Source organism: Butyricicoccus sp. Marseille-Q5471 (assembly GCF_951230135.1).
GTDB lineage: Bacteria > Bacillota > Clostridia > Oscillospirales > Butyricicoccaceae > Agathobaculum.
Map to the genome: position 1 here is coordinate 1 of NZ_CATNVC010000004.1, position 57,671 is coordinate 57,671.

At 55.6% G+C, this 57,671-nt stretch carries 28 protein-coding genes and 2 pseudogenes (1 of these 30 running past the window's edge); 10 read left to right on the forward strand and 20 right to left on the reverse strand.

The window, feature by feature from the left end:
• From QOX26_RS06355 to QOX26_RS06365, 3 genes and pseudogenes are all read right to left on the reverse strand, one after another.
• Positions 1 to 184 (reverse strand): annotated as a pseudogene (locus QOX26_RS06355) (acryloyl-CoA reductase electron transfer subunit beta); the annotation flags it as partial.
• Positions 185 to 202: 18 nt separating this feature from the next.
• Complete coding sequence (acrB, locus tag QOX26_RS06360) at positions 203 to 1,003, reverse strand: acryloyl-CoA reductase electron transfer subunit gamma (protein ID WP_283674133.1); 801 nt, start codon at positions 1,001 to 1,003, stop codon at positions 203 to 205.
• 20 nt (positions 1,004 to 1,023) lie between these two features.
• A complete protein-coding gene (locus QOX26_RS06365) occupies positions 1,024 to 2,175 on the reverse strand; it encodes an acyl-CoA dehydrogenase (RefSeq protein ID WP_283674134.1) in 1,152 nt (383 codons plus the stop codon).
• 320 nt (positions 2,176 to 2,495) lie between these two features.
• Between QOX26_RS06365 and asnB the strand changes: the two are divergent.
• A pseudogene (gene asnB / locus QOX26_RS06370) lies at positions 2,496 to 3,830 on the forward strand (asparagine synthase (glutamine-hydrolyzing)); the annotation flags it as partial.
• A 216-nt stretch (positions 3,831 to 4,046) separates the two neighbouring features.
• Here the strand turns inward: asnB and QOX26_RS06375 are convergent.
• The 4 genes from QOX26_RS06375 to QOX26_RS06390 all read right to left on the reverse strand — a co-directional run bounded on the left by QOX26_RS06375 (position 4,047) and on the right by QOX26_RS06390 (position 23,142).
• Entirely contained in the window at positions 4,047 to 7,487 is a 3,441-nt protein-coding gene (locus QOX26_RS06375) for a S8 family serine peptidase (protein ID WP_283674135.1), read from the reverse strand.
• 166 nt (positions 7,488 to 7,653) lie between these two features.
• Complete coding sequence (locus QOX26_RS06380; RefSeq protein ID WP_283674136.1) at positions 7,654 to 20,223, reverse strand: S-layer homology domain-containing protein; 12,570 nt, start codon at positions 20,221 to 20,223, stop codon at positions 7,654 to 7,656.
• Between the two features lie 77 nt (positions 20,224 to 20,300).
• Positions 20,301 to 20,540 (reverse strand): DUF2442 domain-containing protein, encoded by a 240-nt coding sequence (locus tag QOX26_RS06385; protein ID WP_283674137.1) that lies wholly within the window; start codon positions 20,538 to 20,540, stop codon positions 20,301 to 20,303.
• A gap of 103 nt (positions 20,541 to 20,643) precedes the next feature.
• Positions 20,644 to 23,142, reverse strand: coding sequence for a LuxR C-terminal-related transcriptional regulator (locus QOX26_RS06390; RefSeq protein WP_283674138.1), 2,499 nt, complete (start codon positions 23,140 to 23,142; stop codon positions 20,644 to 20,646).
• A gap of 314 nt (positions 23,143 to 23,456) precedes the next feature.
• Here QOX26_RS06390 and QOX26_RS06395 point away from each other — a divergent pair, with 314 nt between their 5' ends.
• The 4 genes from QOX26_RS06395 (at position 23,457) to QOX26_RS06410 (ending at position 34,989) form a co-directional block, all read left to right on the forward strand.
• Positions 23,457 to 24,185, forward strand: coding sequence for a LytR/AlgR family response regulator transcription factor (locus QOX26_RS06395; RefSeq protein ID WP_283674139.1), 729 nt, complete (start codon positions 23,457 to 23,459; stop codon positions 24,183 to 24,185).
• A gap of 2 nt (positions 24,186 to 24,187) precedes the next feature.
• Entirely contained in the window at positions 24,188 to 25,444 is a 1,257-nt protein-coding gene (locus QOX26_RS06400; protein ID WP_283674140.1) for a sensor histidine kinase, read from the forward strand.
• A 391-nt stretch (positions 25,445 to 25,835) separates the two neighbouring features.
• A complete protein-coding gene (locus QOX26_RS06405; RefSeq protein WP_283674141.1) occupies positions 25,836 to 33,095 on the forward strand; it encodes an MBG domain-containing protein in 7,260 nt (2,419 codons plus the stop codon).
• Positions 33,096 to 33,423: 328 nt separating this feature from the next.
• Entirely contained in the window at positions 33,424 to 34,989 is a 1,566-nt protein-coding gene (locus tag QOX26_RS06410; RefSeq protein WP_283674142.1) for a recombinase family protein, read from the forward strand.
• A 44-nt stretch (positions 34,990 to 35,033) separates the two neighbouring features.
• On the opposite strand, the gene QOX26_RS06415 is transcribed toward QOX26_RS06410, so the two are convergent.
• The 4 genes from QOX26_RS06415 to QOX26_RS06430 all read right to left on the reverse strand — a co-directional run bounded on the left by QOX26_RS06415 (position 35,034) and on the right by QOX26_RS06430 (position 47,119).
• Positions 35,034 to 36,614 carry an ABC1 kinase family protein gene (locus tag QOX26_RS06415; RefSeq protein ID WP_283674143.1) on the reverse strand — a complete coding sequence of 527 codons (1,581 nt, stop codon included), beginning with the start codon at positions 36,612 to 36,614 and terminating at the stop codon, positions 35,034 to 35,036.
• A gap of 63 nt (positions 36,615 to 36,677) precedes the next feature.
• Positions 36,678 to 36,983 carry a phasin family protein gene (locus QOX26_RS06420; protein WP_283674144.1) on the reverse strand — a complete coding sequence of 102 codons (306 nt, stop codon included), beginning with the start codon at positions 36,981 to 36,983 and terminating at the stop codon, positions 36,678 to 36,680.
• Between the two features lie 155 nt (positions 36,984 to 37,138).
• Positions 37,139 to 46,402, reverse strand: a complete 9,264-nt coding sequence (locus QOX26_RS06425) for an S-layer homology domain-containing protein (protein ID WP_283674145.1) — start codon at positions 46,400 to 46,402, stop codon at positions 37,139 to 37,141.
• A gap of 87 nt (positions 46,403 to 46,489) precedes the next feature.
• Positions 46,490 to 47,119 (reverse strand): hypothetical protein, encoded by a 630-nt coding sequence (locus tag QOX26_RS06430; protein WP_283674146.1) that lies wholly within the window; start codon positions 47,117 to 47,119, stop codon positions 46,490 to 46,492.
• Positions 47,120 to 47,376: 257 nt separating this feature from the next.
• On the opposite strand from QOX26_RS06430, the gene QOX26_RS06435 reads away from it, so the two are divergent.
• Positions 47,377 to 47,877, forward strand: coding sequence for an asparagine synthase C-terminal domain-containing protein (locus QOX26_RS06435; RefSeq protein WP_283674147.1), 501 nt, complete (start codon positions 47,377 to 47,379; stop codon positions 47,875 to 47,877).
• Positions 47,878 to 47,918: 41 nt separating this feature from the next.
• Here QOX26_RS06435 and QOX26_RS06440 read toward each other — a convergent pair whose 3' ends face one another.
• Entirely contained in the window at positions 47,919 to 48,374 is a 456-nt protein-coding gene (locus tag QOX26_RS06440; RefSeq protein ID WP_283674148.1) for a heme-degrading domain-containing protein, read from the reverse strand.
• 82 nt (positions 48,375 to 48,456) lie between these two features.
• Between QOX26_RS06440 and QOX26_RS06445 the strand changes: the two genes are divergently transcribed.
• Genes QOX26_RS06445 through QOX26_RS06455 form a run of 3 tightly spaced genes read left to right on the forward strand, consistent with a single transcriptional unit; the run spans position 48,457 to position 50,839 of the window.
• Complete coding sequence (locus QOX26_RS06445) at positions 48,457 to 48,861, forward strand: hypothetical protein (protein ID WP_283674149.1); 405 nt, start codon at positions 48,457 to 48,459, stop codon at positions 48,859 to 48,861.
• A 5-nt stretch (positions 48,862 to 48,866) separates the two neighbouring features.
• Positions 48,867 to 50,288, forward strand: coding sequence for a peptidoglycan-binding protein (locus tag QOX26_RS06450; protein ID WP_283674150.1), 1,422 nt, complete (start codon positions 48,867 to 48,869; stop codon positions 50,286 to 50,288).
• Entirely contained in the window at positions 50,288 to 50,839 is a 552-nt protein-coding gene (locus QOX26_RS06455; protein ID WP_283674151.1) for a peptidoglycan-binding domain-containing protein, read from the forward strand. Before QOX26_RS06450 ends, QOX26_RS06455 begins: the two co-directional genes overlap by 1 nt.
• Positions 50,840 to 50,922: 83 nt before the next feature.
• Here QOX26_RS06455 and QOX26_RS06460 read toward each other — a convergent pair whose 3' ends face one another.
• Together QOX26_RS06460 and QOX26_RS06465 are read right to left on the reverse strand one after the other, a co-directional pair.
• A complete protein-coding gene (locus QOX26_RS06460) occupies positions 50,923 to 52,167 on the reverse strand; it encodes a peptidylprolyl isomerase (RefSeq protein WP_283674152.1) in 1,245 nt (414 codons plus the stop codon).
• Between the two features lie 134 nt (positions 52,168 to 52,301).
• Complete coding sequence (locus QOX26_RS06465; protein WP_283674153.1) at positions 52,302 to 53,504, reverse strand: nucleotide sugar dehydrogenase; 1,203 nt, start codon at positions 53,502 to 53,504, stop codon at positions 52,302 to 52,304.
• Positions 53,505 to 53,649: 145 nt separating this feature from the next.
• Here QOX26_RS06465 and epsC point away from each other — a divergent pair, with 145 nt between their 5' ends.
• Positions 53,650 to 54,315 (forward strand): serine O-acetyltransferase EpsC, encoded by a 666-nt coding sequence (epsC, locus tag QOX26_RS06470; RefSeq protein WP_283674327.1) that lies wholly within the window; start codon positions 53,650 to 53,652, stop codon positions 54,313 to 54,315.
• 33 nt (positions 54,316 to 54,348) lie between these two features.
• Here epsC and QOX26_RS06475 read toward each other — a convergent pair whose 3' ends face one another.
• The 6 genes in view from QOX26_RS06475 to QOX26_RS06500 are tightly spaced (at most 20 nt apart) and all read right to left on the reverse strand, a layout consistent with a single transcriptional unit that may run on beyond the window.
• Positions 54,349 to 54,756 (reverse strand): Mini-ribonuclease 3, encoded by a 408-nt coding sequence (locus tag QOX26_RS06475; RefSeq protein ID WP_283674154.1) that lies wholly within the window; start codon positions 54,754 to 54,756, stop codon positions 54,349 to 54,351.
• Positions 54,756 to 55,646, reverse strand: coding sequence for an RnfABCDGE type electron transport complex subunit B (locus QOX26_RS06480; protein ID WP_283674155.1), 891 nt, complete (start codon positions 55,644 to 55,646; stop codon positions 54,756 to 54,758). The genes QOX26_RS06475 and QOX26_RS06480 overlap by 1 nt, the downstream gene beginning before the upstream one ends.
• Before the next feature lie 20 nt (positions 55,647 to 55,666).
• Positions 55,667 to 56,281 (reverse strand): electron transport complex subunit RsxA, encoded by a 615-nt coding sequence (gene rsxA / locus QOX26_RS06485; protein WP_283674156.1) that lies wholly within the window; start codon positions 56,279 to 56,281, stop codon positions 55,667 to 55,669.
• Positions 56,282 to 56,896, reverse strand: a complete 615-nt coding sequence (gene rsxE / locus QOX26_RS06490) for an electron transport complex subunit RsxE (RefSeq protein WP_283674157.1) — start codon at positions 56,894 to 56,896, stop codon at positions 56,282 to 56,284.
• A 15-nt stretch (positions 56,897 to 56,911) separates the two neighbouring features.
• On the reverse strand, positions 56,912 to 57,493 hold the full coding sequence (locus QOX26_RS06495) for an RnfABCDGE type electron transport complex subunit G (RefSeq protein ID WP_283674158.1): 582 nt from the start codon (positions 57,491 to 57,493) through the stop codon (positions 56,912 to 56,914).
• A 2-nt stretch (positions 57,494 to 57,495) separates the two neighbouring features.
• Positions 57,496 to 57,671, reverse strand: the end of a protein-coding gene (locus tag QOX26_RS06500; protein WP_283674159.1) for an RnfABCDGE type electron transport complex subunit D. The gene runs 814 nt beyond the window's last position; 176 of the gene's 990 nt are visible here — the last part of the coding sequence; the start codon falls outside the window, past its right edge; it ends in the stop codon at positions 57,496 to 57,498.

Consider the following 57,671-nt stretch of genomic DNA (forward strand, 5'->3'; position numbering starts at 1 on the left):
TGCCGGCGATGTCCTTGCCTTCGCCCAGCAGCAGTCCGCAAACCTCAACGCCCATGTCGTCAGCCAGCTTGCGTGCCTCGGAGATCAGCTCCAGTACGGTCGGCTGCAGCTTGCCCTGGCGCTGCTCGCAGAATACCCAAACACCGGAAAAATCGGTGAGATTGGTGTTGTTAAATTCAGCCATTTTAGCTTCTCCTTTCGATTAGATAATGTGCTTCTTCAGCAGAGCGGCAGCCAGAGTTTCGCAGGTAGCCTTATCTGCGCCCTCAAGCATAACGCCCTTGCCCTTCTGCGGGGGAGTGAAGGACTTGAAGATGTTGGTGGGAGAACCCTTCAGGCCGATGGTGGTGGGATCGATCAGCGGATCATCCTTCAGGGTGTTGTAATCATAAACAGTTACAGGCTTTGCGTAGCAGTCCATGATGCCGCCGAGAGACATGTAACGGGGAGCGTTGAGCTCCTTGATGCAGGTCAGCAGGCAGGGAGTCTGCGCCTGGACGGTCATGTAGCCATCCTCGAGCATACGCTTAACAGTAACGGAGCTGCCATCCTTCTTGATGTCAGCAGCGTAAGAAATCTGGGGAATGTCCAGCTTCTCAGCAATCTGTGAGCCTACCTGAGCGGTATCACCGTCGATTGCCTGACGGCCGCAGAATACGACGTCGTCGTCCTCGAGGCCAATCTTCTTGATGGCAGCAGCGAGGATCTGAGAGGTTGCGAAGGTATCGGAACCGCCGAATTCACGAGCGGAAACCAGTACGCCTTCGTCAGCGCCCATTGCGATCAGCTCACGCAACATGCCTTCTGCCGGAGGGGGGCCCATGGTAACGACAACGACCTTGCAGCCGGTCTCGTCCTTGAGCTTGAGGGCAGCCTCAACCGCGTTGAGGTCATCCGGGTTAATGATAGTTGCCATAGAAGCACGGTTCAGGGTGCCGTCCGGATTGACTGCAACCTTGCCGGAGGTGTCCGGAACCTGCTTTACACAAACAATAGCTTTCATGTTCAGTTATCCTCCTTTTCTTAGCGCAGAATCTGACCGGCGATGACCATTCTCTGAACCTGAGAAGTGCCTTCGTAGATCTCAGTGATCTTGGCGTCACGCATCATGCGCTCCATCGGGTACTCACGGATATAGCCGTAACCGCCGTAGATCTGTACACACTTGGTGGTAACATCCATAGCGACCTCAGAAGCGTACAGCTTAGCCATAGCAGCTTCCTTGGTGAACGGCAGGCCAACGTCATGGTTGAACGCAGCGCGGCGAACCAGCAGACGGGCAGCATCAATCTGGGTAGCCATGTCAGCTACCATCCACTGCAGACCCTGGAACTTGTCCAGCGTCTTACCGAACTGAACGCGCTCCTTCATATACTGAACAGCCTTGTCCAGTGCGCCCTGAGCGATGCCCAGTGCCTGAGAAGCGATGCCGATACGGCCGCCGTCCAGCGTCATCATAGCAATCTTGAAGCCGCCGTTTTCCTTGCCCAGCAGACGGTCTGCGGGAAGCTTAATGTCCTCAAAAATCAGCTCAGAGGTCTGAGAACCGCGGATGCCCATCTTGTGCTCAATCTTGCCGATCGAGAAGCCCGGATCATCCTTATCAACGATGAAGGCGGAAATGCCGTGGTTGCCCTTAGCCTTGTCCGTCATCGCGAAAACGACATACGTGTCGGCACGGCCGCCGCCGGTGATGAACACCTTGGTGCCGTTGAGGATGTAAGAACCGTCCTCCTGCTTGATGGCAACGGTCTGCTGTGCAGCAGAGTCGGTGCCGGCGTTCGGCTCGGTCAGGCCGAATGCGCCAACCTTAGCGCCTTCCTTCGGCTCAATCAGCGGACGCAGCCACTTTTCCTTCTGCTCAGGGGTGCCGAAGTGGTAAATCGGCCAAGCGCCCAGCGTGCCGTGAGCGGACATAATGCCGCCAGTAGTCGCGCAAACGCGGCTCATCTCTTCGATTGCGATCGAGTAGCAAACATAGTTGCCGCCCGAACCGCCGACTTCCTTCGGGAACTGAATGCCCATCATGCCGTACTTCATCAGCTTCTGGACGGTTTCCTCGGGGTAACGCTCCTGCTCGTCAATCTCAGCTGCGATCGGTTCTACTTCGTTGAGTGCGAACTCGCGGCAAAGCTTCTGAAACATCGCTTCTTCTTTTGTAAGCCTAAAATCCATGCCATATACCTCCCAAAAAATATTCGCAGGCGCACGCCATCCCGGGTCTTCGGCGAAAAATGCCGAAAACCTGCTGTTAGGTGCACCTTACTTTGGAGCATGTCTATAACTATTATATCGTTTGTCGAAAATATGTCAAGGATTTAACACAGTTTTGTTGCGAAATTCCCACACAATTTCGCCTTCTTTTTTTGCATCTTTTTACATCCGGTGTAATACCTTCAACACATTTCTCTCTGTAATCGTTCACGCGCACGCATAGTCCGGCATTTTTCAGCATAGGAAGGAGGGAAGTGACTATAAAGGAGGAGCTTTCATCTATGTGTGGAATTGGCGGCTTTGTCGACTATGACCGCGACGCACGCGACTTTGGCTCAGTCGCCGCGCGTATGCTGCGTACCCTAACCCCGCGCGGGCCCGATGCGGGTGGCCAGTGGGGCGATTTGGACGCGACGCTTGTACATCGCAGACTGATCGTAATCGATCCGGAGGGCGGGCAGCAGCCCATGGTATCACCGGACGGAAATACCATCCTTGTATATAACGGAGAGTTATATAATACGGAAGATATACGAAAAGACTTACTCTCATGCGGGCACACCTTTCGCGGGCACTCCGATACCGAGGTCGTGCTGCATGCATTTCTCGAATGGGGCACCGACGCGTTCCCCCGTTTTAATGGGATTTATGCCTTTGCGCTGTGGCAGGCAAACGAGCGCCGACTGACGCTCTGCCGTGACCGGTTGGGCGTAAAGCCGCTGTTCATTGCCCACTCCAAGGGCGGCATTGTGTTCGGTTCGACGCTGGCCACGCTGCTGTGCCATCCTGAGATTGAGCCGGTCATTGATCAGGACGGCCTGCGCACGCTGCTGCTGCTCGGCCCGGCGCGCCCGCCCGAATCCGGTGTATTCCGGCAGATTCAGTCCATCCTGCCCGGACACTACGCCATTTTGACCCCTGAAAACTATATCGACCGTGCCTATTGGTCGCTGCAGGCGCACGAGCACGAGGATGATCTTGAAACAACCATTGAACGCACGCACGATTTAATTTGTGATGCGACCCAGCGGCAGTTGGTGTCCGATGTGCCGCTTGCGACCTTCCTGTCGGGTGGTCTGGACTCCTCAATCCTGTCCATGCTGGCCGCCAAGGAGTACGCCGCGCGTGGCGAAACCCTGCACACCTGGTCGGTTGATTATCGGGATAACGACAAGTATTTTACAAAGAGTAATTTTCAGCCAAATAGTGACAGCGAGTATATCGGCATGATGGTTGATTTTCTGCATAGCGAGCATCACGACATCATCATCGAACCGGCTGCGCTCTGTGCCGCTCTGCTGCCCGCGACCGACGCGCGCGACCTGCCCGGCATGGCCGACGTAGACTCTTCCCTGCTGCTGTTCTGCGGCCAGATTAAGAAGGAGTTCACGGTATGCTTGTCCGGCGAGTGCGCCGATGAACTGTTCGGCGGTTATCCCTGGTATCATCGGGAGGAGATTCTGTTTGAGGATACCTTCCCCTGGTCCCGCTCGATTGACTTCCGCAAATCGCTGCTTGCACCGGGCACTGTGATGGACGGCGAGGAATTTGTGCGACAGCACTATCTGGACACCTGCCGCGCGGCCGACAAACTGTCTACCGACAGCAAGAAGGATGCCCGCATGCGCGAAATGTTCCTGCTCAATTTGGATTGGTTTATGGCGACCCTGCTTGAAGGAAGGGTTGCGAGAGGATACTTGAGAAAACGCAGCTTTCCATATACCGCCGATGCGTACATCCTCACGCCCCCCCTGCATCAGTGCTGTTTCCGTCACGACTTAGAAAAACAGACCCCCTCGATTGCTGAATGCCTTCGAAGGAGTCTGTTTTCTTTATTTCATGCAGATGAGACGCTGCAAAATTGCTGCAACTTCGGCTCTGGTGGCATTGCCGCCCGGATCGAGCCGATTGCCGTCCTTGCCTGCAAGCAATCCCTGATTTGCCGCCCAGCGCAGTGCAGTCAAAGCCCAATCCGACGCGTCTGCCGCATCTGCAAATTCGAGTTTCTGCGTCGAAACGGCAGGTTTCCCCGAGAAATTGTACAGAATCACGGCAATCTGTTCCCGCGTAACGCTGTTGCCGGGATAGAACATGCCGTCCCCCATGCCGCTGACCAGTCCCGAGCCGCCTGCCCACTGAACCGCATCACTGTACCAGCTGTCTTGGGATATATCGGCAAATGTAACCGGCGCTGCAGTCTCAAGCGAAGCCGGATTGCCCGATGCCAGACGATGGAGCGTCGTCACCAGCATCGCGCGCGTCATTGTGCCGTCCGGCGAAAAAGAGGTGCTCGAGGTTCCCGTGAACAGACCCCGCGCGGTCACAAACGCGACTGCACCGTCAAACCAGTCACCGTCCGCAACATCATTAAAGGACAGGCCGCCGTTGACGATTTGATACGTTGCCGCATGATTTGCCGTAAAGGTCACCGAACCCTTTTCCACCACGCCCCACGGCAGGACGTGCAGCACGTATTGCTCATCCACATACGCCAGCACCTGTCCGTTCGCGCCTGTCGCGCGGCTGAGGTCGGGCACCAGACGATTGACATCAAAGCCCTCCGGCAGCGTCCCTGCGGGCACCGTGATTTTCAGGCCTTCTCCGGTTACAAGCACAGCATTTTTGGCATTTTTTTCAACGAGCGCCGTGCTTTCCTCCGTGGTGATTTTGGCAGACTTCAGTGTCAGCGTGGTCGTGCCCTGACTATCCGTCATGGTATTGACCTCCGCAGCGGGCAGTACCGGCGTCGTAACACCGCCGCCGCCACCGCCTCCTCCTCCACCGGCAGCACCGCCGCCGGCAGCATTCCACTTGGCATAAACCGTGAGGTTTCCGGTCACTGCGGTTTGAGCCGTAAAGGCGCTGCCTGCGCCATTCTGCGCTGTATACCAGCCGCCAAAGGTGTAGCCGCTTTGGGTGGGCGCGGCGGGCAATGCAACCGTACCGCCCTCGCGCACCTCGGAGGACGTGCTGTAGGTGCTGCCCTGACTGACAAAGGTCACTTTGTAGTGCGGCGCACTATCCTTGACGGTCAGCGTAACCGCAACCGGGTCGCCCGCGGCGAAGGCAACGGTCACTGTATGCACGCCGTCGGTCAATGCGGTGTTCAGCAAAAGCTGCGCTGTGCCATCCGTAGACACCTCGGACAGCGTATAGCCCTCTGCTGTCAGCGCGGTTTGGTCGACGGTCACCCCTGTAATTGTGTTGCCGACCAGAGCGAGCGGAATGGCGGCCTGCTTTGCCGTATACCGATCAAACTCGACCGCACTTGACAGGGCGGCGGCCGTACCCGGCGGTGGCGCGCCGACATCCAGCGCAACACTCACCGCATCCAGCGTTGTCATGCTGCCGCTCTGCGCGGCAATCCTTAATGTCACGATGCGGTTTGCATCAGCCAGAGCAGGGGTGTAGGTCACGCGCGTACCACTCACCTGCACATTTCCCGTGCCGTTTCTTGTTTCCGCAACGCAGACAGTATCCGCGGGCAGCGCCGTGTTTTCACCGTCGCGGAACCACGATGCCGCGTCCACCGTATACGAAACCGCCGGGATCACGCTGTCGTATGACGGAGGTGTCGCCTGCCCGGTCTGCGTCCCCGCTCCCTGCGCTACATGAAGCGGCATGACAGCGAGGCGCAGCGTATACTGCTTGGACAGGCCGGCCGCACCCGCCGCACGCACGGTAAAGCTCCAGGTCGCGCCCGCATCCGCGGTGGTGATCTGATCCGCTATGCTGGTTGCAACCGTTGGCGTTACAATCACCTGATTGCTCGTCAGCGCAGACAGGTCGGTTCCGTACGGCTGATAGGCCAAATAGCTTCCATCCGCCTGCCGGATGGCCGTCTGCCCGTTTACAACAACCTCTGCCACATCGGTGGCATCATTTGACTGCCATGCGGCAAACAGCGTCCGGTCACCGACCGAACCCGCCGGAATGGTCGTGACGCGCGCGCCGCTCAGATCACTTGTCTCATACCAACCGGCAAATACATACCCGTCCCGCGTAGGCTCAGGCAGTGTGCAGGTGTCGTCCGTCACCTGATAGGTCTGCGCCGCCTGCTCGGGCAGCGTGCCGTCGTTCAGGCGATAATCAATGGTATACGCACGCTGAAGCTCCTTGACAAATGCATCAACATTGACCACACCATAACCGTATTGGTTATCGTACCCTGCCGTTCCGCCGTCGAGCGACGTGTTTTCGAGCAGATACCGTATCCCCCGTTCGGTGATGTCATCATCATAGCCGCGTGCAATCGCCGCCATGCCGGTCACGACAGGTGCGGCAAACGAGGTGCCTTTGTTGCTGCTCAGCGTCATATTCAGCATATACGCATCATCCGCGGTATTGCCCAGACTGACCACCCCTCCGCCCGGCGCGGTGACATACACCGAGCTGTTGCGCTGCGAAAAGGAGGAAACCGTCAAATCACGGTCGACCGAACCAACGCCGATGACATCGGTATATCCCGCCGGGTACTGCATGGTGGCGGCACCGCCGTTGCCCGCCGCCGCAACCATGATGACGCCCGCCGCCGCGGCACGGTCGATGGCTTCCGCAAGCGCGGTCGGGGACGAGCCCGAAATGCCAAGGCTGAGGTTCATCACGTCACAGCCGTCGTCCACGGCGGCGTTGATTGCCTGCACAACAGCGGAAAGCGTGGTCGTTTTTTGATTGAAAACACGGTAGGCCATGATTTCAGCATCCGGTGCAACGCCTGCCAGACCCTTTCCGTTATTGGTCTGCGCGGCGAGAATGCCTGCGGCAAATGTGCCGTGCCCATAGACATCCTCATCGTATTGCAGCCCATCGCTATTGAAATTCTTACCGGTAATGTTTGCGCTGTTTAAATCCTCATGGGTTTTATTGATACCGGAATCAATAAATGCCACTTTGACCCCTGCCCCCCGCAAGCCGCGGTTGTAAGCGGTCATAGCGCCAATTTTAGAAAGATTCCACTGGCTGGTGTAGTAGCTGTCGTCCGGCGCGGCATCATCGGCGACCGTATCCAGCAGCTCGATATAATAGTTGGGTTCTATGTACTCCACATATTCCGGCGGAATCTCCTCGGCCTGTGCCCTATCCTCCACTACGAGAAAATTTCCATCCTCAACGTACTGGACATCCGCATCCAGCATCATCGGCACGCTGCCGCCGCTCAGCTTGACGAGATACCCATCATGTGCGGGCACATCCCCCGCGGGTGCGCCATCCAGCGCGGACGCAGGTACCGCAAGCGCATTTGCGAGCAATGCGGCACATAAAAGCAGGCTCAAACGTCTGATAAAAACACTTCCTTTTCTCTTTTTTCGAACTGTTTTGTTATCTCCAGTATACCAAACAAGCACAGCCGAAGCAATATGCTTCGGCTGTGCCCTTTGGCTGACTGTTGGGCGGACCGCTCAGGACAACGGTCCCTCAAGTCTTAGACAGCCCATGCAGTCAGGCATCATAGCCCAGCAGGCGTGTTTCCATACAACGCCTGAGAATCGTGGACACCTCTGCACGGGTGGCCTGACCGGCGGGATCCAGCAGGGTATCCGACTTGCCGTTCATCAGCTTTGCGCCAATCGCCCAGCTGACCTGTGTTTTAGCCCAGTCGGAAATTTTGCCCCGATCCGCAAAGCCGGACACGTCGCCCACTGCGGTGGTATCCTGACCGATCATCTCCGCATAGTTCATGAGAATAACGGCCATCTGTTCGCGGGTGATTGCATCATTCGGCCCGAACTTTCCGTTGCCGTAACCCGAAATCACACCGTTCTTGGTTGCCCATTCCACGTAAGGCGCGTACCACTCGCCAAGCGCAACATCGTCAAAGGTCTTCGCGGTATACGCGGTGACATCCGCACCTTCCATGCGTCCAAGCACCGTCACAAACATGCCGCGGGTCATGGACAAATCAGGGGTGAACACACCCTCGCCTGTGCCATTGAACAGTTCGCGTGCCGTGACAAAATCAATGGAATCGAGCGCCCAATGCGTATTCACATCAGAGAACGCCTTGGCATTGCTTGTAACACTATACTTGCCGGGCATGCTCGCAATGTAAATCATCTTGCCGCCAGAAACCATGCACCACGGCATGATAACCGTTTTGCCGTCCGCGCCGGTGCACTGCACCACATTTGCGGACTGCGGATCGGATAGCTCATCCGGCAATGTCACGATCATATCATTGACATTATCGCCCGCGCTCAGTGTGCCTGCCGGGATGATGACGATGGCAGTGTCTGTCTTAACCGTGACATCCTCATCCCGATTTTTCTCGATAAGTTCCTTCTGCTCTGCCTCTGTCAACTCATTCGGGGTGGTGACGACCGGCGAATCCGTGCTTGGACGGCGCATCCGCACCATTTCCGTGTACAGGTTCTCCGGATTGTTCTTGTCGCGCACCGCAACCTGATTCCAACCGTACTGGCAGCCGACAAAGACGTGTGTATCCGTGCCGCTGGTCTTCCAGTTGAGTCCGTCATCCTCTGCAGTGGCCTGCGCAATGCCTGCCGCATCCAGCAAATCACTGCTCGTGTCGCGCTTCATGACGAAGAACTCATAGTCGCCGCTGCCGCCGGTAGCGTTGACCGTAATCGTGCGAATGCCCGCTTCACTGTTTCGTCTTGCAACTGCCGTGAAGGCAATGGCAGCATCTGGCACGGTCAGCGGGGTGATGAGGTAATCCTCCGGCGTGGAGGCCTCGGCCGTTTCCGCCTTATCCTTGGTATAAAGAACGTACGCACCCGGAACAAGGTCGGTAAACTGTGTTGCATCCTGCCATTTCAGCGCATCTGCATACGCATCAAATGCAGCATGATAGGCGTTAATCGCCTGCGCTGCCTCTTCCGCCGTCATATCGGCGGTGTCCGGCATTGTCTCGGCGAACTGATCGGCCGCCGCAACCAACGCAAACTGATACGCGTTTCCGTAAGCATTTGCGGACGGGTTGGACAGGCTCGCATCATAAACGCCACCGACCAGCTTTGCAGGGTCAACACTCACGATGCCGTTGTTGCGCGCCTGACTCCAGGACGGAGTGACCGCCGCAACGTCCCCGCTCAGCGCGCGAATCGGCATGCTGACATTCATGTTGTAAACCTGTTCGTTGTTTGCACCATCCTTAGCGGCGAATTGATAGGCGCCGCCATAGGTAATCGGGAAGGAATCCACAACCGAATTGGGTCGAGTGCCGCCGGTCGCCGCAAAGACCGAATAGCCGTTGATGGCAACCGACTCAATGCCCTGCTGGCTGCTCTTGCCCTTCCTGACGACATAGCCGATTGTGTCACCTGCATCCTGCGTCGCCGCCGTATAGGCCGTTTCGATGCTCGGCAGGTCGGTATTCAGGCGGTTCATCAGGAACATGTTTGTGCTGCTCGTGCCCTTGCCCGCGCTCATTGCAGTGACTTTGTAAACCGCATTCTGCGCAATCGGGTAAACATTGCTCTCGGATGCGGTCGCCGGGACCTCCGTCCACGTGCCCTGCGTCTTGCTGACTACACTTGTCTTGGGTACCTCGGTGGTAGCAGAAGCGTCGGTTTCGGTAACCGTCGGCTCGCCGATAAGCTGATTGTTTGCATCGTACTCTGCGACGGTCTTAACCAGCTTCCAGTCGCCGTCCTTTTCGACCAGCTCATAGCTCGTCGTCACAGACACGGTGTTCGCGCTGTAATACTGTACCGTTACCGCTGCATCCGCATCGGTTGCAATCTGCGCAAATGCATACTGGTTCTTTGCAAGCTGATCGGTATCCGCAATGCCGGCAATCGGGTTGCCCGCAGTATCCCGGTACAGCATGCTGACCTTCAGCGGAACCGCCTGATCGGCCGCGCTGACCGGATCGTTAAACCAGTCTACCGTAACCGTACGGGTTGTGGTTTTGCCGTTTACGTTGCTTACCTGCACGGTAAAGGTACCATTCTTCTTGACCAGTACATCGAATTGACGGAACTGCTCGCTGTTAACACGCGCATTCTCCGTTGTCGCACCCGATGTGCCGGATGCGAAGGCCGGTTGCACCAGTCCCACGTTATCCAGCATATACACGGTCAGTTTGAATCCGGAATCCTTGTAATCCGCCGGGTTCAGCGATGCCGTTTCCGGCAGGATACGGCTGAAATAAATCTGCGGCTCTTCCCCGCCGACATCCGGCAGAATATCCTGATTCTTCGAGAACGTCTCAATCATGCGGTCAACCGCTACAGTGGACGAGTCCGCTGTAACCGTAACCATGCGCGCTTCGTTGCTCGGATTTGCGCCAAGGTCGATGGTCGCGAAGCTGCCCGCTCCTTCGCCGCCGGTCGCGGTGAAGCTTCCAAGATTGGTGGAATCCCGCTTTACGGTGACCGTGCCGTCAAAGTAAAGGTCAATCTTTTCCGCAAGCGTGGAGAACGAGAATGATGCGCCCCTTGTATTGGTGCGCGACACATCACCGAGATACGGAACGGCAAGCACGCTTGCGCCACTGCCCCAGTTCATGACGTTCTGCTGATAAATCCAAACACCGGACTGATCTGTTTCCGGATCAATCTTTTGACCCCGTGCATTATACCAGCTGAAAATATCGTTATCCTTAAAGATATTCACGCCGGTGCCCGACTTGGTCACGGTATAGGCGATATCCTTCCAAGTGTTGGTAGTCATATCGGAGACGCGGATGATGCCGCTGCCCTCCGACGACGGACTGATGACCACATAACCATTTTTGCCCGTACCGTCAGTGCCCATGTTGTAATACAGCACACCCAGATGCTTTTCGGTCGTTTCGAGTGCCTGACTGTTCAGCTCGCTTACCGAAATGACCGGATTGCCCTTCTCCGTGGTAGTAACCGGAACGCTCAGGCGCATCGTGGTGCTCAGCGGAACCGCGATCTTATCCGGCGCAGTGAAGAAGGACTGCGGCTCAAGCTCCTGATAATCGGCATTGTTCACAGCGTTGTACTCATTGTCGAAGCCGGATGACTGTACGCCCGTCGACGACAGCGAGCTGATTGTCGTATTGCTGTCAAACACCGTTACCTTGAGGTTCAGACTGCCGGTCGCGGTTGCCTGACAGTACGCATCCTTCGAGACCAGAATGGTACCCGTAACCGTACGCGAGTAATTCTTTTTGAGATCCGCGCCATCCTTGCCGACAAGACGCAGAATGCCCTGCTCCTTGTCATCCGAATCACCGAATGTCTCCAGCGGCACCTGATTAGAAATTTCCAGCTGGCTGGAGCGAATATTGAGCGCACTGTAAACCGCCTGTTGGTAGTCCGTGTCGCCCGGATTCACCGTTTCCATCGTGCGGCCGCTCTGGTATGTGAACTGGAGGTAAGGCGCTGCCGAATCCGCGCCGCCGCGGTTTGTGACCTCCATGCTGACCGAAATCTTAACCTGATCGCCTTCCACGCCGACAGTGCTGAACTTCAAGTTCTCCACCGCAAGCTCAGGTGTCGCTTCAATGGTCTTGGTCGTGCCGCCCTCTGCCGACAGCGAGCTGTAAACCAACGGATCGTCCACGCCATTCGGATGCGCGGCGCTTCTGCCGGTTTCCTGCACAGTAAAGTAGAACTTTCTGCCTTCCAAATCATTAGGCAGTGCGCTGGTGTAGAAAGAGTTTGCCAGACCCGTGTTCATCGTTTGTCCGACTGCGATGGTGTCCTCGATCTTCCACTCAGCGAGCTTTTCGCCTTCGCCCGTGCCGTCCTTGCCGGAAATGTGCAGCTCCAGCGTAATCGGCTCTGTTTTCGAGCCGAGCAGCGGCACATCGCCGGTGTTCTTAAACTCGATGACCGGCCGCAGGATGGCGCCCGGCACAAAGTTGCTTTCCGCAAACCGAATCTGTCCTTCGCCGACGTTCTTTTCACCTACGCCGAAGGAGAGCGCATAGTAGCCTGTCGAGCTTTGGAGCGCACCGCTGTCATCATACTTCGGCATGATTATCTTGGTGCTCTCGCCCGCGTCCAGGAACTCCTTTTCTTCCAATGCGGTCTGTGTACCCTGTGTCAAAATGACGAGTGTCGACTTGTTGCCGGAGTTTGTCGGCTCTTCGCCAACACCGGCCGCGGCAACATAATCCTCGGATGCTTCCGCATTCGCCTCACCGCTGACGATGCTGCTGGCCGAAACCGAGTCGCTCGACACGGTTTTCTTGAGTCCCAGCGCAACATTCAGGTTGGCAAAGGTAAACGAGGACATACCGCCGTTTTGATAACCGTCCAGCTTGCCGTAGTATGCGCGCTCGGTATCCTCTGCGCTCCAACCGTTTGCAACGGAGTCCTCATAAACCTGCATGTAGTTCATCGCAAGCATACGACCCTCGCCAAACTTCATGGTATTGGGATCGTATTTTGCAACATAAATGGCGTTGTTCGTCGTACTGGGCACCGTGTCGGTGTAGACCGCCGAAATGTTGCCCTCGCCGTCCGTGCCGATTGCTACGTTTCCGCGGGTGCGGTTGTCTTCCGATGCGGTGAAGAAGGGAATGATCGCGCCTGTACCCGTGCTCGTGATGGTACCGAGATCGTTCTGCGGAACGACATAGGTCGCACCGTTCATTTCAAATACCATGAACAGGCTGTCGCCTTCGCCAAGCGCGTTAAATGCCAAATCCTCACTGAAGTTCTCGGACTCACCGGTCAAATTGCCGAGTTTGCCGTACAGGAAGCGGATATTGCCGAAGTACGGATCCTCAAATGCTTCAATCTGCTGTGCGCCGCTGCCGCGGTTGGCGTATACGCCGTCCGCCGTCTGCGTGCTGTCACTGCCTGTGAGCATGCTCAGGCCTGAGGTGAGCTGTGCGCCGAGTCCCATATCGTTGATGTCAACGAGCTGACGGAGCATCTTGGCCGTATCCAGCGTAACCTCACCGGTTGCCGAATCGACACTGCCCTTTTGCAGGTACAGCTTATGTACGGTCTTGTCACCGTAGCTGCTGCCGTTTGTCTGCGTCTGGGTCTGGCTCGCTGTATAGGCGAGATAGAAGGTGGTGTCATCCAGCATGGTCATTGTGCAGTGATCCAGCCGCATGCCGGATGCTTCCCAGCCCTCCGGGGTAAAGCCGGTGTGCACGAGTGTGCCGTCCGCCTTCGGATAGCTGAACATGAACTGGGTATTCTTTCCGTACACATCGTCCATCGACGTCGTATAGGCGTAGCGGAAGCCCGCACTCGGGTCGCCCTCGCCCGTGCTTACGCCGTCACCGCTTGTGGACACGTCGCCGCGGCTGGCGTTATAGTAATCCTTTGCCTTGGTAGTTGCCGCCGTTTTTTCCTCTGCGCTGTAATTATTGGTGCGTGCATAGAAGGTGAGCTTGCCGTCGTTGCTCGCCGCGGGCAGGAACACATAGCTGCCTGTGCCGCTCGAAACCTGCTTCGGCGTGCTAAATGCGTTGTCGCCCACTGTATAGGCTGCGTTCTTAATGACCGTATTCTTTGCGGAATTCGCAAGCTGCTGCTGTTCGTTCTTTGCCGTGGTCTTTTCGCCGTTGTAATACGCAGACCACGCGTCAAATGCAGCCTTTTTCTCCGCATATCCGGTCGCAGCAAACGCATTGTACTTCTCCCACGCCGCCTGATTGGCCTCAAAGCGTGCCAACGCAAGGCGATACTCGCTCCACGGCTTGTAAGCCGCTTCGGCATCATCAAACGCCTGCTTGGCTGCCGCATAGCTTGCGCCCTTGTCAGCGGCATAGTACATATCCGGATCGGCCGCTTCATCCAACGCATAGGCTGCCTTCGCCGCATCCTCAAGCGCAGCATACTCATCCGGCGTCAGATAATACGCCGTGCGTACCGGCGCTTCCGTGATTTCATCGCCCTCGGGCGCCGGCGGCGCTGTCAAGGTCTCGCTCGGCTTTGCGACCACGCCGCCCTCCGGCAGCGCAGGAACAAACCGCGCGTCATCGAAGTTTGTTGCATCCATGAAGACCTCGGTCTCGCCGTCCATGTAGCTCGGCCGCGCCACATCGGAGCCCGGCATAGGTGCGCTGCTCGTCGATCCGTCCGCTTCGGTCGTGCCCGCATAGCTGGCCCATGCGGCATAGATGGTGGATCCGGTTACCGATGCGGTGAAGTCAAGGTCACCTGTTCCATCGTCATCCACGATGATATAGGGCTGTTCCTTGTTGCCTTCGTCCACCGGATTGACCAAACCGACCGACTCACCCGTATTTTTGACTCTAGACAGCACGAGCATGTTGGAGTCGACCTGATTTGCCGGATTGTCACGGCTGATGGTATAGAGCACATAGTTCTCGTCGCCCACCGTCAGCAATTTGTAATCCGTGCCGGTTGACAGCTTATCAGACAGCCGGAACGCATCGCCCGAAGACGAATAACCGGAAATCTGGAACTCGTTTGTGGGCAGGTTATCCGGATCAAATGCCAGCGCGTCGATTTCGTCGAGCGCCATCTTGGCCTCATCGGGACCGTAAATCTGCTGCGCCGCAAAGGTGTTGGACGGCAGCGTAATCTTGATGCCCGGGAAGCCGTCGCTGTCATCCACATCGTTCAGATCATACGAGCCGATGGTCTGCGAGCCGTTGAGGACATACCACGCAAACTTCCAGCCGTTGTCATGGAATCCGTCCTCGGGATCCTTACCGCCGTTTACACTCTTATTCTGACCGCGGTTATAGTCGATACCGAACTGAATTGCATCGAGTTCAAAGTTGAACAGCAGCAGCACAACGCGTACGCCAAAGCCTGCGCGGAAGGTCATGCTGTTGAAGATGAACGGTTCGACCTTATCATCGCCCAGTGCGGAAACCTCGTCGTCCGAAACCACGTTGTTCGAAACGCCGGCAACCGATACCGAGGAAGAGGATGGGTCACGCAGCTGACTTCCCTTGGTTGCCGCGTTGTTTTCGCGTGTGGCAAAGGACATGCTGCAGCCGATGCTCGCCTTGAAGTAGATTTCAATCTTCATTACCTCAACGCCGACACCTGCGCCGACCTCAAGGAAGATGGACGGCGACAGCGACAGGCCGGAGAAGAAGGTGTCATTTCGCACACCCGAGATGGGGACAATGCGGTCAATATTGGCATCCTCATCCAGCACAGTAACGCGCACTTCCAAATTGGCTGTACCGTCTACCTTCTCGTCGAACATGACAAATGCAGGATCGGAACCGTCAGAGGCGACATAGCCAAGGTTCTTCCACGTGGTTCCATCCTTCCACTCAACCTTGACCTTGCCCTTAAAGTACAGGTTGAGCGCGTCGGACTTACTGATAAAGGTAAGGGCATCACCCTTTGTGCCGGCGATGACATCCTTGCCTGTCGCCGCCTCATCAGCCTCTGTTTTCCAGCTTGATGCGCCGCCCGTGCTCAGGTTGGTCGCCGTGCGCACAATCTTGCCCTGATCGTAGCCCGTACCGCTGCCAACGCCGTAGGCCTGCTTGATATCGATGGTCGCTTCCTTGTTTTCCACGACCTCCCGTTCGTTGACCACGCCGCCTGCCAGCTCGAGCGATGCGCCAACCACAAAATAAGCGTATACAATCGGGCAGACCGTCAGACGGAAGGTCATCTTAAACTCAAAGCCAAACTGCAGGAATACCATTGCAGAGGTGAACTTATACGCATGATCGGGGGCGCTGTACTTAAACATAACGGTTACATTGACCGCAACCGAGAATTCCAGCCCCTTGCTCTTGATGAGCTTATCGGAATCAAGCGACTTTGCCTGTGCATCCTTCGCCGCCTTCCAATCATCCCCCTTGATCAACTCGCCGGGATTTGCAAAAGCGTCCTTAATCTTCTTCAGGTTGCCGCGGCTTTCCTCGACGCCCTTCGTGGCATCCGCCTTTTCGCCCCAGTTTTCCTTAATCGGGCCGCTCTTTTCCCAGTCGCCGTAAGCAGGCTTGGTCGTGCCGTACTTCTCATCCGAGCTGGTGTAGGCCTCCTTGCTCTTTTCCGCCTTGAACACAGGAATGCCAATTGAGAAGCCAAACTCGCTGCCATCCATAATAAGGGTGACATAGTCGGTCAGTCCGGCACTCAGCGACGGCAGTTCAATGCCCAAATCCACATTGAATTCCGGCATGGAGTTTGAGCTGCTGCCGGAATCGCCCGCTACGCTGCTGCCGTCTTCCGGTCCGGCCATACGGCGCAGCCCGCTCGCGTCCGGGACTGCCTTGAAGCCGGCATCTCTGGTCGAATCGACCTCGACCTGATATTCGCCCGACTGAATGATATCGAGCGTAGAAAGGCCTTCCGTGTTAAACCAGCCCTGAATAATGTCCGTTGTGCGACCCTCCTGCGGACGAATGCACAGTGACACTGTATCGAGCGGATTTAAGCTGCCCAGATAGCCGTTGAGCTTGCTTACATTATACTGATCTGCTGTTGCGCCGTTTTCACCCGCCTTGATCACAATATCCGCCACCGGCAGGTTTTCGCCGACAAGCGAGTCGGATACAAAGACCGGCTCCGGGTTGCTGAACTGATACAGCAAATTCCCGCGGTAGTCCGGGTTCCATCTGGAGCGCTCGAACTTTACGTCAGTTACTGTAATATTCTTCTCCTTGAGCTCCGCGTCGCTCAGCAGCTCGTTGGTCTGCGAGCCATCACTGTATACATAGGTTGCAGGCGCGGGATAGTAGTCGCCGCCAAGCGGTATGTCGACCGTTTCTGTCGCATTGGCAGACGCCTGATACATGAGCTTGTTGTCACCCGTCCAGCTGCCGGCCGTCTTGGTGTCAACCGTCTCGCCCTTGCCGTTATAGATGCTTGCGGCCTTGGAGTACTTGCTGCTTGTGATAAAGCGGTAGCCCTGCATTTCCGCAGACAGAGCCTCCTTGTCGCTCGCATCGGTAATGGAGGTGACGAATGCGGGCAGAATCTGCGCGCGATCGTTTATCGACGCGCCAGATGGAACGGTCAGGCAGCGCGGGGTCATATTATAGTAGAACTTGAGGAACTGCTGCCGGATGTTCCCATCCTCATCGTATACCGGCGTAAAGGTGGTTGCCGTATACTCTTCCTTGGTCAGCGTTTGCACGAGCTGATCCTTTTTACCGTCTACCGTATCCAGCTCAAACACGTTGTTCTGATTTACCGCGCCATCGAGCTGGCCATTGCCATTCATATCGATATAATGCTCAATGCGGCCAATAATCATCGTCATGCTGCTGGGAACAGAGACGTAATCCTTATTATAATAGGTAAACGCCAGTGTGCCCATGCCGAACGACGAAACCGGAATTGGGATATCCGCATTGCCGTTGTACTGCACGCCGTTCAGCAGGATTTGATCCTCGGCAGGCAGTCCGAAGTTAATGGAACGGACATTGTCCTGCGCCAATGCAGAGGTCAGCACCGTATTATCCGCACTGAAATCCGCTTGGGTCAGGGTCTTTGTTGTCTGTGTAAACTTGCCGTTACCGGACTTATCCGGAACCGCATAAGTGATTTTCACTTTGGACGTGTTCCAGAAATCCGAGATAGTTTTGCCGATTTTGGTGTCGTCCATCGTCAGGCCGTCTTCCTTGCGGGGCACCGAAGGACGAACATCGATTGCAATCTTCTGCGAACGGTTCAGCACAACATTGACTGTGTACTGATCGGACAGGCTCAGTGTGTTGGCTCCTGCGCCCGTTGCAAAGGTCTTTCCGGAATCCGCTAAAATGTTCAGGTTTGCCGAGCGATCGACCGTGCCGGAAGTAACCTTTGTACCGTTCGAGCTGCTCAGATAGACAGCCGAGCCGGTATTCACGTCCTTGGTTGCATAGGAATAAGTTGCCCATTGAGGCGCACTCAGCGAAAGCTGCGTACCGATATACACCTGATTGGCGGCGTATGTGCCGCCCTTTCCTGCCGCAACCGAAATCACAGGTGCAATCTGTTGGTACAGTGCGGTCTGTTTCTCAGCGCTCAGCATATCGTCATCTGCCGTATGTACCTTGTATTGCAGCGGCTGGGTTAAATAGCGTCGCTGCGCACGCGCGCGAATATAAACCTCACCGTTTGGCGAGCCGGTATCCGCCCATCCCTTATCTGCAATACCCAGCGCCAAGAATATACCGGTAGCGCCCGCATTGACATCCCACGAGGCGTTTCCGTAACGCCAACCCGGTGTATCACGGAATGACATTTCAGGTTTTCCGGAGCCATGTGGAGCAATGCCGCCGCGCGCGGTTGTCCAGAAGGTTTCCAGCCAGTTGTAGTTGGTGCTCGCATAATATCTGGCGTAGACGTGATCAAACTGCTGGTCGAAGTTTGTAACGTTCTGTGTGGCCACTCTTGAGTAGCTGTTGTTGTCGCCAGTTACGTCTTCGACATAGAATCCGTAAAAGCCGCTTTCCTTATAACTCCCATTTGTAATGGTATAGTCCTTCATAGTCTGACCGGACCAGCCAGCTTTGTTAAGACCTTGCTCATTGTTTGTTCCCCAGTAATCGCTCATGCTGTCAAGGTCGGCGTAACTATTCCAGCCGCCGCCCGACAGCTTCAGCAGCGCCGTTGCGTCGTAGGTCAGCGCGCTCACATCGCCGCTGCTGCCGAATACGGCTTCAACCGGCGTGTCCTCGCCCTGCGGCACAGGCGTCGCGGTCACAACCTCGTCCGTCGCTTCCGCAATGGCGCTCTGCGTGGTCTCGGTATCGCCCGAAACATCGTCGGCCTCGGGCGTGTACAGCATGGTCGCGAGGTTGGTTTCCTCGGCCACGGCCGTATTAAAGAGCTTGACCGTTGCGGTCCCCGCATTGATCGCAGTCTCTTCGCCGCCGCCCTTGGCATTGTCGAGCACAACGGTGAACGTTTTGTTCGCCTCTGCCACGGCCGCACCGTCATTGATGAGCGGTACGTCAATGGTCATTTCATCCATGTCGGCCGCAAAATACAGCGTGCCGCTCGTGGAGGAATAATCCTTGCCGGCGATTGCCGTACCGTCCACCGTGTGGTAATCCACGGTTGCAACATACTGCAGTGCTCCCGTGCGCTTGACCTTGAGCGAAGCAGTGCCGGCAGCCTTGTCGACAGTCAGGTCGCTCGTCTCAAATGCGAAGTAACTTGGCAGCACCTTATCGTTATCCTCAATACTGACGAGCATGGTGTTTGCCGCATCATACAGTTCGCCGCCCTTGCACGAATCAATTTTCATCGTGACAAGCTCAACGTTCTCGGAAATCGCATCATCGGTCGGTGTAATGCGGATTTCCTTGATCCATTCGCCTTCGGCAAAGGTCATATAAAACTCATACGTATCAAATTCGCCGTCTTTTAACTCAAGCGTGTGGAAGCTCTGCTCCGGATTGAGTTCCAGATCCTCCGGCACTTCCTTTGCGGTATTATCCTCCGCAACATATGCGATGCCGCCATACGAGGTCGTGCAGTACTGCACGCCGCCTACCGTATAAATGCAGCGGAAGTCGCTTGCCGCAACGGCCTCATTGTCTACATCAAGCGTGCGTTCTGTCCCCTCAACATCCTGCCAGCCGCTTGTGCTCAGTGCCTGCCAACGGTAGCTGTCCGCATCGACATCGGCGGTCAGCACAGTATGTCCGTAAACAATCTCGCCCGCCTCGTCGGTAGAATTTTCGGTGGACTCCTCTGCTACCGTAGAGACTGTCACCGCTGTTTCGGGCGCTTTAGGCTGCTCATCGTAGCCATACGCCTGATAATCGGTAATGGGCAGGCTGTCCTCTACCTCGACGGTAAAATCCTTGGTGCCTGCCGCATTGGCATAGCTGTATGTACCGTCGTCCAGTTCGGTCACGACCGGAGACAGCGTCAGCGCAATCTGCGCCTTGCCCTTGGTTCCGCCCAGACGATAAACCTGAATCGTCTGCGCTTTGGCCCCCTCCGCCGTGCTCAACTGACTACTGTGGAACGCAAACGTACCATACGGGAAGGTTTCCTCCCACGATTCATCCGCAGTAATCGTATTGCCGTTGCTGTCTGTCAGCGTTACGCCCTTAGCGCTGCTGGTATCCATCAGCACCGCCAGCGCCGGCGTTGTGATATTGGTCATCAGAATGATGACCAATATCAGACTGACCATACGCGCAAAGACCTTTTTCCTGCTATCCATGTAGTTCCCTCCTTTTAGTTAGGTGTCAAAACCGCCGCATTGAAACAGAATATGTGTTTCCCGCTCAGGGTAAACCGCTAAAATCCGGTGACGAGACTCACCACCTCGTCAAATGATAATTCGCAAGCGCCCGGCCAGCGCACAAATAGTCCATCTGTCTCGGCCCGCTCCCATACCGCAGGATTTTTCAGCTCCATAAACCGCACCTTGGGCAGCATCCTGTCCATATTCAATAGTACGCTGTTGCCGCTGGTGAATTCCACCCGCAGCGTATAATCCTGTAACGTCTGGACTGCTTTGATGGGTCTCTCCTTCATTTTCTGCTTCCCTCCTTCAAAAAAATATGACGATCTATCGTATCCATTGTACGATAGATCGTCATATTGCACACTGACCCTTAGGTACAGTTCTTCTTTTTCGTCAAAAAAACCGTTCAAGCTGCTTCCGTTTGTTCTTTACTCCATCAATATTCAGCTTGCTGAACACCTGATTCAAATGGAACTTCACCGTGCGTTCGGTGACAAACAGCCGCTCCGCAATCTCGCGGTTGGTCAGCCGAGCTGCGGCCAGGCGCGCCACGCCCAGTTCCGCCTCGGTCAGGCCGCAGGTTTCGGGCGCTGCCTGATCCGACGATGCGCTCCGTTCCCGGCGCAGCGTCCGCATCAGCCGTTCCACCGCATCGAAACAGCTCATTTCACCCGCCTCAGCCGCTTCACGGTATAAGTGCTGCAGTAAATCGCTCATCTCGACAAAGGGTATGAGCGAATCGTCAGGCTCGGCGATTGCCGCCGCAATGCGCAGCTGCTGCATCGCCGCCTCCCGCTTGTGGAAGAATTCATAGCCCGCGCACAAGTAAAGGTGCTCATACAGCTCATCCTGCAAATTGGGATAAATCCGCATGATACGCAAAACGTCATCCTTGGCACTGATCAGCTCCCCAAACTTCTCTTGCTGCACGAGCACACGGCCGTAAACCATATGCAGCATCGGCATGGCCGGAAAGAGAACGCGCGCATTTTGCAGCTCGCCCGCTGCAATCCATTCGGGAATTTCATCGCACATATTTAGCTGCGCATAGACAAACGCCTCGCACAAATCCAGCGTGTGCAGCAGCATATACTGCCGCGCGGCAGAAAAACGCTCTCGTTCCATATCCGCAAGCGCACGGATACTTTCCACATTTCCGACAAGCGCACACATCCGCATCTGCAAAAAAACTGCCGTCAGGTGAATGCCCCACTGCTGCTCGCTTGCCGCGCGATAGCGCGCCTGATGAGTCAGCAGCGTAGCCTCGCGCAGCTTGCCGCGGTAGAAATACCACTCTGCCTCCATGGAGGCCTCCGAGCCATAGCCGTGTTTGCCCGAAACGCTGTAATAATGCGGCATAGCAGACTTTATAATCTGCACCTCTTGTTCCATTTGCCCCGAAATCCGGTGGAACATATGTAAAACAGAGGGGGCGCCAAATGTCCAGGTGCCGGTGGACTTGAGGCATACGCTTCTGCGGCTCATGATTTGCTCCGCGCGCTGATGATGAAGACTCATCTCGCCGATATTGTTATAGGACATAAAGCTCAGCAGAATCTCATATTCACCGGTATAATTATTCCGTTCCTGCTCCGACAAGCGCTCATCCTTCTGCACATTTTCCAACATGCGCTCAAGCACTTTTACGCATTCCTTGCGCTTATTAAAGGTAAACAGCCGCCGCGCATAAATCAGCATCGCCGCATGATGTTTGGCGAGCAATGCATCCGGACAGTCGCGAAACCACTTGTCCATTTCCTGCTGATGCGCGGCGTTCAGATTATCCGCAAAATCCAGTTCAATCGCCGTGAGCAAACTCTCAAAATCCCCACCGGCATAAAAATACGGAAGCGCAGTAACATAATCGCCCTTCTCCGCGTACCACTTTCCCGCCCGTACGCGATAGCTGTTTTGCTGCTCAACGGGTAGTTCTGCAAACAGGTTCCGGATATATTCGAGCAACAGCTGATGAAACCGATACTCCCCCGATTCTTCCCGATAAGTCAGAAAGCCGTTGTTGTTCTGCGCCTGAATCAGCATGCTGCGGCTGTCGTCCTCGCCCCAGATTGCACGGGCAAGCGGGTGCGTAAACGCCGGCACTACACTAAGCGCCGTAAAAAACTTTTTTTCCCGCGCGCTGAGCGGCTGAAACAAGACGCACCCCATCATTTGATGAATGCTGCCCAGCTCCACGAACATCCCGGTCTCTACATAGGCAATCAGATTGAGGTAAATAACCGATATCCATCCATCGCTGGCTTCATACAGTTCCTCACATTTCGGAGCAGGCAAATCAATATCAAACGATTTAAAATAGGCTGCGATTTCCTCGGGCTGCAGCGCAAAATCCTGCGCATTGATGCAATGAAGCCGATCGCCCAGCCAGATTAAATCCTCCAAACGTATGACCGCACGGCGGCTGGCCAGTACAAGATGCAGGTTCTCCGGCATGTCACGTACCAGCGTGCAAAGCAGGTCATATACTGCATCGTTTGCCACGATATGATAATCATCAATCAGCAGCATCACCTGCCGACTGTCCGGCTGCTCCCGCATCATCCGGTGAATCATCCGCATAAAATCATCGCGCTCTAAATCGCCGCTCGGGAAGCCCATTGCGGCAATTTCGTCTGCATATTGTGAAGAGACAGTGCGCAGCACATCCACCAGTGATGCCCAGAACGCCTCTTGCGAAGCAGAATAAACCGAGATCCACAGCGCCAGACAATCTTCCCGCACCCGCGCCATATACGCGCGCAGTGCGGTCGTTTTTCCGTAGCCACCCGGCGCGACCAACGTAGTCACTGCATGCTGTGCAATGGCATCCAACTTCTCAACCATCCTCGGAGTAAAAAACTGTACCTGGAGATTGCGCTTAGACTCGCTTGCCATTGACTATGCCCCCTGTTTTTCAGTCTGCTGCTCCGCTGCAGCGAAAACTGTCACCTAACCCTTCTCCTTACCGCCCCAGTAAATAATATCCATTATACCATATTCCGCCCATGATATGAAAGCCGTTTTCTTGACATTCTTCACAAAAGGCACCACGAAGGCTGTCAAGCCGCGCAAATTCGCGAATAGTCTCCGCGAAAAGCAGGCTTTTGTGCACCGCATTGTGTCGGTGACAAAAAATTTGCGTTCTCGACAATATAGGAATAACATGGTAATCTATTGGTGGTATTAATAAAAACGTAGAGGTGACCACTATGCTGCGCATTGCCATCTGTGACGACACGCCGGACGAACTGCAGACCATCGCCGCGCTGACAAAAGCGTACCTTGCTGTGCATCATCCGAATGCTTCTGTTCGGACGTTCTCCCATCCGGATGCACTGCTCACTGCGTGCGAAACTGAAACCTTTCACATTTATCTGCTGGACATGGTCATGCCAATGGTCAGCGGGTTGGAGTTGGGCCGCAGCATCCGCCGCCTGAGCACTGACGCGCAGATTATCTTCATCACGACCGAGCGGAGCTTTGCACTGGACGCCTATTCGGTCAACCCCCTGCACTATCTGCTCAAGCCGGTGAACGCGGATGCCCTCTCCGCCGCACTGGCGCTGGCTGCCGAAAAGGTGGATTGCGGCAGGGAGACCACCGTCACCATCAAAACGCATGACGGCCTGCACACCCTGTCCGCAGACGCGATTGTCTGCTGTGAATATGTGCGTCATATCGTTGTCTACACGTTGATCGGCGGCAAACGGGTGGAAACTGTCACCCTGTCCGGCAGCTTTGCGGCGCACATCACACCGCTGCTGCAGGATCGCCGGTTCATTCAGCCGCATGCCGCCTTTGCAGTCAACATGGGCTGCGTGGAACGGCTGTCCAAAGACGGCTTCACGCTGCAAACCGGCGTTTTTGTGCCGGTTTCGGGCAAGCAGTTTACCGCGGTGCGCAGCGCCTATATGCGTTACCGCTTGGGGGAGGAATAAGCATGGAGTTTTATGATATTCTTCGCTCGCTTACCACAAACGTCATGATGTCCGCGCTGCTCTTTACCCTGGCGCAGCCAAAATACCGCAAATGGACGCTTTGGACGGCGCTGAGCGCAATCGCATTACTGGATTTGGCGATGAACGTGTTTTTCTATCTGCGGAACGACTACTCGGCACTGGCTGCTGCGGACATCCTCTTTTTCATCCTCGTAGGTGCCGCCGTCAAACCGCTGTTTCGGGAAACGCTGATGCAGTGGCTGTTCAACTGTTTCACCGCTATGAACATCTATGCCATTGCCGTGATTATCAGCTACCACCTCTGTGATTTCTTTCCGCACCCGTATTATGCCATTACCATGCTGCGGGCGCTGCTGTTTGCCGCCGCCATCCTGCTGTTTCGGAAGCGTCTGCGTCCGCTTTACCGTCAGGCTGCGGAGCATTGGAGTGTCTATTTGTTTGTATCCGTCGGCCTGTTTATGAATTTCGCGTGGTACTTCGTTGGGGGCGACAATGTGGAGCAAATGCTCACGGATCAGGTCGTTCCGCTTGTGCTGCTGATTGTGCTGGTGCTGCTCGTATACCTTTCCATCTTTCTCTCCCTGCACAAGACGCTGCGGGAAACCGCATTGCGGGAGGAAAACCTGAAAATGCAGTCCGAGCGGGAGCTGGTTCGCCAACGGCTGACATTGATGGATGAGGCAGTGCGGCAAATGAGCGTGGTGCAGCACGATCGGCGTCACTTTAACCACACGCTCTCCTACCTGCTGCGGGAGGGTGAGACCGCGCAGGCCATTATCCTGCTTGACCGGCAGACCGAATCGCTCCCGCAAAAACCCCAGACCTACTGCGAGAATGTGTCGGTGAACGCCGCCGTGTCCTATTATGCGGAGCAGGCCAAACGGCAGGGCATCCGCTGCGATATTCGCCTGAACATCTCACAGACACCGGGCGTAGACGAGTTGTCCCTTGCCATGGCGGTATCCAATCTCATGGAAAATGCCATTCATGCGGTCTCCGCCCTGCCGGAGGAGCAGCGGACGCTTCGCTTTACCGCCGTGGACACCGGCCAACTGCTGCTGGAGCTGACAAACCCCTATGCCGAAACGGTTACACTGGACGAAAACGGTCTGCCAACCGCCCGAGCGGAGGGGCACGGCCGGGGCACGCAAAGCGTTGCGGCCTTCGTGAAACGCTGCGGCGGCGAGCTGGTCTACCATGTTTCGGACGGCGTTTTTAAGGTGCAGCTACTGCTGTAAAATCACGCCCCGAACCGTTTGTCAAGAGAAACATCTTTCCAAATTGACAACATTAAGCATAAAATCAAGCCTTTCGAGCAGAAAATACGCGCTCCCTTCTCTTTCGTGCTATCCTCATCGCAGGAACTCACAAAAGAGAAGGGAGCGTTTTTTTGATGCCTCAAACCGCAAGACGGCAAACCGACCAGCCGCTCACCGCGCCCAATACAGACGGCAATGTGTGGCCGGGACAAAGCTGCCCGGCGTTCACACCGCGAGAAGGGTGCCATCCGGAAACAAGAGAGTGTTGGTACTGTCAACATGCGGACTTCCATCTGTACAGACCGCGTGCGTTGGACGTAGGCGTGTGCTATTGGCCGAAAAAAATACTCGATTGAAAGAGGGAAAATATATGAAAAAGAGAATTTTAAGCATGGCGCTGACGGTGTGCATGGTACTATCCCTGCTGCCCACCATGACAATACCCGCAGGAGCGGCGGGGGCGATCGTGAGAGACGAAGCAAACCTAAAATTGGCGCTGGCTAACAGCAACACGGACACAATTATTCTTTCAGGGTCGATTACCCTTACAGGAACGCTCACAGTTAGCCGCGACGTTACGCTTTCCTTGGGCGGGAATACGCTGACGGGCGCCGCAGGGGCGGACGCCGCCAACGGAACCACAGTCGATGCCGGAGCGGGGGGCACGGTAATCACGGTTGCCGCTGGCACTCTGACCGTTTTAGGCGCCGGCAGCATTGTTGGCGGTCAAGGCGGCATAGCGAACAATGCATACAGCGGCGGCGCGGGAGGCAACGGTATAACGCTCACCGGCGGCAGCCTGATCGTCAAGGACGGCGCATCCGTTTCCGGCGGCCAAGGCGGTATCGCCATGGGTACCGCCTCATTTTCCGGCGGCGCAGGCGGCGACGGTATCAATGCCACCGGCGGTAGCCTAACCTTTACAAGCGCCACAATCAAGGGCGGCTGGGGCGGTTCGGCCAACGGCACGTCCATCGGCAGCGCCGGCACTGCCGGAAAGGGCGGTAACGGCATTTATACCAAGAATATCGGCGCATTTACCGTGACCAACTCCGTCATCAACGGTGGAACAGGCGGCGGCGTCGGCAGTGCAAATCGTTCCCTGCTTGCCGGAGGAGAAGGCTTGCGGCTGCTGGAGAACTCTCCTGTAACCCTTTCCGGAAGCTGCACGGTGACAGGCGGAACAGGCGGAATCGGCAACTCCAGATCCGGTCAGGGCGCTCATGCCATTAACAGCGCCAAGACTGTGACCATCGATACCGGCTCCAACGGTAACACAACCATTACCGGCGGCAATGGCGCAGGCATTGGCGTTCATGGCAGCGTAAGTGTCACAGGCAGCGGCAGCACAACCATCACCGGCGGCAATGGCGGACAATACGACAACTATTATCCCGGATGGGGCATCTACGAAAACCTGACCGTCGACTCTACCGCCACGGTATATGTATCCGGGGGCTATAGCGACAGCACGTTCAAGCCGGGCGTCATTGGCGCGATTACCGCCGCGAGCAGCCTGATTCAGGACAGTGACGACAATAAAACCTATACGACCCTAACAGGTACCACCAGCGCAAAGCGCTATGTGCGTGTGCTGCCGCTGTACGCCATCACCGCGAGTACATCCACCAACGGCAGCTACACCGTCAATGCAGACGGCGCTGCGGTCACGAAGGCCGCCCCGGGTCAGACCGTGAGTATTTCCGACACACCAAGTACAGGGTTTGAGCTGTCCGCCATCACCGTCACCAAAACCGGGGACACAAACACGGCGGTAACGGTTAAGGACAAGGCCTTTACCATGCCGAATTATCCTGTGAGCGTGACGGTCACGTTTGCCCGCAAGGGCTATGAGGTTTCCGGCACGGTGAGCGCCGGCACCTCCGGTGCAAGCGTTTCGGGCATTACGGTGAATCTGTATGAAAAGACAGACACAACCTTTCAGACCTCCTTCGGCAGCGGCACGACCGACTCGAACGGAGCATATAAAATCAGCGAAAAAGCGCCCAACGGCGACTATGTTGTGCGTGTGGCGGCAAGCTCCGGCAACTATGCCGAATCCGCTGCCGATGTGACGATAGTGGACGCAGCAGTCACTGCTGCCAACATCACCCTTGCCACGCTGACCACAAAGAGCATTGCCCTAAAGAGCACCAATCACAAAACCGCCTATATTGTGGGTGATACATTAGATGTGTCCAACCTGACAATCACGGTTACGCGCAGCGACGATTCCACCTATGACAAGGCTGTCACCGCAGGTATGGTATCGGGCTTTGACTCTACGGCAGCGATCGCCAGCCAAACCCTGACCATCACGTTAGATGGCAAAACAACAAGCTATGCGATTTCCATCTCCAAGAAAACACCGACCATCGACGATTTTACTTACAGCAAGAACCCGAAGACTTATAACGGCTACCCGCAAGTTGTCACTATGACGACGAGTGCCGCCATGGGTGATTACAAGGTATATTATACGGGGACAAGCGGCACGACCTATGCAAAATCCGAAACCGCGCCAACTCTGCCGGGCACCTACGCTCTGGAGATATCCGTAGTTGGCAATGATAATTACTACGCCGCTGTGCTGGACGCGGGCACCTTAACCATCAACAAGGCTAACCCCACGGTTACGCTGGCAAGCTCCAAGCTCGCCTCAATCTACGAGGATGAAGTAACCTTCACCGCCACTGTTGCCTTCACTGGCGGCGCGGTACCCACCGGCAAAGTTACCTTTCAGGACGGCAATGCGGATCTTGCAACCGTCACGTTAGACAGCAACGGCGTTGCCACGCTCAAAAAGAGCGATTTGACTGCAGCGACTCATCCCATCACTGCGGTTTACAGCGGCGACAGCAATTACAACGAAAAAACCTCCTCGGCGGTTTCGCAGGGCGTCGTCAAACGTGCCATGGTTTTCACCATCGCGGGCACGGAGCAGACCTACGAAAGTGGTGTGGCAAAGACCATTACTCTCGACAAAACCGGCTCCAAGCTGACGGCGGATGCTTTCAATATTCAGTATTACCGCGTGGATGAAAACGAGGGCGTACTTGCCAGCACCACCCCGGTATCAAAAACTGTGGCGGCGGGGCAGTATCTCTATGTCATCAGCTTTAAAAGCACGCAGACCAACTATGAAATCGCCCGGACATACAGCGTCGGCAGCAGCACAGCTTTGCCCGCCAGCGCAAGCTATGATAACGTGGGCTACCTGCTGATCAAGGCGGGTGCGTCTGACCAGCAAAAGCCCATCAGCTTCAAAACCGGCGTGGTAAACATGCTAACTACGGACACGACCTATCAAAACGAGCTGACCAATGAAAACGGCACCACGCCGACCTACGCCAGCAGTGAAAAAAGCGTGGCCACAGTTGCCGGAGACGGCACAGTGACCATTCTCAAAGCCGGCAGCGCCACCATTACGGCTACCTCCACAAAGAGCGGCACCACTCCGGTGTACGCCAGCTACACGATCAACATCTCCAAAGCGCCGGTCACCGTGACTGTACAGGACAAGAGCGTTACCTACGGCGATGCTTCTCCTTATACCGACGCGGCGCAGCTCACGTTCTCGCCAGCAATTACCTCGGATTACGATGCGACCGGCCTGACCTTCTCCGGCTATACCGCAGGCAAGGGCGTGAACACCTATGACATTAGCGCCAAGGGGGTGACCTCGGAGAAGTACGTATTCACCTATGTCCCCGGCACGCTGACCGTCACTCAAAAGGCACTGGGCGTGGACGACTTGACCTTTGCCGCCAACCCCAAGGTCTACGACGCCGCCACCACAGCTACCGGCAGCGTAACGGTGAAATCCACCGCGTTGGTGGGCAGTGACACGCTTGGAGTCGGCTTTACGGTAAAATTTGCAGACGCGAATGTCGGCAACAGCAAGCAGGTAGACTTTACAAACTTGTCCCTCACCGGCGGCAAGGCGGACAACTATAAGCTTACGACAGCCACCGGGACGGCCACCGCGAGCATCACCCCCGCCTCCGTGACCGTGGTGTGCCAGAACAGTACCGTGGCCTATGACGGCAACGTGAAAACCGCCGCCGTCTCCGCCTATGTGGACGGCAAGCTGTTTACGAATTACGACGTAACCTACAATGGGTTAACCGCAGCTCCCAGAGACGTGGGCGAATATACCGTCGGCATTGCGCTCAAGGATGCGGTAAATTACACGGTTACGCCGTTCACCGCCAAGCTGACCATTTCCAGCGCGGCACAGGACTCGTTTGAAATCGTCGGCGTACCCGATACGGTGACCTATGGCGATGGGAACTTCACCCTGTCCGCGCAGGGCAATACCACCGGCAGCACCGTCACCTATGCCGTGACGGGCGGCGACGCGGTCAGCATCAGCGACAGCACCGTCACCATTGTGAAGCCCGGCACCGTGACCATTACCGCCACCAGCAAACTGGACGGATACAAGGACAAAACCCGCACCATCACCTTCACAGTAAAGAAAAAGCCTGTCGTGGTGACTGCAGACAATCAGGCCATGGTTTACGGCGAACCGTTCAGCAGCGTGGCCAACGTCTATACCACAGCGGGCACGGTGATCGGCAACGACGTCGCCGGCGAGGCGTCCTACACCACCACCTATACCCCTTCCAAGGGCGCGGGCAGCTACCTCATCACCCCGTCCGGCCTGACCTCGAACTACTACACCCTTACTTACGAGCCGGGAACACTGACCGTCAATCCCAAGACGCTGACAGAAGATGACTTCACCGTCACCGTTGCAAATAAGGAGTACGACGGCACCACCGCGGCTGACTTCACCGTCGCCGTCGCCGCTGTAGAGGGAGATCAGCTCACCGCAGTCTATACCGGCGGCTTCACCGACAAGATCGTGGCGGACTCTGCCGCAGCAAAATGCATCATCACCGGCGTTGGCGGCTCCAAGGCGGACAGCTATATCCTGAGTCCCACAACCATTGAAAAAACAGCGCATGCAGAAATCGCTCCGATGCCCATTACCTTCACCTTCGGCACGCATACTTATCTCTATGACGGGCAGCAAAAGGCCGTTATGGTGAGTGCAGTGGACAGCAAAAACCGCATATTCTCCGACTTTACGGTCAAGTATGACGGCAAAAGTGAAATTCCCAGAGATGTGGGCACTTATACCGTCACCGCAGAGCTGTCGGACGGTCAGAGCTATACCGTTAACGGTGAAAACACGGTGGAGTTGACCATCACCGAGGGCAATGTCGTGGTATGGGCTGCCGCCGGCACAACGCAAAAATATGACGGCAATCCCAAGGCGGTTACGCCGATGTCCGTTCCGGCCGTGCAAACCGCAGTGACCTATTACGCCATCACGGAGGACGGCGCGGTCGGCGATGTCATTTCAGAACCCACCGCCGTCGGCAAGTACCTCTATGTCATCACTCAGAGCGACCCCAACTATAAGATTGGAAACGAGGTCACCGTTGCAGCGGGCGATATGGTTGCCGAACTCACCGGTTCCAACTTCGGTGTGATGGAAATTGCCGAAAACGTACAGACACAGCCGGTATTCGCGGCCACCGTGGTAAACAAGACCTACGGCGACGATTCGTTCGCAAACGATATTGTCGCACAGGAGCCTGACGCGACCATCACCTATGCCAGCAGCGACGAGCAGGTTGCCACGGTCGAAAGCGACGGCCAAATCACGATTTTGAAGCCCGGCACGACCATCATCACCGCCACCTCGACCAAGGAAGGCTACGGAGATGTATCCACCCGGTTTGCCGTTCAGGTCGCGAAAAAGACGGTGACGCTGAAGCTGGATGAAAAGACCATCGTCACCTACAAGGGACTGAATTGGGTCGTGCCTTATACGGTGACCGGCGACGTCGCGGGCAATCCGCTCGAGGTGAGCGGGATTACCTTCACCTATACCGACCAGAGCGACTATACCAAGCACACACCGAAGAATGTAGGAACGTATCTGGCTTCCGCCCATGTCAGCACAGACAATGCGTACTACACCTCTACCGAAGCCACCGGATTTCTGCAAATTGATCCTGCTCCGATTGATGTCACGGCGGAGGATAAAACCGTCACCTACGGCGACGCGGCCCCCGGCTACACCGTGCGCTACACACTGTTGGGGGACGATGCGGTGAATGGCGTTTCACTGGACGGTACTGCAGAATTTGACTGCGTTTACAAGCAGTTTGACGATGTCGGTTCGTATCCCATCACCCCATCCGGCCTGCATTCTCCAAACTACAGCATTTCGTTTATCGGCGGCACGCTGACCGTCAACCCGAAGCCGGTTGCGCTAACCTGGAATGCCCCGCTGCGCCTGCCATACAACAGCGCCGAGCAGAGCATCACCGCAGCAGTTAGCAATGCCGTCAACAGCGATGTCGTTACGGTCACGGCCTATACGGACAACACCGGCAAGGATAAGGGCAGCTATACCGCAGAGGCAACCGCCCTGTCCAACGCAAATTACACGCTGACGGGTGGGAGCGCCCTCACGCAGGCATGGGAAATCACTGCCGTCACACCCGCGCTAACCCTTTCCAACCAATCCATAGCGAACACCGGCAAGGCGGTCGAAATCAGCGCGGCTCACATTCGCGGCGCGGGCGCGGATGGCGACATCAGCGCAAGCTACACAGTGCGCTACACCTATTATACCGATGCGGCCTGCACCCAGCCGACAACGGCCGCACACGGCGCGGCTGCCGATGGCGGTGCGCCCTCCGAGAATGGCACATATTATGTGAAGGCGTCCATTCTGGCCATGGGAAACTATGCAGCCGCGGAAACGACCGCGCAGCTTACCATCTACACGCCGTCCCACAGCGGAGGCGGCGGCAGTGTGGCAACCACCACGCCGGAAGTGACCCTTCCCGAGGTGATTGGCGGCACGGTAACCCTGCAGCCCGCGAAACCCGCAAAGGGCGATAAGGTGACTGTTACCGTAGTGCCGGACAGCGGCTTTACCGACGGCGGCGTGACCGTGACAGACAAGGACGGCAAGCCGATTTCCGTTACCAAAAATGCTGACGGCACATACTCCTTCACCATGCCCGGCGACGCCGTTACCGTCACCCCGAAATTCAACAAGGAAACCCGCGAAAATCCATTTGGCGATGTGCCAAACGATGCGTATTATCGTGACGCGGTGCTCTGGGCTGTTGCGCACGGTGTGACCGGCGGCACGGCGGACGGCATCTTTGCGCCGCACACCATCTCCACCCGCGCGCAGACGATAACCTTCCTGTGGCGAGCCATGGGCAGTCCCGAGCCGACAGCGACGGTCAATCCGTTTGCGGATGTCAGCAGAGATGCGTATTACTACAAGGCAGTCCTGTGGGCAGTCGAAAAGGGCATCACCGAGGGCACAAGCGAAACCGCCTTCAGCCCCGATGAAACAGTGACCCGCAGCCAGACCGTCACCTTCCTCTATCGCGCGGCGGGAAAACCTTTGGTAAGTACAGACAATCCCTTCGGTGACGTGGCCGATGACGCCTACTATGCAAACGCTGTCCTTTGGGCAGTGGCGCAGAAAATTACGGGCGGAACCGAGATGGACGCCTTCTCCCCCGCTGCAGGCTGCACCCGCGCACAGATTGTAACTTTCCTGTATCGATATCTGGGGCAATAACACACTAAGCACACATCAAAACGGTGGCTGTTCATCAAGAACAGCCACCGTTTTCATTTGATGCGGCGACGCTTATTCTGACACCCCACCAAAGCCATTTGGGGGACAAATATGGTGGCATTGATGATTCTCTCGAGCCATATAATGGATAGAAAAGCAAGTATGGGAGATGATTGCATGCCCGCAGCTGCCAAGCCCGTAAAAATTTCAGACGACACCCCCACCCCAAGCGAACTCAAGGCGATTCTCGCGCAGATTGCATGAGTTTTGACCGCCCGCTGCCCGAAAATCCGTAATCATCCTCCAAAAGCCAAGAAAGGAGAGCCATATGATTGCGATTTATACGCGGCAGTCGGTCGAGCGAGCTGATAGCATCTCGGTCGAGCAGCAGGCCGATTTCTGCCGGGCGGCGTTAACTACCGCGGAGCTGAACCGCGTTCGGGTCTATACCGACAAAGGCTTCTCCGGCAAAAACACCGACCGTCCCGCCCTCCAGCAGTTGGTGGCCGATGCCAAAGCCGGGCGGGTTGAAAAAATCCTTGTCTACCGGCTCGACCGCATCAGCCGCAGCGTGCACGACTTTACCGGTCTGTCTCAGGAGCTGACCGAACAGGGCGTGCATTTTCAGTCCGTGACCGAGGGCATTCTGCTCGATGACTCGCTCTCCGGCACGGTCATGGCGCAGATTATGATGGTCTTCGCGCAATTTGAACGCGAAACCATCCAGCGGCGTGTCACCGACAACTACTTCGCCCGCGCCAAAACCGGCATGTACCTAGGCGGGCTGCCGCCGTATGGCTTTGAAAAGGGCAAAACCATGGTGGACGGCAGACACACGGCATGCTATGTGCCCCACCCCGCGCAGTCCGTCATCGTCCGCCGGATGTTCGAGCGGTATGTGCAGGACGGTGAAACGCTGGGCACTTTGACGCGCTGGCTCAACGCTGCCGGATATCGCACCGCACGTGGCGGGTCGTGGAGCACGCTCCCGCTCGGACGGCTGCTGCGAAATCCCGCGTTTGTGCGTGCCGATGCGAAGGTTTACCGCTATTTACAGTCCAAGGGGGCAACGCTAAACGACCCCATCGAACGCTTTGACCAGTGTCACGGGTGTTACTGCTACGCACCGCTTTCATCCCGCAAAACACGGCCGACACAGAGCAAGTTTTCGGACATGTCCCACAGCTTCATTACGTGCGCGCCGCATGAGGGGCTTATCGATGCCGCGCTCTGGCTGCAAACACAGTACAAGCTCGACCGGAACAAGGCCTTGAAAAGCAGCGGCTCCGGCACGCACAGCTGGCTGTCCGGTCTGATGAAGTGCCAAAAATGTGGCTACGCCATTACGGTGGTCAACAAACCCAACGGCATGTCCGGCCACTACATCAACTGCGGCGGACACAAGCGCGGCAATGCCGTCTGTCCGGGACGAACGCAGGTGATGACGCTCGAGCAGATTGAATCGTCCGCCGAGCTGCGCCTGCTGGAGTACCTCGATGGCTATCGGAGCGTGCCGATGCAGGTGCAGCAGACGCAAAGCGCAGAGGGCAACCGCATTGAAATAGAGCTTGTGCGCTGCGAGGAGGACATCAAACGGCTCACGCAAAACCTCGCGCACATCACCGAGGTCGATGTCGTACATATCATTTCGGCGCAAATCCACGAGAGGAACCAAGCCCTGACCGCGCTGCAGGCCGAGCGGGACGCCTTGCTGTATGAGCGCGCGCCCTATGACTTAGAACCCTATTTTGAAGCGATTTTAACCGAGTGGCACGACTATACCATCCCTGAAAAGAAGAAAATCGCCTGCGCCGTCATTGAACAGGTAATTGTGGGCGACGGAGATATTGAGGTAGTCTTTCGCGCCGTGCGCGGTGACATCTGCCCCGTCTAACGTATGCCAAAACAAAGGGAGAACCCGGTTGGGTTCTCCCTTTGTCAGCGTTTCCGATAAATATCATACAGCAGCCGCAGACCAAGCACGACGGCAAGCAAATAACCGACCGCGCCGAGCGCCGGAATGCCAAACAGCTTGCCCTTCATATCGGTCGTGCAAATCAGGCTGGAACCGACCAACAGGCCGGTTGTAATGATTGCCAGAATCAGCTTATCCACCATGCGGTCAATGCGCCGCAGCGGCTGTTCCGAGCCGGTCAGCTCGAGATTGACCTTGGTCTGCCCCTTGACCGTCATCTTGAGCACGTCCGCCAGATAAGACGGAATATCCACCGCCTTTTTGAGCACATGCGCCGCGTGCACGCCTGCGTCCCGCAATTCCTTGCCCCAGTCTGCCCTGCGAAAGGCCTCACCCGCGAGATGCCCCGAAAAGATGCGAATAAAATTAATCGACGGACTCGTCCTGCTGAGCACGCCTTCGATGGTCAGCACGCCGCGCGCGAGCATGCTCAGTCCGGGCGACAGTCCGATATGATAGCGATTGAGCACATCGGTCAAATCCCGCAGCACCTCGCCCAGATCGAGGGCGGCAAACTCAGCCGAGCCGTATTTCGAAACAAACAAATCAATATCACTGTACAACGCAGCATGGTCGATTTCCCCGCGGCGGATGCCGAGCGACAGCGACACATCCTTTAAGGCGCACACATCGCCTGCAACAAACGCACTGACCAACTGTCCGAACAGCTGCCGGTCGCGGCCGGACAGCTCGCCCATCATGCCCAAATCAAGCCAGACAATCTGCCCGCCGCGCACCACCAGATTGCCCGGATGCGGGTCCGCGTGGAAAAATCCGCTTTCCAACACCTGCTGCGCGTAGCTTTCCGCGAGCTTTTCGCCGATTTCCGCTAAATCATACCCCTGCTGCGTGAGCATGCTCAGATCGTCAACCGGAATGCCGTCCACATATTCCATCACGAGCACATGCCGCGTGGTCAACGCACGGTGCACCTGCGGGCAGGCGGTATACACAATGCCCTTGTTTTCCCGAGTGAAGCGCTCAATATGGTCAGCCTCGACAATGAAATCCATCTCCTGCTGTGCGGCGACCCACATTTCGTCGATGATGGTGCGCAAATCGTCCGGCGCGCCCTCGCCCGTCACGACCTTGAGCATCGAAATGGCGCGGCGAATGAGCGTAATATCGCGCGACATGGTTTCATAAATCCCGCTGCGCTGCACCTTGACCGCAACGATTTCGCCGTTGCATAGCATCGCCTTATGCACCTGCGCTATTGAGGCCGATCCCAGTGCCACAGGATCGATTTCGGCAAAGATTTCATCGTACATTTCGCCGTATTCTTCTCGCAGCAGGCGGGTTACCTCATCAAACGGCATGGGCGTGACCTCGGTGCGCAGGTTTTTCAATTCGTCACAGTATTTGCGCGGGATAAGGTCAGCACGCATCGAGAGGATTTGACCCAGCTTGATGAAGGTAGGCCCCAGTTCCTCCAAAACGGTGCGCAGCTTGCGCGGATCGAGTCCGTGTACCACATCGCTGCGGCGCAGCACGCCGAATATCTCCGACAGGCGCGAGGGATGGGCGGTTTTAGCGTCTTTCATGATGCTCTCCTAATAAAAGCCGCGGCCCTCCCGTGAGGGATGGCCGCGGTCAGGTGCGGTATCTTACACTTCTTCGCTCCGGTCGAGCGCGGCGAGCTTTGCGCGCAGCACGGCAAGCTCCTCCTGCGACATGGAATCCATACGCTTTGCGATTGACTCCGCGCTGTCGTCCAGATCGAACACGTTCTTCACCGTCTTCTTGGCGTTGTGCTTCAGTTCTTCGTTGAGCACCTTGCCCTGCTCGACGGTCAGCTGACCCTTTTCAACCAACTTATCAATCATTTCACCCGATTTTTCAGCAGTCACCGCGACCGCGCCCACGCCGGCCAAAAAGATCTTCTTTAAATCATCGCTAAATTTTTCAATCATATCGGTCACCTCGTTTTCTTACTCGGAATCACCTTACTACACCTTTAACTTACCACTTTTCACCTGATTTTACAACTGCTTTTTAAAATTAACAAAGAACCCGCGTCCCCTTTTTCGGAACGCGGGCTCTTTTAGTTTATGCGTTTTGCAGTGTCTTATGCGTCGTACGCTGCTGCCGCGGTTGCCCACTGGGTCTCAAGCTGACTCCAATCACGCGCGGGCGTAATTTCGGTCCACTTTTCGTACTCAGTCGGGGTTGCGCGATCATAGTCATGCGAGTTCGTCGCTTCCTGCACTGCTGCATAGTGCCATGCAGTAGTCGGGTTATCCGGCCAAACCGTCATATCCTTCAGCATACCCTCTGCCTTCACGCGGCGATCAAGCACGTTGTTAACGAGCGTCATCGCTTCGGCGCGGGTGATGTATGCATCCGGACGGAACGTGCCGTCGGGGTAGCCCGAAATCCAACCCTTCTGCGCTGCGCGGTTGATATAATCTGCCGCCCAGTGGCCGGAAATGTCGCTGAACATATTGTCGCCAACATACAGCGAAGAGTCAAAGCGTGCTGCGATAGCTGCAAACTCCGCGCGGGTAATCGGCGCATTGGGACGGAACGTGCCATCCTTGTAGCCGTTGAGAATACCTGCGCTGGACATGGTCGAAACTGCATTGTTCGACCACAGTGCAGAGGTAACATCCTTAAAGGTGTTAACAGAGCTCCATGCCTTGATGCGGGACTCATCGGTCAGCAGACGGAAGAAGATGGTTGCAACTTCCTGACGATCGATGTTTGCATTCGGACGGACATTGCCATCCGGATAGCCGATGACATACGCGAAGTGATCGTCCTTGTTCAGGCCCGGATCAAGAGGAATCTCATTTTCCGGAATAGTGGGATCACCGCCGCCGGAGCTGCGTCTGTTATAGTTGAAGGTAATCTTGTAGGAACCTTCATTGACAGGCACTTCTACCACCTGCTGCTGGCCGTTCACATTCTCGCCGCCATTCATGGATACATCCGTGCTCAAATAACGAATGCGGGAAATGCCAAAGAAGCCGGTGTTCATCGAAGCCGTCGCCGACTCGGTCAGCGTTGCAATCGACTGCGCTGCATCAAACTGAGCGTCATAGCCCGAGCGCTGATGCCATACGGCAAGATCGAAGGGCACGTAGTATACACGGATGACTTCATTATCCTTGGTTAGGGTAAAGTCGTGCTTCGAATCCGTTATCACGGACATGGCCTGCGGCTCGTCAGCAACCGCTTCGCCCTGTACATAACGCAGGAACTTGTAACCCTGCGTAATCTTGCCGGCGGTCTGCTCTTCTGTCAGCAGAACTGCTGCATCGAGCGGAAGCGTTGCAGTAAACTGCGGCTCGGTCTCATTGACCTTGAGATACAGATCGCTGCGAGTATCTACCAGCTTCTGATTGGTGCCATTCTGGTTCATCGTGTAGATTTCAACGCTGTACTTGAACTTGTCGGAACGCCACTGCGCGGTCAATTCCTGATTGGCCGTGACAGTATCCGCAAGCTCCTTATCAAAGCCGTTGAATACATAGCCTTCGCTCGGATTCTTCTGCACAAGCAGCTTGCCGTTAAGTGTTTCGCCGAACCACTCGCTCAGCTTTGCGCCATAAGGAATATTGGTGAATACAATGCTGCCATTTTCCTTCGTGCCCTTTGCGCCTTCGCCCAAATCGAGCGTGCCATGGTCGCCCGGCTTATAGGTTACAGTGAAGCGGTGGAGCGGGTAGCGGACGAGCATCTTGTTGTTGCTTGCCTGCACGGTATAGGTGGCAGGAATTACGGTTGCATCCGCCCACTTGTCAGCACTGGGCAGGTGGAAGGTGCTGCCGGACTCGTTGATGCCGGCGGCCAGTGCGGGCTTCTTGGCTGCAATGTAGCCTTCAATTTCCGCCTTGGTCAGCGTATCGCCAACGTACTTTTCGACGATGGTCACGCCATTGTCAGCCTCATATGCAGTTTCCGAACCGTTCACAGTCTCGGTCTGGAAGTAAAGCTGAACCGGAACCTTTGCTTCTACCACATCGGTTTCCGTGTTGTCCTGCTTCTCCTTGCCTTCGGCCACACCTACGGCAGTGTTGGAAATCTTCTTGCCTGCATCTGCTACAGCGACTGTGTAGTCATAGGTCACGATTGCCGTCGTTCCTACAGGGAGGTCAAAGACCAACGCATTATCTGCGCCTACCGTTGCTGCTGCCGCATCCGCATTGCCGATTTTAATCTTGAGATTGCTCATCTGGCTCAGATTGTGGTTGATACCGCCGATTACCATGGCATCGGTCAGCTTAAAGCCATCCAGTGCCTTGTCGCCGGTGTTAACGACCGTTACCGTGTAGTGCACGGTATCGCCCGCGCGGAGCGTTGTATGGCTGCCGCTGCGTTCGATTGTTGCAGTCTTATCAACCGTAAAGTTCGGGGTGTAATCCGGGGTAAAGGGATCGGTTTCGTCCTTGCCCTCAATCTTACCGTCGCTAACCGTTGCAGTGTTGACCAGTGCCTTGCCTGCGTCCGTTGCCTTGACAACATACTCAGCGGTAAAGGTCTTTTCACCTGCAACAGCCAGATCAAACCGGGTGCTGTCTGTGACTGCCGTCGCACCATCATAAACGGTGACGCCGGTCAGCGCAGTGCTGCCTGTGGTCAGTGCATCGGTCAGCTTGAGGTCGGTCAGTGCCAAATCGCCGGCATTCGTAACCTTGATGGTGTAAACAAGCTTATCGCCTGCCGAAGCCTTCAGCTCTGTTTTATCGGTCCAGTTGCCTTCCGTCAGGTTCTGCACCTTGGTCAGCGATTTTTCAACCGTAATCTTATGGTACAGTGCCTTGAGGGTCAGCGGCTTGTCGGTGGTCGCCTTGCCGTCTGTGAAGGTGAACTGGTTGCCGACCGAGCCGTTTTCAACCACATACCAGCCCGCGAAGGCAAATCCGTCCTTGGTCGGAGCAGCCGGCTGATTGAACGCACCCTTATCGGTGTTTTCACGCCACAGAGCTGTGTGCGTGCCGGAAGTGCCGCCGTTCGGATCAAACGTCACAACCGGTGCATATTGGGCAACATAGGTGATGCTGCTGTTTACAACGGTGTCCATAGCGAATGCTGTTGTGCCGTTCATCCAGTCGCCGGTGAAGTACCATGCGTTTGCGTCTACATTGGTAACGCCCGGTGCTGCGGTGACAGAATGATTGGCCAGAATCTGCTGTACTGTCCAGCCTTCGTAACCGGCATAGGAAACAGTCGTGCCGGTCGTGCCGGTGATTGTACCCTTGGCAGTCGCATCAAAGATTACGGCAACCGGATTACGCGCCGCGAAGGTCAGCTTGTAGCTGTCTCCGTCCTTGACAGCGGCAGCAGCCTTATCCCATGTGCCGTTTCCGGTGTGGGTGCTGTCCGGCTTGCCGGTCGGCAAAGTAACGTTGCCGTCGGCCTTCGGGTTGGTGTAGGTCTTGCTCAGTCCGGTTTCCGTTGCGGTGTAACCGGCCTGATTTGCGTCAAATGTGCCGCCGTCTACGGTGTAGTTGACGGTTGCTGTCCACTTAGCGTAGAGGTCAATCACGGATTCATTGCCAGTCGGCTTGACTGTCGCCGAAACTGTGTTCTTGCCTTCTACATCGCTCGCCCAACCGTTGAACTTATAGTTGGACTGCGCAAAGGTAACGTCGGCTGCAAAACCGTTTGCCGCGAGGAATGCGGTAGTGGTATTGACTGTGTGCGCCGCAGTCTTCAAAATATCGACCGTGGTTGCAGTCTGTTCGCCGGTCGCAACATCGTTTGCGTGATAAACGACCTTGTACCATTGTGCATCATCCTTGACCACCGTTGCAATGACTGCGGTGTTTTTCTGGATATTAGAGAGCGATACCGTCAGCTTTCCGTCTGCGGCAGGCTGCTCTGTACCCTGTGTGCCGTTTACGGTGTAACCGGTCACCTTGTAACCCGGTGCGGGGGTCACCGTTACGCTCGACGAGCCATTGTAGTTCACTGTTGCGTTAGTAACTGCGGTCGTACCCAGCTTATTCTGCTCGTTATCCTTGATGGATGCCGTAACGCTGTGCTGAGACACGTAGTAAACCTTAATGACATCGCCATCGTTCAGCGTCTGCGCCGCAAACGTATAGTTGCCGTCGCTCAGAGTTGCTGTAAGTTCGTCCTCGCCCAGCATGATTTTGTCAAAGGCAAAACCGGTGCTGTCTGCCATGGTCAAGCCACTCTTCTTATCCAGGACAGAGGTTGCTGTCAGCGGCTGCAGCCACTGCACCTTGGACGACTCATAACCGAGTGTCTCCTGCTTGCTGTCGTTGAGATAATACTGCACGGTGTAGGACTTCGTCTGCGCTTCATCCGCAACATAATGATAGGTGATTGTCGCGTTTGTCAGCAGGTTGCCGGAAACTGTGCCGTTGTTATCCGCAAGGCCAGTTCCGGTTGTAGGCTCGATGGTAACCGAGCCGTACTTATAGCCCTTGCGCAGTTCGGTCAGCGGAGTTGCGGTGACCGGAGCGCCCGCAGTAACGTTTTCATCCTTGCTGCGCTCGGTTGCCGTTTCGGCGCCGTACTGATCCTTGATAATCAGCGTGTGGCGCGCCGCGAAGGTCAGCTTGTAGCTGTCGCCGTTCTTGACAGCGGCAGCATCCTTATCCCATTTGCCGTCTCCGGTGTGGGTGCTGTCCGGCTTGCCGGTCGGCAGGGTAACACTGCCGTCGGTCTTCGGGTTGGTGTAGATCTTGCTCAGTCCGGTTGCCGTTGCGGTGTAACCGGTCTGGTTTGCGTCAAATGTGCCGCCTTCCACGGTGTAGTTCACGGTTGCCGTCCACTTGGCGTAGAGATTGAGCACAGATGCACCAGCATCCGGCTGCACTGTTGCAGGAGCAGGCATCTTGCCGTCCGCGTCAAGCGCCCAGCCGTTAAAGCTGTAGTTGGACTGTGCGAAGGTCACATCTGCTGCAAAACCGTTTTCTGCAGTGAATGCGATACCGTCATTGACTGTGTGCGCTTTGGTCTTAAGGATGTCGACCGTGGCTGCAGTCTGTTCACCGGTGGTCTTGTCATTTGCGTGGTAAACAACCTTGTACCAGTGATCCGCATTCTTTTCAAGCGTCGCAATAACTGCGGTGTTGGTTGTAATGTTTTTCAGCTCAACGGTCAGCGTGCCGTCTGTGCCGGGCTGCACATTGCCTGTCACACCGTTCACGGTGTACGACTTGACCTTGTAGCCATAGCTTGGGGTGATGGTCGCCGTGGTGGCGCCGTTGTGGTTAACGGTGCTCTGCGCGACAGTCGCCGTGCCGTTCGACGCATTCGGTGCTGCAATAGATGCTGCAACCGAGTGCTTGGAAACGTAGTAGACATTGAACACCGTACCGTCTGCAAGATTGGTTTGCGCAGTGGTAAAGGTGTGCGAGTCGCCGGAAACCAAATTGTTGCCTGCCGTGTCGCGGGTAATCTTGTCAACCGCCCAAGCGGTTTCAACTGCGCTGTCGACGGTCGGCTTCTTGTCAGTTACAGCCGTTGCGGACAGGGTTTCGAGCAGCTGAACCGAAGACTTATACTCCAGCGCCTTATCCTCTGTGCCGTTGATGAAGTATTTCACGGTGTAGGACTTGGTCTGTCCGCCATCAGGCGTGTATACATAGGTGACAGTCACATCAGCCGTACCCATCGTACCAGTTACCTTATCGTCCTTGATGGCAAAGCCGGTCGGTTTTGCAGTTACGCCGCTGAACGTATAGCCGCTTTCGATGGATGCAAGCTTTGCGATCTCGGTGATTGGCTGACCGACGTAATAGGTGACAGCCGTTCCGCGCTGACCGCCAAGGCCATCGACCTTATCGCCGTTGCTGTTGCGGTACTCATCAATGATAGTCACCTTCGCCTGCTTGCGCGGGAAGTAAACGTTGATCACAGATGTCGTAATCGGAGCCGTACCAACCGTGTAGCTGCCTTCACCGATTTTACCTGTGGTGGGCTTAGTGGTCGATGCAGCAGCTGCCGCATAAACTTCAGCCGCGTTCAGCACAGTTGCGTCGGAGATTGCCGTTTTGACATCACCGGCTGCGCCGATGGTAAGCGCCTTGCCGACATAGCTGTCAATTGTGCTCGTGCCGTTCTGGCGAAGTGCATACGTACCGTCCGTGCCCTGCTCATAGTAGTTGACGGTGATGGTCTTGTTCTCTGCATAAACCGCTTCATACGTCACGCTTGTTTTCAGAGAATTAATTGTGATGGTCTTGGCCGGCGCATTGTTTGAACCCTGCAGCTTCCAACCAAGGAATGTATATCCATCTCGCTGAGCAACGGGGGACTGTTCAAACTTGCTGCCATAGGCCTGCGTGTAGACCCAGATCTTTCCGCTGACTTCGGCAGGAGCAGCCGTGCCCGTCATCGTGCCGTCCTTCGGATCGAAGGTTACGGTGCGGTTTTGCAGCGTCCACTGTGCGGTCAGGGTAACATTCTTTGCCGGCATAGTGAAGGTTGCGGAAACAGCCGCGTTGTCCTGATCCTTCCAGCCCGCAAAATTGTAGTTTTCCTTGCTCGGGTCGGGAGTCACAACTGTGACCGTTTCGCCTGCGAAATAAGACTTCTGCGTTGTATCGCCTGTGGTGGAACCTCCGTCGAGGTTATAGATGACAGCATACTTAGGCGCATACACCACAGTCAGCACCAACGGTGCGGTGACAGTATTAAAGGTAAAGCTGCCATCCTCAACGTCATTCTTCTTGTCGACGTTGCCGGTCAGCATCGCACTCTTGAGCACGTTCGGAGCGGTCGCAGCAAGCGTGAACGCATTGCTGTCCGCACCGGCGTTGACCCACGCAGAGTCGGTTGCCTTTTGGTTTACCGTGCCGCCGGTCACGTTAACGGTGACCTGATACTGCTTGGTATAATGTGCGGTATAGGTCTTATCCGCGGTGACGGTGGCCGGGAAGCTCGTGACCTTGGTCTGCCCGTCGTACCAACCTTCAAACACATACCGCACACCATTTTCCGTGCTGGTTTTGCTTGCAGTCGGTGCAGTCGGGAATGCACTGCCGTCGACCTGATTGAACGTTTTATTGCCGTCAGCATCCGCGCCCGCGATCACGCCCTCGCCCGGCTTAAAGGTAACCGCATAAACCGGATCGTAGTACAGCGTAATCTCGTTGCCCGAAGCTGCAACCGTAATGTCCTTTGATGCCGAGTTGTAGCGATATTCGCGGCCACCGTAAACAATCGTTGTCAGCTTCTCTGTATCTTTCAGTTGGCTCACACCAAAGCTTGAGCCAATGGTAACGCCAGACACCTGAATCGCATCATGAATTACCGTCGTCTTATCCTTATTGCTGAGATAATTTACCGTAACCGTGGTGGTCTTGGCAGTTTTGCTCCAAACGCCGTAAACCGTCTTGTCGACGTTACCCATGGTGACGGATGCTGTCACGTTAGCGGATGTGCCCTCTCCGAAAGTGGTCTGCGTTTCCGACCAACCAAGGAAAGTATAGCGATACGCAGAATCCTCCGGAACGGTCAGTGTCGGATTCGGCATTGTCAAGGTATGGCTTTCGCCCTCTGAAACCTGTACCGAAGACGGAACCGTACCGGCGACCGTCTTACCGCCGGCATTAGCGTTATAGTTCAGCGTATGCTTGGGTGTTACCGGACGAGTTAAATCGCCACAAGTAAGAGTCGTCTCTTGCGGCGCACCGGAAGCATCCTTATAAGAAAGGTTTGCAGAGGTGTTTGTGTTGCCGGTGTAGGACTGGAGCATCTTCTCGGCCTTCAGCTTGACATTGATTGTCAGCTGAGCCGTTGCGCCCTCCGCCAGTTCCCCAACTGCCCACGCAATATTGCCGCCGGAAACGGTGACCGTACCTTGAGTTGCATCATAGGTCGTACCGGAAGCCGCCTCACCGTTATCCAGTACCAGTTCCCAATCTGCCGTGTTGATTACGTCAGAAACGGAAACGTTGGCACTAATCTGGCCGCCGATTGCGTTAAAGATGTTGTTTAAGTCACTTGCCAGTTTAACATTCTGGAAATGTGCCTCATCAGTTGCAACCTTCTTAACATAATCTGTACCGGACGACATGCTAAGTCCAATTGCATAAACAGTAGCAAGTCCCTTCACCGAGGCAGCTACTGTATCATAGTTATCGTAGTTCGGCTCACCGTCGGTTAAGAACACAACATATTTGTCATGACCATTATTCTTAATTGAAGAAGTCTCTAATAAACTCTTTGCGTTTGTCAGTCCTTCACTATAATCCGTACCACCACCAGCAGTAAAATTGCTGTTAATTGTATTAACTAGCGTCGTGTATTGGTTGCCGGAATACCAGCCATAGGATGTTGCGCTGCCGGCAAAATCAACAGCCGCAATATTGTTATCCGCATCATCCAGCGTAACAAGCAGCGTTGCCGCCGCGGCTTTCGCGCTATCCATGCGATTGGTGCATCCATAGCTCGCAGACGCGTTATTCGTATAAGTTTTACCACCGTTACTCGTTACAAAGTGGTGATCTTTTTCATAAAAATGGCCCTCATCCCAGTGCGCAGGATTGGTGCACGGACCATAGCCATAGTATGGATATGCCCTGCTCCACGCCATTGAACCTGACGTGTCCATCACCAAAACAACATCAACCGGGGCCTTCTCAAGCTTCGTGCCGCCGGTTACATCGAACGTGATGGTTGCTGTACCGTCCTCCTTATTATTCCAGTCTGCACTCTTGGTTGCAGTTGGGGCGTTGTACTCCGTCGCAGTGTAGACGAACTTGGCCGCGGTTACTGTGCCGATCCAACCGCTTGTACCGTTGAGGGAATACTGGATGGCTGTCCCAACCGACTTTACCTTGGCGGTTGTAACTGCATCGCCTGTGATTTCTACTGACGAACCACCACCCGTAAGCACAATTTTGGACAACGTATAGGGCATCTTATTCGCTGTGGTGAATCTGCCCTTTAAGCCGTTAAGTAGTGTGCCGTCAGTCGGGATAGATGTGTTCGCCGCCGCCAGCAACACCGTGCCATCGCCAGCCTCATGACTGACCGACAGGTCACGAGAGGCTGCCGTGTAGTGGTAGGTTACTTGGTTGTCCCCTAACCACTCCCCTTCATCATCATCGTCATACGTATAATACACAACATCCTCCGAGCTAACACCTAACTCATCGATTTGTGTATCGCCTACGCTTGCATAAGAATAGGCATATCCATCGATCTTTGGTGCGTAATTCGATGCCGCCTGCTTCCTATTTTTAATACTAGTGCTAGTGGATGAGCCAGGAATCACTGTGTTTCCATACATACACTGAATGGATACCACTTTCTCCGTGCTAGGCGCCGCAAGCGCCTCCATCGGCATCATGCTTGCGGTCATAATAATCGTCAGCACGAGTGCCAGAAACCGTTTCAGTTTCATATTTTTTACCCTCCTTTGAATGGTGCTAGAACCGAGCAGTCCTAAAGCTGCCCGGTTCTAGCGAATATATTACTGTTTATTTCTATCTCAAACGATAACCCAGCCGTCCGCCAGCTCATAATTCAGCACAATCTCGTTCATGCCTTCCGCAACGGTAACCGCAGTTGCATCACCGGTAAACGTGATGCCGCCGATGTCCGTCCAGACATACTTGCTCAGGTCAAGCGTATCCCCTACGTTCAACTCAACCTCCTGCGTTTCCTCGTAAGCCATCTCGCCGGCCGTGTTGTATACCACGCCGCGGATTGTAATGGTCTGCGCTACGGGAGCGAGCGGAATCTGCTCATCAATGATTTCAACAACCGGTGCCTCTTCTGCCGGCAGCTCTTCCTCAGGAGCTTCGACTGCCGGAGGCTCGGCTACCGGGGTATCAACCACCGGAGCATCCTCGTCAGGCGTCTCTACCGGGGCTTCCACAACCGGAGCCTCCACCTCAGGAAGCTCTTCTACAGGAGCCTCAACCGCAGGAATCTCCTCTTCGGGAACAATGACTCCGTTTTCGTCCACCAACATCTCATCCAGCAAAGCATCTTCCTGTGCGATAATTGTGGGTGTGATAGGCAGAAGTCCCTCTTGCGCGGCTGTATTTGCCGCAAATGCCGTGGTTGTCATGGTGCACATCATTGCAGTCGCCAAAATGATAACAGCCTTTTTCATAAGAACCTTCTCCTTTGCAAATCATCTGTAAATGGATCGCACCGGCGATTGCCGCTGCGGTTAAATTCTCTCTTATCGATGATTTGAGTATACAGGAGTACGGTTACATCTTGGTCACATATCAGGGAATTATGGAAATTTACGTTTCTTCATATAAATCCAATTCAGGTTTCCCTTGTTTAGTATACTTTCTTCGGGGATGAAAGGCCGTAATGCACCAATATCCATTTTATTTCAAATGAAAATTTTTTATTCGCGTGTTTTGTCCCGTCAGGCTGCTGTCAATCGCCCGTCCTGCGAAGTATTCTTTTGCAACCCTGCGCGACCGCAAGGACCGCATGAGCATGTACTCCGGACTCGAGGTACGTGTGCCCTTCTGCGACCACCGCATCGTCGAATACGCCTACAACATGCCTTGGGACATGAAGGCACTGCAGGGACGCGAAAAAGGCATCGTCCGCCGCGCGTTTGAACGCGAACTGCCCGAGGAAATTGTTTACCGCAAGAAGAGTCCCTATCCGAAGACCTTCCATCCTGAGTACACCGAACTGTGTGCTTCCTATGTACGGCAGATTTTTGCCGACGATCGCTCAATTGCCGCAACGCTGTTTAACCACGACGCGGTCGGCGCACTCATGCAGGAGCCGGAAAGTCTGGCAGAGCCGTGGTACGGACAGCTGATGCGCACACCGCAGATATTCGCTTACATCATTCAAATGGACCGCTGGTTCAAGCAATATAAGGTTCGTTTGGCCTAATACAACAAAAGACGGCGCTTTCGCACCGTCTTGAGCGGAAGTTACTTCCAGTCTGCAAGCGTATTAATGATTAACTGATGATCGTCCAGATGGTCAGGCAGACCGGATACGCAAATCGAACCAATCATCCCCGTACCGCGCAGGAGAATCGGAAAACCGCCGCCGCCTGCCGCGTAATCGTCTGCGTTCAGCTTGCGGCTTTCCAGCGTTTCGCCGCCGGTCTCGAGCCATGCGAGAAAATGCAGCGACGACATGCTCATCAATTCGACCGAATTGCGCTTGCGGCGGAGCCACAGCTCGTTGTCCGCAATCGTGCCTTCAGGGAAAAAGCGGAACACGACCAACCCGTTTATCGCGATCTCAACCGCGACCGGTGCGGGGTAAGCCTTCGCATTTTCAAGCAGCTTGAGGCCGAAATTCAGCGCATCCTCGCGCGTGAAATGGTCGAACTGGAATTTTTTCTCCTGCTCTGTGCACATTTCCAGCAATGTTCTCATATCATTCATTATGCAACCCGTCCCTTTCCTGTGTTGTTACCATTATAAAACAGTGGGCCATACTTTACAAGGAGGTTTTTGATTGAAAGACGGTACTGGCATTCTGCGCGTGCAGGTTTCCACCGCGCTCGGCGCATATCCCGTCGAAGGCGCAGTCGTCACGGTATCGACCACCGCCGCCGATCCCAACGGGCCGACTCTGCTCTATACCGAGGTGACCGACAAAGGCGGCATGACGCCACCCATGGAGCTCGAAGCCCCACCGCGCAGCGAATCACTCACCCCCGGGGCGGTTCAGCCCTATGCACTCTATACCGTAGAGGTCGTCCATCCCAACTTTGTCCCGCAGGCGGCGCTCAATGTCGCCGCTTTTTCGGGTGTCTCCGCCGTGCTGCCGGTGCAGCTGACGCCGCTGCCCGAAAATGAGACAGTTGCGCCACCGCAGCTAAATGTAACCGTTGATCCACAAGTATTGTCAGAGGAGTGAGGCCATTGGCGACAACCCCTGTAACGATTCCCGAAACCATCACCGTCCACCTTGGCACACCCTCATCAAACGCACCGAATATCACTGTGCCCTTTGATGAGTACATCAAAAACGTCGCATCGAGCGAAATCTATCCCACTTGGCCCGAGGAAGCCATCCGCGCCAACGTTTATGCGCAGGTATCCTACGCGCTCAACCGTGTGTTCACCGAATGGTACCGCTCGCAGGGATATGATTTTGACATCACCAATTCAACCCGATACGACCAGTCCTTCGTGCAAAACCGCGATATCTTTGAAAATATATCTACCATTGTAGACGATTTGTTCAACAACTACCTGACTCGCGGCGATGCGATTGAGCCGTTGTTCGCCCAATACTGCAACGGCACGACCGTCACCTGTCCGGGCGGGCTGTCCCAATGGGGCACTGTCCCGCTTGCCGAGCAGGGCATGACGGCTGAGGAAATCGTGCGCAGCTTTTATGGAAACGACATTAATTTCATCAAAAATGCGCCGGTTTCCCCCAATCTTGGCGGGTCGTGGCCGGGCGTCACCTACCGATTAGGGGATACCGGTGAAGAAGTGCGTACTATCCAAAACCGGCTCAACCGTATTTCCACCAATTATCCAAACATCCCGAAAATTTCACCGGTCAACGCGATTTATGACGCGGGCACCGAACGTGCTGTGCGTGCATTCCAGCAGCAGTTTAACCTGACGCCAGACGGCATTGTCGGCAAGGCAACCTGGTATCGCATCGCCTTTATCTACAATAACGTTAAACGGCTGAGCGAGCTCAACAGCGAAGGCCTTTTGCTGTCCGATGTATCGCGCCAGTATCCCGAAGAACTCAGCGAAGGGATGCAAGGCGTCTATATCCAGCTACTTCAGTATTTTCTGTCTATCGTTGGCGCGTACTATGACGAGCTGCCACGACTCCCTGACATTGATGGGATATTTGGCCCACAGACACGTAACGCAGTAATTGCTTATCAAAAGATGATGGGTCTCCCACAAACCGGTGTTGTTGATCAGGAAACTTGGAATGCACTGGTTTCTACATATCAGGCTGTTGTCCGTGTTCGCCCGATTGAAGAATGGCTGCCCGGCACGGCTGGATTCCCCAATATTTTCCTGGTCGAGGGCATGAGCGGCGAAGAGGTGCGACGTGCGCAGGAACTAATTAACATAATTGCGCGCGGGTATCCGGCAGTTGGCACCGTAACAGTTGATGGTGCTTTTGGGCCCGCAACCCGCGCTTCTGTTATTGCGATTCAAAAGCAGCTTGGGCTGCCCGAAACCGGCGCAATAGGCCCATTGACATGGGAAGGGATGAATGATCTTGCTGAAAGTATACTCGGCGGCAGCGTGACCGCCGAGGGACAGCACCCCGGATATCCCGTTGGAGAGGAGGACAATGCCTGATGTATTCAGAGCAGCAAAAGCGCGACCACGTGTATGATTTACAACGTTTTCTGCGGCGCATTCAGCGCGAAGAGAACCATCCCAATCCGCTTGCGCCGGACGGCATTTACGGTCCGGAAACCGAGCAGGCAGTGCGAGAGTTTCAGCTTCAGCATGGCCTGCCGCCGCGCGGCACGGCCGACTATCACACCTGGACGCTGATTTACGAGCATTTTGTGCCCCTCTCCACCAGCGATACCCTGCCGCAGGCGGCACTGTTCTTTCCGCCAGCCAAGGGCACTGTGCTGTCCCCCGGCGCAAAGGGAAACTCTGTCGCCGTATTGCAGATGATGCTCAATACCGTTGCAACGCACTTTGCCAACATGCCGCAGGTGCCGGTCACCGGTCTCTATGATGAAGAAACCTCCATGGCCATCGTAGACCTGCAAAACAAATTCCGTATTGCGCCGACCGGCTTGACCGACCGCACAACCTGGGATCTGCTGACCCAGCTGCACAATGCCTATTACGAGCGTCCGCCGCTCTCATGGATCATCGCCGAGCAAGACTAAACCGCATGCCCGTCCGACAAGGACGGGTATGTGCGAACGAAAAAAAAGACGTGCCTTAAGGCACGTCTCTTTTCTTTATGGTTTTACTGCGCAGGCTGTGCCTGTGCGTCAGCCGCAGCATTGTCACCGGTTGCAGCGTTCTCGTCGGTCACGGCATCATTGCCGGCAGCGGCGAGTGCGTCTTCCGCATAGGTCGGCTTATCGACCAGTGCATAATCGTACACATTCTGGTAGGTGATTTCATTGAAGGCATCGGTGGTCTGCACGTCAGCCGTGTCCATCCACTCGGTCAGCATCGCATCCATGGTCTTTTCCAGACCTGCGTTGGCCAACTCGCCGTAGGTGGTCGCGCCGTCGGACGAAACCTCATCCAGCTTGGTGGAAAAATCAATCGGCATGCGCATGATAATATGGTAGCCGTAATCCGACTTGACCAGACCGGAAATCTCGCCCTCCTTCAGCGCCTTCGCGCCTTCGTAGAACGGGGTAACCATCTGACCCTCGGTGAAGATATAGCCGTCCGGATAGGTGCTCAGACCGGTATCCTCGCTGACTTCCTGCATAACGGTGTCGAAGTCTTCGCCTGCCTTGAGACGGTCAAGCGCCTTCTGTGCCTCCGCCTTGGCTTCTTCATCGGTGCGCTTCGCTTCACCCGTCGCCGGGTCAATGGTCGAAATCAGAATGTGCTTGGCGCTGATATAGTTTTCATTCAGATACGCCAGCTTTTCCTCGTCGGTTGCACCCATCGTGCCGTTTTCGCCGAAGTAATGCTCGTTCAGCGCATCGTAGCACATGCTGGCATACATGAAGTTGTTATACGCCTGCTCGGTAAAACCAAAGCCGGCAATCATATCCTTATAAGCCTGCTTGGCGTTAATCGTGCTGACATCCACACCGGTCAGCATCGCCTGCTGCTGTGCGGCCTGCTCCATCAAGCTGGTGCGCACCTGCTTGAGCTGCTGCTGCTGCGCGCTGGTCAGCTTAAGACCCGCTTCGTTGAACTTGCCAATCATGACACGCATGTAGGTGGCCTGCTCCTTGGCCGCGTTGGACATTTCAGGGCCCATCATCGCGGACATGCTCTCATCGCCCCACAGGTCGGTCATGCCGTACTGTGCATACATGTTTTCGTAATACTTCATGTTATAAAGCATGTAGGTCGCGAACTCATCCGCGCGCACCTCACTGCCGTTGACGGTCATAACGACAGGCGCGTCGCTCTTGAGTTCCTTGTATGTGATGTTGGTGGCAGAGGTAACGCCGATCGTCGTGCCGAGGACCACGGCCAGCATAAGCGCGGTCGCCACAATGCGTTTGCCCATTTTCATTGCACTTAAATCTCCTTTATTGTTGGTATCAAACCACAGACTTTTTTGATTATAGCACCCTGTGCCGCAAAACACAAGCGAAGACACAGAATAATCACAAAACAAGGCCCTCCGAACAGGAGGGCCTGCATTTTTTACTCCATCATGCCGACACAGTCGTAATACGACTTTTCAGAAATCAACTCTTTGTTATTTTTGAAGATAGAATGACCGAGAGTAATCACCAAGTAATCCGCCTCGCGCATAACCTGCTCAAAGGACACGTTCGGAATGCCCTGCACTTCGCTTGCCTCTGCAAACGGCTCGCAGGCGACCACACGGACGCCCTTCTCCTGCAGGATATGGCACAGCTCAATCGAGGGAGATTCACGCAGATCGTCCACGTCCGGCTTGTAGGACAGACCCAGCACACCGACCGTATCGGTCACCTTTGCGAGTGAGGACACGACCTTGTCCGCAACGAAGCGAGGCTTGTTCTCATTGCGCACGCGGGATGCATGGATGACCTTGGCCTCCTCCGGGAACTGCTCGTAGATGAACCACGGATCGACCGCGATGCAGTGGCCGCCCACGCCCACGCCCGGCGTGAGGATATTAACACGCGGGTGGCAGTTGGCCAGCCGAATCAGCTCAAACACGTCGATGCCCATCTTGTCGCAGATGACCGAAAGCTCGTTTGCATACGCGATATTTACGTCGCGGAAGGTGTTTTCGGTCAGCTTGCACATTTCGGCGGTCAGGTCGTCGGTCTTGTGTACGATGCCCTTTTCCAACACCTTTTCATAGATGGCTGCTGCCATTTCGGCCGCCTCCGGGGTGCGCGCACCAACGATGCGGTCGTTGTTTTTTAGTTCAAACATCATGTTGCCCGGAATAACGCGCTCGGGGCAGTGTGCCACGTGCAGCTCATCCATCGCAATGCCCGATTCCTCGGACAGCACGCGAGCAAGCATCTCGGTCGTGCGCGGCGGCACCGTGGACTCCAGAATGACCAGATTTTTCGGTTCAAGCACCTTGCCCGCCATACGGCCGGCCGATTCGACGAAGCGCAAATCCGCCTTGTGCGTACCGCTCTCGTCCTGATAGAAGGGCGTGGGCACGGCGATATAAAACACATCAGACTTTGAAAGCTCGGCCGAGAAATGCAGGTGTCCATGCGCAACAGCCGTTTCAAACGCCTCCTGCAGACCCGGCTCCACGATATGGATATGGCCACCCTTGAGCGTTTCGATCGTTTTTTCGTTGACGTCGAAGCCGCACACCTCAAAGCCCGCTTCGGCGAGGGTAATCGCGGTGGGCAGGCCGATATATCCCAGTCCCATGACAGTAATTTTCATAATTTTTGTACCTCGTTCAACAAAATCTTCTATCATTATACCACTTTTTATCGGGAATTCAATGAAGGGTTTGAATTTTTACAGAGATTCGTCTATAATGATAATAAACCCGATTTCAGATCAATCAGATAGGATGCTTTTCATGATTTTTAAGGGACTGCTTTCCGACGCGCGTCTCATCCGCGACCGAGATCCGGCCGCGCGCACGACGCTCGAGGTCATTTTGCTTTATCAGGGCTTTCACGCGCTGTTCTACCACAGGCAGGCGCACTGGCTCTACCGACACAAACGGTTTTTCCTGGCCCGCGCACTTTCACAGTTTGCCCGCCATATGACCGGTATCGAGATTCATCCGGGCGCGAAGATCGGCCGCGGACTGTTCATCGACCACGGCATGGGCATCGTCATCGGCGAAACAGCCGAAATTGGCGACAACTGCACGATTTACCACGGCGTGACCCTGGGCGGTACCGGTCACGACACCGGCAAGCGTCACCCGACCATCGGTGACAACGTGCTGATTTCAACGGGCGCCAAGGTGCTCGGCCCGTTCAAGGTGGGCGACAACAGCCGCATCGGCGCCAACGCCGTTGTACTGCAGGAGGTGCCGGCTAATTCGACGGTCGTCGGTGTCAAGGCGCGCGTGGTCAAGATTGACGGCCAGCGTGTCAGCACGCCCTCCTACGACCTCGACCAAATCAACCTTCCCGATCCGCTCGCACAGGAGCTGTGCAGACTGCAGCACCGTGTGTATGTCAACGAGCAGCGCCTCAAGCAAGAGGCCGACAAGATACTAGAATCCGACGAATAATCAAAAAAAAGGACGCCCGAAGGCGTCCTTTTTTTATGAGCCGAATGTTGGAATAATCTCCGCGAACAGCTCGTTGATGCGGTCATACCGCTGCTTGAGATAGAGCCAGCCGAACAGCGCCTCCAAGGCGGTTGCATAAGCATACTCGGCTACCGAGGCCGACTTGGGCACGGATTTCGGCTTTGCGTTGCGGCCGTGGCGGAAGGCGGTCTGCTCCTCCTCGGAGAGGAGGGGCAGAATATGCTCGGCCGCCTTGGCCTGCGCGCCCGCACGAACCAACTGAATCGTGCGGCTGTGCAGGTTTTTAGCCGTTTGCAGTCCACCGCACGCCAGATAGGATCGTACGAGCATCTCATACACGGCGTCGCCCACATGCGCCAGCGCAAGGCTTGACATCTGTTTGATCGCCGCGTCGTCAAGCTGCGGATGCAGATGATCCATTACTTCGCCGCTTCGGCCTGCGCAGCCGCTGCCTTTTCCTTAGCGGCAGCCGCCTGCTTTGCCTGCATTTCCTTGAACTTAGCCTTTTCCTCTTCGGTCGGGATAGGCTCAATGCAGTTCTTCGGGCAGACCTTTGCGCACATCTTGCAGTTCTTGCACTTGTCATAGTCGATCTTGGCAACGCCGCCCTCGACATGAATTGCGTCAAACTTACAGGTTTTTTCGCACATCTTGCAGCCGATGCAGCCGACAGAGCAGACCTTCATTACTTCCGAGCCCTTGTCGCGGTTGACGCAGTTCACGTGAACCTTCTTGGACTCCGGCAGCAGATCGATCAGCTTCTTCGGGCAGGCATCAACACACTTGCCGCAGGCAACACACTTGTCGGTGTCAACCTTGGCAACGCCGTCAATGATGTGCAGCGCGTCAAACGCGCAGGCCTTGACGCACGAGCCTAGACCCATGCAGCCGAACGAGCAGGCCTTGGGGCCGTTCGCGACGCGCATGGCGGCAGTGCAGTCTTCCAGACCTTCGTACTTGGTTTTGTCTACGGCGTTGCAGCCGCCGTTGCAGTGCACGTGCGCAACATTGCGCTCGCCCGTCACGGCCTCTACGCCCATGACCTCGGCGACCTTCGCGGCACAAGCCGCACCGCCGACCGGGCAGCCGTTAACCGGCGCGTTGCCCTCTACGATTGCGGCAGCCAGACCGTCACAGCCGGGGAAGCCGCAGCCGCCGCAGTTTGCACCGGGCAGGCACTCGCGCACGAGCGGCACGCGCTCGTCAACCTCGACCGCGAACACCTTGGCCGCGACGCCGAGCAGAATTGCGAACACGACGCCCATGACAAACAGCACCGCAACCGCAGAGATAATGTTTTGAATATCCATTTCTTATCGTTCCTCCTTGGTTACCAGATTTTCAGACCGGAGAAGCCCATGAAGGACATTGCGAGCAGGGCCGCGGAAATCAGGGCGATTGGAAAGCCCTCGAAGCACTTGGGGCACTTGTTCGTCGCGTCGAGGCGCTCACGGATGGACGCGAACAGCACGATCGCGAGGGTGTAGCCGATACCGGCGGCCACGCCGTAAACCACCGAACCGATAAAGGAGTTGCCGTTATCGATATTGGTGATGGCGGCGCCGAGCACGGCGCAGTTGGTGGTGATCAGGGGCAGGAAGATGCCGAGCGCCGAATACAGCGAGGGCATCGACTTCTTCATGAACATTTCGACAAACTGCACGAGCGTCGCGATAACAAGAATGAACGCGATGGTCTGCATGTAGCCGAGGTTCAGCGGCTCCAGGATAAAGTACTGAACCGCCCACGATACCGCGGACGCCAGTGCCATAACGAAGATAACCGCCATGCCCATGCCGACAGCCGTGTCGGTCTTCTTGGAAACACCGAAGAACGAGCAGCAGCCGAGGAACTGGACAAGAATGTAGTTGTTCACCAAAATCGCCGCAATGGCGAGGGACAGGATCTCGGTCAGACCCATAGAAGCAGGCAATGCAATAGACATTTACTTGCCCTCCTTTCCGGACATGATCTTCTGAATCGCGGCCAGAATGAAGCCCATGGCGAGGAAGCCGCCGGCAGGCAGAATCATCATAACAGCCGGATCAGAAATCAGCTGGATACCCTTACCGCCGTTGACATAGCCGGCGAGGATGGTGCCCGCGCCCAGCAGCTCACGCACGAAGCCCATCAGGACCAGCGCGAAGGTAAAGCCAAGACCCATGACGACACCGTCGACGGCCGAGGGCAGCACCTTGTTTTTGGAAGCATACGCCTCAGCACGGCCGAGGATGATGCAGTTAACAACGATCAGCGGCAGGAACAGGCCGAGAGAAGCCGCCAGATCGGGAACATATGCCTTGAGCAGCATCTGAATCAAGGTTACAAAGGTCGCAATGATCGAAATGAACGCCGCGATACGAACCTTATCCGGAATAAACTTGCGCAGCGCCGAAATAACGACGTTGGAGCAGATCAGAACGACGGTTGCCGCCAGACCCATACCGATTGCATTGGACAGCGAGGTGGTCGTTGCCAGTGCGGGGCAGAGGCCGATCATCTGCATGAAAACCGGGTTGTCAAGAAGAACGCCCGATTTCAGGCTATCAAAAAATTTCATATCGAACCCTCCTCCTTAACCGAGTGCCGCGACATATTCTGCCGCAGCGTTCACGCCGGTCGTAACCGCACGCGAGGTGATGGTCGCACCGGTGATGGCGTTAATGGTGCCGCCGTCCTTGGTAACGGCGAGCGAGCCGTCAGCCGGCTGGCCGGCGTACTGTGCAATCCACTCTGCGTCCTGGCTCTTCGCGCCAAGACCCGGGGTTTCCGCATGCGCCGTGACCTTTGCGCCTGCAACCGTGCCGTCCGCATTGATGCCGACAATCATGGTCAGTGCGCCGCCAAAGCCCTTGGGGTTGACCTGCACGCAGTAGCCTGCGTCAGCGCCGTCCTTGGTGGCCTTATATACGCCGGTGATGGCGGTAGCGTTCTTATCCGTCGGCTTGCTGACTTCCTCCGGAACTTCCACTTCGGTAAACTCTGCGTCAGCGATGATTTCGCTCATTGCCATGTTGCGGGTATTTGCATCGTTCTGCTCAATCAGCGGTGCGGTAATCTGGTTTACAACGCCCAGCAGAAGCGCACAGACGAAGGTGATCAGGCCGAGCACAACGACCAGCATAACGATGCCGCCGCCCTTTTTGCTGCTTTTCATGATTACTTCGCCTCCTTCTTGTCAAGCGCGTAGCCGAACTTGCGGGGATGGGTCGCCTTGTCGATTGCCCAAACCAGCGTGTTCATAATCAGAATCGAGTAGGATACGCCCTCCGGCAGGCCGCCGAAGTAGCGGATAAATACGGTCAGCAGACCGCAGCCCACGCCGAAGATAATCT

Bases quoted from the DNA above. Each gene is read 5' to 3' on its own strand.
- QOX26_RS06425 (WP_283674145.1), bottom strand. From the start codon at position 46,402: ATGAAACTGAAACGGTTTCTGGCACTCGTGCTGACGATTATTATGACC.
- rsxE (WP_283674157.1), bottom strand. From the start codon at position 56,896: ATGAAATTTTTTGATAGCCTGAAATCGGGCGTTCTTCTTGACAACCCG.
- QOX26_RS06440 (WP_283674148.1), bottom strand. From the start codon at position 48,374: ATGAGAACATTGCTGGAAATGTGCACAGAGCAGGAGAAAAAATTCCAG.
- acrB (WP_283674133.1), bottom strand. From the start codon at position 1,003: ATGAAAGCTATTGTTTGTGTAAAGCAGGTTCCGGACACCTCCGGCAAG.
- QOX26_RS06430 (WP_283674146.1), bottom strand. From the start codon at position 47,119: ATGAAAAAGGCTGTTATCATTTTGGCGACTGCAATGATGTGCACCATG.
- QOX26_RS06400 (WP_283674140.1), top strand. From the start codon at position 24,188: ATGGAGTTTTATGATATTCTTCGCTCGCTTACCACAAACGTCATGATG.
- QOX26_RS06495 (WP_283674158.1), bottom strand. From the start codon at position 57,493: ATGAAAAGCAGCAAAAAGGGCGGCGGCATCGTTATGCTGGTCGTTGTG.
- QOX26_RS06410 (WP_283674142.1), top strand. From the start codon at position 33,424: ATGATTGCGATTTATACGCGGCAGTCGGTCGAGCGAGCTGATAGCATC.
- QOX26_RS06365 (WP_283674134.1), bottom strand. From the start codon at position 2,175: ATGGATTTTAGGCTTACAAAAGAAGAAGCGATGTTTCAGAAGCTTTGC.
- QOX26_RS06420 (WP_283674144.1), bottom strand. From the start codon at position 36,983: ATGATTGAAAAATTTAGCGATGATTTAAAGAAGATCTTTTTGGCCGGC.
- QOX26_RS06465 (WP_283674153.1), bottom strand. From the start codon at position 53,504: ATGAAAATTACTGTCATGGGACTGGGATATATCGGCCTGCCCACCGCG.
- QOX26_RS06480 (WP_283674155.1), bottom strand. From the start codon at position 55,646: ATGGATATTCAAAACATTATCTCTGCGGTTGCGGTGCTGTTTGTCATG.
- QOX26_RS06455 (WP_283674151.1), top strand. From the start codon at position 50,288: ATGTATTCAGAGCAGCAAAAGCGCGACCACGTGTATGATTTACAACGT.
- QOX26_RS06415 (WP_283674143.1), bottom strand. From the start codon at position 36,614: ATGAAAGACGCTAAAACCGCCCATCCCTCGCGCCTGTCGGAGATATTC.
- QOX26_RS06405 (WP_283674141.1), top strand. From the start codon at position 25,836: ATGAAAAAGAGAATTTTAAGCATGGCGCTGACGGTGTGCATGGTACTA.
- QOX26_RS06385 (WP_283674137.1), bottom strand. From the start codon at position 20,540: ATGAAGGAGAGACCCATCAAAGCAGTCCAGACGTTACAGGATTATACG.
- QOX26_RS06380 (WP_283674136.1), bottom strand. From the start codon at position 20,223: ATGGATAGCAGGAAAAAGGTCTTTGCGCGTATGGTCAGTCTGATATTG.
- QOX26_RS06395 (WP_283674139.1), top strand. From the start codon at position 23,457: ATGCTGCGCATTGCCATCTGTGACGACACGCCGGACGAACTGCAGACC.
- QOX26_RS06475 (WP_283674154.1), bottom strand. From the start codon at position 54,756: ATGGATCATCTGCATCCGCAGCTTGACGACGCGGCGATCAAACAGATG.
- QOX26_RS06390 (WP_283674138.1), bottom strand. From the start codon at position 23,142: ATGGCAAGCGAGTCTAAGCGCAATCTCCAGGTACAGTTTTTTACTCCG.
- rsxA (WP_283674156.1), bottom strand. From the start codon at position 56,281: ATGTCTATTGCATTGCCTGCTTCTATGGGTCTGACCGAGATCCTGTCC.
- QOX26_RS06460 (WP_283674152.1), bottom strand. From the start codon at position 52,167: ATGAAAATGGGCAAACGCATTGTGGCGACCGCGCTTATGCTGGCCGTG.